65 protein-coding genes (1 of these 65 running past the window's edge) are annotated in these 57,671 nt (G+C 37.3%); 48 read left to right on the top strand and 17 right to left on the bottom strand.

From position 1 onward, the window contains the following. The 5 genes from CRS_RS23130 to CRS_RS23110 form a co-directional block, all read right to left on the bottom strand. Positions 1–329, bottom strand: the 5' end (the start) of a protein-coding gene (locus CRS_RS23130) for a 3-hydroxybutyryl-CoA dehydrogenase (RefSeq protein ID WP_172617143.1). The gene continues 562 nt to the left of window position 1, outside the view; only the first 329 of its 891 coding nucleotides appear in the window; it begins with the start codon at positions 327–329; its stop codon lies beyond the left edge, outside the window. 10 nt (positions 330–339) lie between these two features. Next, positions 340–750 (bottom strand): hypothetical protein, encoded by a 411-nt coding sequence (locus tag CRS_RS23125; protein ID WP_142726311.1) that lies wholly within the window; start codon positions 748–750, stop codon positions 340–342. Between the two features lie 31 nt (positions 751–781). After that, a complete protein-coding gene (gene bla-A, locus CRS_RS23120; RefSeq protein ID WP_142726310.1) occupies positions 782–1,660 on the bottom strand; it encodes a CGA/CIA family class A beta-lactamase in 879 nt (292 codons plus the stop codon). 65 nt (positions 1,661–1,725) lie between these two features. Further along, positions 1,726–3,456 carry a cellulase family glycosylhydrolase gene (locus CRS_RS23115; RefSeq protein WP_142726309.1) on the bottom strand — a complete coding sequence of 577 codons (1,731 nt, stop codon included), beginning with the start codon at positions 3,454–3,456 and terminating at the stop codon, positions 1,726–1,728. A gap of 438 nt (positions 3,457–3,894) precedes the next feature. Next, the gene (locus CRS_RS23110; RefSeq protein WP_142726308.1) at positions 3,895–4,857 is read right to left on the bottom strand and encodes a Gfo/Idh/MocA family protein; all 963 of its coding nucleotides are present in this window, start codon (positions 4,855–4,857) and stop codon (positions 3,895–3,897) included. Positions 4,858–4,991: 134 nt separating this feature from the next. On the opposite strand from CRS_RS23110, the gene CRS_RS23105 reads away from it, so the two are divergent. The 5 genes from CRS_RS23105 (at position 4,992) to CRS_RS23085 (ending at position 8,265) form a co-directional block, all read left to right on the top strand. Further along, complete coding sequence (locus CRS_RS23105; protein ID WP_142726307.1) at positions 4,992–5,639, top strand: hypothetical protein; 648 nt, start codon at positions 4,992–4,994, stop codon at positions 5,637–5,639. 101 nt (positions 5,640–5,740) lie between these two features. Further along, positions 5,741–6,391, top strand: coding sequence for a protein-L-isoaspartate(D-aspartate) O-methyltransferase (locus CRS_RS23100; protein WP_142726306.1), 651 nt, complete (start codon positions 5,741–5,743; stop codon positions 6,389–6,391). Positions 6,392–6,597: 206 nt separating this feature from the next. Next, positions 6,598–6,861 carry a prevent-host-death protein gene (locus tag CRS_RS23095; protein WP_142726305.1) on the top strand — a complete coding sequence of 88 codons (264 nt, stop codon included), beginning with the start codon at positions 6,598–6,600 and terminating at the stop codon, positions 6,859–6,861. A 74-nt stretch (positions 6,862–6,935) separates the two neighbouring features. Further along, on the top strand, positions 6,936–7,922 hold the full coding sequence (locus CRS_RS23090; RefSeq protein WP_142726304.1) for a D-glycerate dehydrogenase: 987 nt from the start codon (positions 6,936–6,938) through the stop codon (positions 7,920–7,922). A 49-nt stretch (positions 7,923–7,971) separates the two neighbouring features. After that, entirely contained in the window at positions 7,972–8,265 is a 294-nt protein-coding gene (locus CRS_RS23085; protein ID WP_142726303.1) for a hypothetical protein, read from the top strand. Between the two features lie 114 nt (positions 8,266–8,379). Here the strand turns inward: CRS_RS23085 and CRS_RS23080 are convergent, their stop codons facing one another. Then, complete coding sequence (locus tag CRS_RS23080) at positions 8,380–8,817, bottom strand: endonuclease domain-containing protein (RefSeq protein WP_142726302.1); 438 nt, start codon at positions 8,815–8,817, stop codon at positions 8,380–8,382. Positions 8,818–9,082: 265 nt separating this feature from the next. Between CRS_RS23080 and CRS_RS23075 the strand changes: the two genes are divergently transcribed. The 3 genes from CRS_RS23075 (at position 9,083) to CRS_RS23065 (ending at position 12,623) form a co-directional block, all read left to right on the top strand. Continuing rightward, positions 9,083–11,068, top strand: coding sequence for a urocanate hydratase (locus tag CRS_RS23075; RefSeq protein WP_142726301.1), 1,986 nt, complete (start codon positions 9,083–9,085; stop codon positions 11,066–11,068). Positions 11,069–11,084: 16 nt separating this feature from the next. Then, on the top strand, positions 11,085–11,627 hold the full coding sequence (locus CRS_RS23070) for a Crp/Fnr family transcriptional regulator (RefSeq protein ID WP_142726300.1): 543 nt from the start codon (positions 11,085–11,087) through the stop codon (positions 11,625–11,627). 228 nt (positions 11,628–11,855) lie between these two features. Then, entirely contained in the window at positions 11,856–12,623 is a 768-nt protein-coding gene (locus CRS_RS23065) for an MBL fold metallo-hydrolase (protein WP_142726299.1), read from the top strand. A gap of 701 nt (positions 12,624–13,324) precedes the next feature. On the opposite strand, the gene tpx (CRS_RS23060) is transcribed toward CRS_RS23065, so the two are convergent. Then, positions 13,325–13,894 carry a thiol peroxidase gene (tpx, locus tag CRS_RS23060; protein WP_172617141.1) on the bottom strand — a complete coding sequence of 190 codons (570 nt, stop codon included), beginning with the start codon at positions 13,892–13,894 and terminating at the stop codon, positions 13,325–13,327. Between the two features lie 174 nt (positions 13,895–14,068). On the opposite strand from tpx (CRS_RS23060), the gene CRS_RS23055 reads away from it, so the two are divergent. The 6 genes from CRS_RS23055 (at position 14,069) to CRS_RS23030 (ending at position 18,849) form a co-directional block, all read left to right on the top strand. Continuing rightward, positions 14,069–15,697 (top strand): NADP-dependent glyceraldehyde-3-phosphate dehydrogenase, encoded by a 1,629-nt coding sequence (locus tag CRS_RS23055; RefSeq protein ID WP_142726298.1) that lies wholly within the window; start codon positions 14,069–14,071, stop codon positions 15,695–15,697. Positions 15,698–15,851: 154 nt separating this feature from the next. Then, positions 15,852–16,361, top strand: a complete 510-nt coding sequence (locus CRS_RS23050; RefSeq protein WP_142726297.1) for an RNA polymerase sigma factor — start codon at positions 15,852–15,854, stop codon at positions 16,359–16,361. 11 nt (positions 16,362–16,372) lie between these two features. After that, entirely contained in the window at positions 16,373–17,188 is an 816-nt protein-coding gene (locus CRS_RS23045) for a hypothetical protein (RefSeq protein ID WP_142726296.1), read from the top strand. Between the two features lie 58 nt (positions 17,189–17,246). After that, positions 17,247–17,606, top strand: a complete 360-nt coding sequence (locus CRS_RS23040) for a hypothetical protein (protein WP_142726295.1) — start codon at positions 17,247–17,249, stop codon at positions 17,604–17,606. A gap of 130 nt (positions 17,607–17,736) precedes the next feature. Further along, on the top strand, positions 17,737–18,246 hold the full coding sequence (locus CRS_RS23035) for an RNA polymerase sigma factor (protein WP_142726294.1): 510 nt from the start codon (positions 17,737–17,739) through the stop codon (positions 18,244–18,246). A gap of 12 nt (positions 18,247–18,258) precedes the next feature. Beyond that, positions 18,259–18,849 carry a hypothetical protein gene (locus CRS_RS23030; protein ID WP_142726293.1) on the top strand — a complete coding sequence of 197 codons (591 nt, stop codon included), beginning with the start codon at positions 18,259–18,261 and terminating at the stop codon, positions 18,847–18,849. Positions 18,850–18,887: 38 nt separating this feature from the next. On the opposite strand, the gene CRS_RS23025 is transcribed toward CRS_RS23030, so the two are convergent. Next, a complete protein-coding gene (locus tag CRS_RS23025) occupies positions 18,888–20,426 on the bottom strand; it encodes a S41 family peptidase (protein WP_142726292.1) in 1,539 nt (512 codons plus the stop codon). Between the two features lie 173 nt (positions 20,427–20,599). Between CRS_RS23025 and CRS_RS23020 the strand changes: the two genes are divergently transcribed. After that, positions 20,600–21,697 carry an MBL fold metallo-hydrolase gene (locus CRS_RS23020; RefSeq protein WP_142726291.1) on the top strand — a complete coding sequence of 366 codons (1,098 nt, stop codon included), beginning with the start codon at positions 20,600–20,602 and terminating at the stop codon, positions 21,695–21,697. On the opposite strand, the gene CRS_RS23015 is transcribed toward CRS_RS23020, so the two are convergent. Then, entirely contained in the window at positions 21,698–21,985 is a 288-nt protein-coding gene (locus CRS_RS23015; RefSeq protein WP_089692521.1) for a GNAT family N-acetyltransferase, read from the bottom strand. It abuts the gene before it with no gap. A 448-nt stretch (positions 21,986–22,433) separates the two neighbouring features. Here CRS_RS23015 and CRS_RS23010 point away from each other — a divergent pair, with 448 nt between their 5' ends. The 4 genes from CRS_RS23010 (at position 22,434) to CRS_RS22995 (ending at position 26,070) form a co-directional block, all read left to right on the top strand. After that, entirely contained in the window at positions 22,434–22,892 is a 459-nt protein-coding gene (locus tag CRS_RS23010) for a hypothetical protein (RefSeq protein WP_142726290.1), read from the top strand. A 106-nt stretch (positions 22,893–22,998) separates the two neighbouring features. Further along, complete coding sequence (locus tag CRS_RS23005) at positions 22,999–23,904, top strand: AraC family transcriptional regulator (protein ID WP_142726289.1); 906 nt, start codon at positions 22,999–23,001, stop codon at positions 23,902–23,904. Between the two features lie 86 nt (positions 23,905–23,990). After that, positions 23,991–24,992 (top strand): aldo/keto reductase, encoded by a 1,002-nt coding sequence (locus CRS_RS23000; protein WP_142726288.1) that lies wholly within the window; start codon positions 23,991–23,993, stop codon positions 24,990–24,992. Positions 24,993–25,077: 85 nt separating this feature from the next. After that, positions 25,078–26,070 carry an MBL fold metallo-hydrolase gene (locus tag CRS_RS22995; RefSeq protein ID WP_142726287.1) on the top strand — a complete coding sequence of 331 codons (993 nt, stop codon included), beginning with the start codon at positions 25,078–25,080 and terminating at the stop codon, positions 26,068–26,070. A gap of 341 nt (positions 26,071–26,411) precedes the next feature. Here CRS_RS22995 and CRS_RS22990 read toward each other — a convergent pair whose 3' ends face one another. The 7 genes from CRS_RS22990 to CRS_RS22960 all read right to left on the bottom strand — a co-directional run bounded on the left by CRS_RS22990 (position 26,412) and on the right by CRS_RS22960 (position 32,115). After that, positions 26,412–26,804, bottom strand: a complete 393-nt coding sequence (locus CRS_RS22990; protein WP_142726286.1) for a DoxX family protein — start codon at positions 26,802–26,804, stop codon at positions 26,412–26,414. A 32-nt stretch (positions 26,805–26,836) separates the two neighbouring features. Beyond that, positions 26,837–27,613 carry a thioredoxin family protein gene (locus CRS_RS22985; protein ID WP_142726285.1) on the bottom strand — a complete coding sequence of 259 codons (777 nt, stop codon included), beginning with the start codon at positions 27,611–27,613 and terminating at the stop codon, positions 26,837–26,839. 326 nt (positions 27,614–27,939) lie between these two features. Next, positions 27,940–28,701 (bottom strand): LytTR family DNA-binding domain-containing protein, encoded by a 762-nt coding sequence (locus tag CRS_RS22980; RefSeq protein WP_142726284.1) that lies wholly within the window; start codon positions 28,699–28,701, stop codon positions 27,940–27,942. Then, positions 28,682–29,695, bottom strand: coding sequence for a sensor histidine kinase (locus tag CRS_RS22975; protein ID WP_142726283.1), 1,014 nt, complete (start codon positions 29,693–29,695; stop codon positions 28,682–28,684). The genes CRS_RS22980 and CRS_RS22975 overlap by 20 nt, the downstream gene beginning before the upstream one ends. Before the next feature lie 77 nt (positions 29,696–29,772). Next, on the bottom strand, positions 29,773–30,216 hold the full coding sequence (locus CRS_RS22970) for a hypothetical protein (protein WP_142726282.1): 444 nt from the start codon (positions 30,214–30,216) through the stop codon (positions 29,773–29,775). Further along, positions 30,213–31,196: a heme-binding domain-containing protein gene (locus CRS_RS22965; RefSeq protein ID WP_142726281.1), complete on the bottom strand. Its 984-nt coding sequence runs from the start codon at positions 31,194–31,196 to the stop codon at positions 30,213–30,215. Before CRS_RS22965 ends, CRS_RS22970 begins: the two co-directional genes overlap by 4 nt. 172 nt (positions 31,197–31,368) lie before the next feature. Then, positions 31,369–32,115, bottom strand: a complete 747-nt coding sequence (locus CRS_RS22960) for an SDR family oxidoreductase (RefSeq protein WP_172617140.1) — start codon at positions 32,113–32,115, stop codon at positions 31,369–31,371. A 101-nt stretch (positions 32,116–32,216) separates the two neighbouring features. Here CRS_RS22960 and CRS_RS22955 point away from each other — a divergent pair, with 101 nt between their 5' ends. Next, on the top strand, positions 32,217–32,552 hold the full coding sequence (locus CRS_RS22955; RefSeq protein WP_142726279.1) for a helix-turn-helix domain-containing protein: 336 nt from the start codon (positions 32,217–32,219) through the stop codon (positions 32,550–32,552). Between the two features lie 226 nt (positions 32,553–32,778). Here CRS_RS22955 and CRS_RS22950 read toward each other — a convergent pair whose 3' ends face one another. Then, positions 32,779–34,998 carry an NADP-dependent isocitrate dehydrogenase gene (locus tag CRS_RS22950; RefSeq protein ID WP_142726278.1) on the bottom strand — a complete coding sequence of 740 codons (2,220 nt, stop codon included), beginning with the start codon at positions 34,996–34,998 and terminating at the stop codon, positions 32,779–32,781. 356 nt (positions 34,999–35,354) lie between these two features. Between CRS_RS22950 and tpx (CRS_RS22945) the strand changes: the two genes are divergently transcribed. The 28 genes from tpx (CRS_RS22945) to CRS_RS24875 all read left to right on the top strand — a co-directional run. After that, positions 35,355–35,855 (top strand): thiol peroxidase, encoded by a 501-nt coding sequence (gene tpx / locus CRS_RS22945; RefSeq protein ID WP_142726277.1) that lies wholly within the window; start codon positions 35,355–35,357, stop codon positions 35,853–35,855. Between the two features lie 81 nt (positions 35,856–35,936). Further along, positions 35,937–36,512, top strand: coding sequence for a Crp/Fnr family transcriptional regulator (locus tag CRS_RS22940; RefSeq protein WP_142726276.1), 576 nt, complete (start codon positions 35,937–35,939; stop codon positions 36,510–36,512). A 67-nt stretch (positions 36,513–36,579) separates the two neighbouring features. Continuing rightward, complete coding sequence (locus CRS_RS22935; protein ID WP_142726275.1) at positions 36,580–37,269, top strand: alpha/beta hydrolase; 690 nt, start codon at positions 36,580–36,582, stop codon at positions 37,267–37,269. Between the two features lie 84 nt (positions 37,270–37,353). Beyond that, positions 37,354–37,701, top strand: a complete 348-nt coding sequence (locus CRS_RS22930; protein WP_142726274.1) for a VOC family protein — start codon at positions 37,354–37,356, stop codon at positions 37,699–37,701. Between the two features lie 9 nt (positions 37,702–37,710). Continuing rightward, complete coding sequence (locus tag CRS_RS22925; RefSeq protein WP_142726273.1) at positions 37,711–38,115, top strand: glyoxalase superfamily protein; 405 nt, start codon at positions 37,711–37,713, stop codon at positions 38,113–38,115. Between the two features lie 77 nt (positions 38,116–38,192). Next, positions 38,193–39,404: a DUF763 domain-containing protein gene (locus tag CRS_RS22920; protein WP_142726272.1), complete on the top strand. Its 1,212-nt coding sequence runs from the start codon at positions 38,193–38,195 to the stop codon at positions 39,402–39,404. Between the two features lie 272 nt (positions 39,405–39,676). Further along, positions 39,677–40,267 (top strand): Crp/Fnr family transcriptional regulator, encoded by a 591-nt coding sequence (locus CRS_RS22915; protein WP_142726271.1) that lies wholly within the window; start codon positions 39,677–39,679, stop codon positions 40,265–40,267. 77 nt (positions 40,268–40,344) lie between these two features. After that, positions 40,345–40,752 (top strand): VOC family protein, encoded by a 408-nt coding sequence (locus CRS_RS22910; protein WP_142726270.1) that lies wholly within the window; start codon positions 40,345–40,347, stop codon positions 40,750–40,752. 96 nt (positions 40,753–40,848) lie between these two features. Further along, the gene (locus CRS_RS22905; RefSeq protein WP_142726269.1) at positions 40,849–41,259 is read left to right on the top strand and encodes a VOC family protein; all 411 of its coding nucleotides are present in this window, start codon (positions 40,849–40,851) and stop codon (positions 41,257–41,259) included. Positions 41,260–41,291: 32 nt separating this feature from the next. Further along, the gene (locus CRS_RS22900; protein WP_142726268.1) at positions 41,292–41,753 is read left to right on the top strand and encodes a hypothetical protein; all 462 of its coding nucleotides are present in this window, start codon (positions 41,292–41,294) and stop codon (positions 41,751–41,753) included. Between the two features lie 174 nt (positions 41,754–41,927). After that, complete coding sequence (locus CRS_RS22895; RefSeq protein WP_142726267.1) at positions 41,928–42,452, top strand: DinB family protein; 525 nt, start codon at positions 41,928–41,930, stop codon at positions 42,450–42,452. Positions 42,453–42,454: 2 nt separating this feature from the next. Further along, positions 42,455–43,231 carry an alpha/beta fold hydrolase gene (locus CRS_RS22890; RefSeq protein WP_142726266.1) on the top strand — a complete coding sequence of 259 codons (777 nt, stop codon included), beginning with the start codon at positions 42,455–42,457 and terminating at the stop codon, positions 43,229–43,231. 117 nt (positions 43,232–43,348) lie between these two features. After that, on the top strand, positions 43,349–43,780 hold the full coding sequence (locus CRS_RS22885; protein ID WP_142726265.1) for a VOC family protein: 432 nt from the start codon (positions 43,349–43,351) through the stop codon (positions 43,778–43,780). A gap of 76 nt (positions 43,781–43,856) precedes the next feature. Next, positions 43,857–44,270, top strand: coding sequence for an SRPBCC family protein (locus CRS_RS22880; protein WP_142726264.1), 414 nt, complete (start codon positions 43,857–43,859; stop codon positions 44,268–44,270). A 35-nt stretch (positions 44,271–44,305) separates the two neighbouring features. Beyond that, on the top strand, positions 44,306–44,545 hold the full coding sequence (locus CRS_RS22875; RefSeq protein WP_228451331.1) for a DNA-directed RNA polymerase subunit alpha C-terminal domain-containing protein: 240 nt from the start codon (positions 44,306–44,308) through the stop codon (positions 44,543–44,545). A 297-nt stretch (positions 44,546–44,842) separates the two neighbouring features. Further along, on the top strand, positions 44,843–45,709 hold the full coding sequence (locus CRS_RS22870; protein WP_142726263.1) for a VOC family protein: 867 nt from the start codon (positions 44,843–44,845) through the stop codon (positions 45,707–45,709). Positions 45,710–45,756: 47 nt separating this feature from the next. After that, positions 45,757–46,590, top strand: a complete 834-nt coding sequence (locus CRS_RS22865; protein ID WP_142726262.1) for an SDR family oxidoreductase — start codon at positions 45,757–45,759, stop codon at positions 46,588–46,590. A gap of 120 nt (positions 46,591–46,710) precedes the next feature. Then, on the top strand, positions 46,711–47,139 hold the full coding sequence (locus CRS_RS22860) for an SRPBCC domain-containing protein (protein ID WP_142726261.1): 429 nt from the start codon (positions 46,711–46,713) through the stop codon (positions 47,137–47,139). Between the two features lie 40 nt (positions 47,140–47,179). After that, on the top strand, positions 47,180–47,638 hold the full coding sequence (locus CRS_RS22855) for an SRPBCC domain-containing protein (protein ID WP_142726260.1): 459 nt from the start codon (positions 47,180–47,182) through the stop codon (positions 47,636–47,638). Positions 47,639–47,724: 86 nt separating this feature from the next. After that, the gene (locus tag CRS_RS22850; protein WP_142726259.1) at positions 47,725–48,183 is read left to right on the top strand and encodes a hypothetical protein; all 459 of its coding nucleotides are present in this window, start codon (positions 47,725–47,727) and stop codon (positions 48,181–48,183) included. A 170-nt stretch (positions 48,184–48,353) separates the two neighbouring features. Next, positions 48,354–50,360 carry a S9 family peptidase gene (locus CRS_RS22845; RefSeq protein ID WP_142726258.1) on the top strand — a complete coding sequence of 669 codons (2,007 nt, stop codon included), beginning with the start codon at positions 48,354–48,356 and terminating at the stop codon, positions 50,358–50,360. A 493-nt stretch (positions 50,361–50,853) separates the two neighbouring features. Next, positions 50,854–51,408, top strand: a complete 555-nt coding sequence (locus tag CRS_RS22840) for an RNA polymerase sigma factor (RefSeq protein WP_228406519.1) — start codon at positions 50,854–50,856, stop codon at positions 51,406–51,408. Between the two features lie 11 nt (positions 51,409–51,419). After that, positions 51,420–51,752 carry a hypothetical protein gene (locus tag CRS_RS22835; protein WP_142726257.1) on the top strand — a complete coding sequence of 111 codons (333 nt, stop codon included), beginning with the start codon at positions 51,420–51,422 and terminating at the stop codon, positions 51,750–51,752. A 91-nt stretch (positions 51,753–51,843) separates the two neighbouring features. Continuing rightward, positions 51,844–52,101, top strand: coding sequence for a hypothetical protein (locus CRS_RS22830; protein ID WP_142726256.1), 258 nt, complete (start codon positions 51,844–51,846; stop codon positions 52,099–52,101). A gap of 144 nt (positions 52,102–52,245) precedes the next feature. Next, positions 52,246–52,887 carry an alpha/beta hydrolase gene (locus CRS_RS22825; protein ID WP_142726255.1) on the top strand — a complete coding sequence of 214 codons (642 nt, stop codon included), beginning with the start codon at positions 52,246–52,248 and terminating at the stop codon, positions 52,885–52,887. Positions 52,888–53,264: 377 nt separating this feature from the next. Then, positions 53,265–53,912 carry a J domain-containing protein gene (locus CRS_RS22820; RefSeq protein ID WP_142726254.1) on the top strand — a complete coding sequence of 216 codons (648 nt, stop codon included), beginning with the start codon at positions 53,265–53,267 and terminating at the stop codon, positions 53,910–53,912. 626 nt (positions 53,913–54,538) lie between these two features. Then, a complete protein-coding gene (gene gcvP, locus CRS_RS22815) occupies positions 54,539–57,397 on the top strand; it encodes an aminomethyl-transferring glycine dehydrogenase (protein WP_142726253.1) in 2,859 nt (952 codons plus the stop codon). An 84-nt stretch (positions 57,398–57,481) separates the two neighbouring features. Continuing rightward, the coding region (locus CRS_RS24875) for a helix-turn-helix domain-containing protein (protein ID WP_142722049.1) at positions 57,482–57,671 on the top strand (190 nt) is incomplete at its 3' end.

Below are 57,671 nucleotides of genomic sequence, written 5' to 3'. Positions count from 1 at the left end.
CCTGCAGGAGCCAGTTCATCCATCTGTCCAAAGATCTTCAGTTTAAGATCCAGATTTTCTGTAGCCGCTTCTACAATGAGATCAGCAGTTCCTACAGCCTCACTCAGGGCTGTAAAGATTGTAATGTTTCCTAATGTTTCTGCTTTTTGTTCTTCTGTAAGATTTCCTTTTGCAATGATTCTGTCAAGATTGGTAGTAATGGTTTTTAAACCTCTGTCCAGAGCTTCCTGAGATACATCCACAAGATTTACTTTAAAACCACTTTGTGCGAAAGTATGGGCAATACCATTCCCCATGGTTCCCGCTCCGATAACTACAATGTTTTTGATCATTTTTCCTTTATTTTTTATAGATAGTTAAATTTTTTATGTCTTTAAGATCCGATTGTGAAACAACAGTTGCTGAATCAAAGAAAACGGTTCCGGTATTTTGATTTTTCTTATTGTTATTCTGATTGGAAATAGTAGCTGTTAATCCTCTCACCAGACGTTTTTTTTGATTTTTTGTCAGATAATCAGTGCCGATATATAATGTATATTCACCTTCTCTTCCCATGCCTTTTTGAATCAGTATTTCCAGACTTTTGATCTGACTTTTGTTCTTGAATTCTTTCAGAAAACTGATAACAGGTTTATCTGATGGAGGGCCGCAGCACACACTTCCGTAGCTGATCTCCAGATAATTCTGATTCTTTTGTGAATAAAAGAAACTGAATGCCAACAGAGCAGTTAATACTAATATTTTTTTCATGTTAAATCGCTTTAAAAATAAGCTTTAAATTTTATTTATTAAAATATTCCCAAACCTCCCTGGAAATATCCGAAATCATCCTGCAGTTTACCACATCGGTTTCCATTGAATTGCTGATGAATACAGCTAATGCATAATGTTTTCCGTTAGGTAAAGTAATGATTCCGATTTCATTTTCTGCACCTGTTAAACCGGCTTCGTTCTTACCGGAAGCTCCCGTTTTCCTTGCAACAGGAGTATTTTTGGGAAGCTGTTCCACCATTTTATTCAATCCGGTTGAAGTAGACAGCATTACTTTCATCAGATAGTCTGTGGATTTTTTGGATAATAACTTTCCGTCATAAAACTTTTTCAGGACATCAGAAGCGGATTTTGTAGTACTATAATTTTCATACTGAACATTCCAGTCTTTATGCATATCCTCTTCATTGTATTTGATCTGAAAACCTTTTACTCCTTTAGAATCCATAAACTTCTGAACAACCTGGGTTCCTCCCAACAGCTTCAGAAGAATATCACAGCCATTATTATCACTTTTGGCAACGGTATATTCAATCACTTCGCTTAACGGAATTTCAACATTTCCTGCCGGATACTTATCACGAAGTGGCGACCATGTATTTTCCAGTAAATTCGATTGGTTCAGCATAATTTTCTGATCCAGAGAAAGTTTTCCGTGATCTACAGCATTCAGGACTGCTGCTGCAATGTGAAATTTGAACACACTTTGCATCGGGAGTTTTTTATCTCCGTTTTTATCGTACTTAAAGCCATTTTCAAACCCAAGAACAGAAACACCGACCGTAGCTTTTTTGTTCTTAAGGATTGAATTAATTTTTTGTTCCAATAAAGAGGTCTGAGCCAATGAAAATGCTGAAATCAAAAGAAAAAGAAGTGCTGTTTTTTTCATAATACGGAAATTAAAAAGCTCTCTTCTAATCTTCAGAAGAGAGCTGCAATTTAAGACAATTATTACTATTTTAATTCAAAATAATTCATATTGGCGCCATCATTTTCAAAGTAGATTCTGATTTTGTTTTCTCCTTTCTGAAGCGGTATGTTTTTTACAGAAACTGTTTTCCAGTTTTCATTTCCTCCGCTGGATGGTAATGATACATTAGCCAGGACTTTTCCGGAAGCGGTCTCAATTCTTATATGAGAATCTTTTGCTCCCGAATATCTGATATCAAGTGTATAATTTTTATCTGCTTTTGACTGAACCGTATACTGTAGCCATTCTCCGGATTCCGTTTTCCCTACATAATACTGATTGGTGATCTTATCATTACACTTATAGATGTCCACACCGTCATTTCTCATTTGCTGCCCGGAATTCCATTCTGACCTTTTGGCAGGATCACTTACCCAAAGATTGATAAAATCTTTATCCAGATAAGCTGAACCCATTCTTCCAAGGTCATATTCTGAAGCAAATATTCTTCCCGGAGCCTGATGATCTTTAAATGGCTTTGTTGAAGCATCTGTTGTCTGTCTGAACATGGCGTCAATAACATCTTTTTTAACTTCCGTATTGCTCAGTTTATAATGATCTGCAATTTGCATTAATGCTTTTTTTGCATATTCTTTTGAGGGTTTTTCTCCACCGTTTTTCCAGTACTCCAAAAGCTTCTCATATTCAGGTGTAATTTTTACATTGGCGATCCCTGCGATATTATCAATCTTTTTCATAGGCCAGAATGCATATCCGATATTATGCTTATCCAGAAGCTGTATCAGTTCAGTAAACCAGACATTGGAATTCTCACCGGTCTCACCCAGCCAGATCGGGATATTATGTTTTTCCCTGAGATCCAGTGCAAATTTCAACGTTTGATCATCATTATAATTCCAGTATTTGTGGAAGCTGAAAGCCATATTGTTATCCCAAAGCGCAGGAAGCCCGTTGTAATTATTTCCCCATCCGTTGCCTTCAATGAAGATCATATGTTTTTTATCAACTGCTCTGATTGCAGCAGTGATATCTTTCTGCAGTTTCCAAAGCGGGGCATTCGACATTTCATCAGTGCCATTCGGATTTTTGCCAGTGAAATTAATATTAGGTTCATTGATCAGGTCATATCCTCCAATCCATGGATTGTCTTTATACCGTTCAGCCAGTTTTTTCCACAGGGCTACTGTTTTTCTCTGATTCTCTTCACTTTCCCAAAGTGAAGGTTTGGATTTATCATTATCAGAGATATTAACGTCATTTCCCTGTCCGCCCGGAGCGGCATGAAGATCCAGAATCAGGTATATTTTGTTGTCTGTACACCATTGAAGAAGATCATCTGTCATTTTGAAACCCTCTTCAAGCCATGTATCTTTTCCTTTTACAGGCTCCTTTTCAATCGGAAGAGTGTAAAGATTATAATGCATCGGAAGTCTTATTGAATTGAATCCTGATTTTGCCAGAAGATCAATATCCTGTTTGGTAATGCCATTTTTTAAGTAGGCCTGATAGAATTCATTCATTCCGTCTTCACCAATCAATTCTGCAATTTTCTCCTTAATCTTATACTGAGGACCTGCAAAATCAGCAGTTTTCAGCATATAACCTTCCTGAAGCATCCAACCACCAAGGCCAAGGCCTCTCAGCTGAATATTTTCACCTTTATCATTCACGATTTTTTGTCCTGAAGTCTTTAATAATTGTGATGTCCCAAATTGAGACAATAAAAGTGTGGATAATAAAATAGCTCTTTTCATAGTAGTTTCAATGGTTTAAAATAATAGGGAATAATTAGAAATTATAATGAATACAATATGAATCTGTATTCAGATCATTTATTTTGTCAGATATCCATATATGTAAAACAAAATCTTTCAATATTTTATTGAATTATTCTTCAAATATATTGTTTTTTATTTTGAAATGGATTTTTTATGATAAAGAAGTAGATATTCATGAAAAATTATTATTTCATCATGAAAATTTTAAAAGGAAAAATATCCGTTTATTCAATAAGTAAAAGGCTTCATTATATTGATTTTTAATCGATTCAACCTTTGCCTACTTAATAAAATAATAAATAACTAAACTGAAACCTTTTCGTTTATAAAAATAAAAAATGCGATCTCATAATCTATGTATTCTGATGATAAGATCGCATTGTATCTATTGCTGCTTAAGAAAACAGTATATTTTTAACTGATAAGCTTCATAATTTCCAAAGCCACTTTCAGTGCTTCAGTTCCGTCCTCAAGAGAAACTTCTACATTTTTGTCACCCGTAATAGCATCTGCAAAAGAGTTTAATTCATCCAGAATCGCATTATTAGGCTGGATATTCGGATACTCAAACAGAATCTGATTCTTTTCTCCATCTGCATTTTCAATGATCATATCAAATGGAGTTGGGTTTTCAGGGGCATCTTTCATCCTGATCACTTCAGCCTTTTTCTCAAGAAAATCAACGGAAATATAAGCGTCTTTCTGGAAGAATCTGCTTTTTCTCATCGCTTTCATAGAAATTCTTGAAGTCGTAAGATTGGCCACACATCCGTTTTCAAATTCAATTCTTGCATTGGCAATATCTGGTGTTTTGCTTACCACACAAACACCGCTTGCATGGATGTTTTTAACCTTAGATTTTGCCATGCTCAACAGAATATCCAGATCATGGATCATCAGATCCAGTACCACAGAAACATCCGTCCCTCGTGGATTGAATTCAGCCAGCCTGTGGATTTCAATGAACATCGGATTGCTGATGTATTCCTTAGTTGCTATAAACGCTGGATTGTATCTCTCAACATGTCCTACCTGTGCCTTGATTCCTTTTTCCTGGCACAAACGCAAAATTTCTTCCGCCTGTTCAAGAGTTTGCGTTACCGGTTTTTCAATAAAGAAGTGAAGACCTTTTTCAATAGCTTTTAACGCGTAATCATAATGATAAATCGTTGGAGTAACAATATCCAGCATATCGATATGCTCCAATAAATCATCAAAATTTTCAAAATATTTATATCCGAATTCGGCTTCTAATTTCTTTCCGTTTTCAACATCTTTATCATGGAAACCTACAAATTCATATCGATCTGACTGATTAAGAAGTTTTAAATGTATTTTTCCCAAGTGTCCGGCACCTACCAAACCTGCTTTTAACATAGCTGTATTAAATTTTTGTAAAGATAGTGAATGTACATTTATAAAATACATGACTTTTCACTTGGAGATATTTAAGATTGAACGCATGTATTCATTAAAGAAATTACAGTAAATTCACGGTCAGAAAAATAACGATGAAAAGGATAATTTCGATATTACTCATCTTAGGATTATGTACTGCCGGATGTATAGGAGACAGTCCATATGACCCGCAGGCTAAATGTGGAACTCCGGAAAATTTGATATTTGAAAAAGGAAGTAACCAGCTTTCCTGGAATATGATTAGCCAGGGCGAAGGATATTATGAAATACAGTATGGAGAGCAAGGTTTTACTTTAGGAAATGGAACAACAGTTGTAACCTATAAGAATTCCTATAGTCTTCCATTGTATAAGAATAATAAATATGACCTTTACGTAAGAAAAAACTGCGGAATAGACAATGGCCGGAGTAACTGGGCGGGACCTGTTACCGTTTTGGCCAGTAATACAACAACCTGTATAAAGCCGGGGTATGCAACCTATTCAAAAACAACTTCTTCTGTGAATTCTTCCATTTTTGATGCTACAGTGTCCTGGGAAAATGATGGTATTTCTGCATATGAAACTGTTTTGACAACAAGTTCCACTCATCCTGCAAGTGGAGATTTGGTATTTGCAGGTCAAAAAGCCATTTATATAGGGTTAAGTAAAACAGTGAGTTATAACTTTTTTGTGAGAAAAAGATGTGCTGATAATACCTTCAGCGATTTTTACGGACCATATCCTATAAAATGGAACTAAGAAATAAGAATAAAGCAGTCATTTTTTGATTGCTCTGTTTTTGTGGATAATTCTTTCGTACGATTTCTGAAATCTAATTTCTAATTTCTTATTTTTGTCAAATGCAGGATTCGTTTGTACATAAAGGAAAAAGAAAGATTTTAGTAGACTACCTTCGGAACAGAATTGGAATTTCGGACGAAAATGTACTTTCGGCTATGAGTGAAGTTCCGAGACATCTTTTTATCGAAAGTATCTTTGAAGATTTTGCCTATGAAGACAGGGCATTCCCAATTCTGGCACATCAGACCATTTCCCATCCCTCCACGGTAGCGGAGCAGTCTGAACTGCTGAAGGTAAAGCCGGGTGAAAAAGTGTTGGAAATTGGTACCGGATGTGGCTACCAAACCGCTGTTTTAATGGCTATGAAAGCCCACGTATACACTGTGGAAAGGCAAAAAGATCTGTTTGATTTTTCTAAAAAGAAACTCAGAGAACTTCATCTGTTTCCAAAATTCCAGAGTTTTGGAGATGGCTTTGCCGGGCTTCCTACTTTTGCTCCTTTTGATAAAATCATCGTAACCTGTGGAGCTTCTACTTTACCAACAGAACTTTTAAAACAGCTGAATATTGGGGGCATTATGGTGATTCCTTTAGGACCTACAGATGAACAGGTTTTATACAGATTCACCAAAGTAGGTCCTACCGAATTTGAAAAAGAGGAATTTGGGGCTTATAAATTTGTTCCAATGCTTGGAAGCACCAATCAATAATTTTTATCCATCAGAAACGGAATTGGTAGAAGAACTGGTCTCAAACACCAGTTCTGTTGAATACCAATTTGATCAATAGGAAGGGACTTAGTCCGTTTTTTATCAACGCACATTCTATAGGCTTTAGCCAAAATTTAAAATACTTTAACTCATTTCGGAATGAAAATTGGATTCACATCAGAACCCAATCACTAAAATCTTATATTATGGATACGAACAGATTCAAAGCGTCACATGATTTTAGTAATCTTCAGAAAAATCTGCACAATAACCCTGGATATAGCATAGAAAGCTATTCCCAACAGGTAAAAGATTACATCAATGACATGAAAAGCAGGAATCAGGAAGCTACCAAACACGGATTTATGTCGCAGGCTCAGAAATCTGCAAAAGAAGTTTGGATGGAGATTCAGGAAATTGCTTCTGAAGCCTGGGAGAAGAATAAAAACCATTCTGATGAAAAGAAATAATTTTTAATATTAAAGTTCAGAAACCTTACTTTTTGCAAGTGAGGTTTTTTATTGAAAACCATTAATCCATTACAATGAAAGTATTTATCAATAAAAAAATTCCCGAAGCAGGAATTAAAATGCTGGAAGAAGCTGGCCTTGAAATTATTTTCCCGGAAAAAGACAATCTGTCTTATGAAGAATGGCTGGATTTCTGTAAGAATACTGATGCTATTGTAAGCATCGGTGCAGAGTTTAAATATGATAAAACCTTTTTTGAAGCCTGCCCGGAACTTAAAGCCATTGCTTTATATTCTGTAGGTTTTGACCATGTAGACATTAAAGAAGCTACCCTTAGAAATATTCCGGTGGGGAATACTCCTGATGTATTGAGCCGGGCGACTTCAGATGTTGCTTTCTTACTTATGCAGTCGGTGGCAAGAAGAGCCAGCTACAATTTCCGGAAAGTAAAGGAAGGAAGCTGGGGTGCATTTGACCCCTTACAGGCTTTGGGACAGGAACTTTACGGAAAAACTCTGGGGATTTTTGGACTGGGACGTATCGGATATGAAATGGCAGAAAAGTCAAAGAAAGCTTTTGGAATGAATATTATTTATCACAACCGTCACCATAATGAAGATGCAGAGCAGGAGCTGGGAGCCACTTATGTTTCTTTTGAAGAACTGGTCAGAAACTCAGATGTATTGAGTGTTCATGCCAATTTTACTCCGGAGCATCAGGAATTATTCAATGCTTCTCTTTTTGAACAGATGAAGCCTGAGGCTATTTTTATTAATACCGCCAGAGGAGGTTTTCATAATCAGAAAGATTTGTATCAGGCATTAGTTGATAAAAAGATTTGGGGAGCAGGTCTGGATGTTACCAATCCCGAGCCTATGGATGCGGATGATCCTATCCTGGGACTTTCAAGCGTTTGCGTTCTTCCGCATATCGGCTCTGCTACTGTTGAGGCCCGAAATGGGATGGCAAGACTGGCAGCAGAAAATATCATCGCTTTTTCAAAAAATGAAAAAATGCCCAATTGCGTCAATCCTGAAGTTTATTCTAACCATTTATCCTAACTTGGAATTATTTTTGTTCTGATTATATAAACCTTTAAATCGTAATAATATGATACCTGAAGACAATATTAATGAACAGAACAGAAAGCTGGAGCAGATGGATTACAACCCCAATGAAGATATATTCAAAAAAGAAAAGCATATTTCGCTCGACGGAGATGGAAATCCTATCTTAGATGAAGATTTTGACGAAGATAAAGTTGATGAAGGTCTGGATATTCCAGGAACAGAAGATGATGATGAAATGGAAGAAATTGGAGAGGAAGATGAAGAAAACAACTACTGGAGTCTCAGTGATAATGAAGATGACCATGAAGAGGAAAATGATGATGTTTTAACTTAAATTTTTACGATAAACAAACTGACCTTACTGAATTTTAGTAAGGTTTTTTTATGTTGAATAACAACTAATATGGGTAAGGACAATTCCCCTCCCTCGGAGGGGTGGATTCAAAAATTAAAGAATTTTTGAAGACGGGGTGGTTCCATAATGCAGTACAATAAAATCTTCCAATTTTTTCATTACCACGCTCAGATTATTCTTTACATCAAAATCACTTATTCTGAAAACCAAAAGTCCCCAAGATTCAAGATATTCCTCTCTTATGCCGTCATAAACCTGCTTTCCATCATGACTTGATCCATCTATTTCTATAATTAATCCCAATGTTTTTACATAAAAATCAACAATATAATTTCCTACTATTCTTTGTCGGTCAAAATCAATCTTATGAAAATTTTTTGCACGGACTTTCTTCCAGAATATCACTTCACCCAAAACCCGGGCTTTACGTTTTTCTTTTAATAATGCTTTTAAATGGGGATTGTAGGGAAGGTTTTCAACAAAATTCCTGCGGATCGGAACTCCACTGATAACGGTTACGATTTCTTTCATGATTGTGTTTATTTTTAACCACCCCGTCTTCCAAAGTTATCAACTTTGGAATCCACCCCTCCAACGGAGGGGAATAAGGTGCATTTATTCAAATATAGTACTTAAAGTGAAATTTTGGTTATTTCAGGAATGCAAAATAGCAAATTAGCGATTTCGCCATTTTACCATTTTGCCTTTTCACTCTCTCCCCTTGCCTATATTTCCTAATTTGAATATCTTTAAAACTTCAAACATTGTTTAAAAACATAGACCTTTAAATAGCAATATGACATTTCAAGAACAGATACAGCAGGGGATTCCTGATCAGCTGCCACAACCGAAACCATACGAAACCAATATCAACCATGCTCCGAAGCGTAAAGAAATTTTAGGAGAAGAAGAGAAAAAACTGGCATTGAAGAATGCTTTACGTTATTTTGATCCTAAATTTCATACAGAACTCATCCCTGAATTTAAGCAGGAACTGGAAGATTACGGTAGGATTTATATGTACCGTTTCCGTCCGGATTATGAAATGAAGGCAAGGCCAATCACAGATTATCCGGGAAAATCTGAACAGGCGAAAGCGATTATGCTGATGATTCAGAACAACCTGGATTATGCAGTAGCACAACACCCTCACGAATTGATTACTTATGGTGGAAACGGAGCTGTATTCTCCAACTGGGCACAGTATCTGCTGACAATGAAATATCTGTCTGAAATGAGCGATGAGCAGACATTGGTAATGTATTCAGGACATCCGATGGGATTGTTCCCTTCTCATAAAGATGCTCCAAGAGTAGTGGTTACGAACGGAATGATGATTCCGAACTATTCTAAACCGGATGATTGGGAGAAGTTCAATGCATTGGGGGTTACCCAATACGGACAAATGACAGCTGGAAGCTATATGTATATTGGCCCGCAGGGAATTGTTCACGGGACAACCATTACAGCATTGAATGCTTTCAGAAAAATCAAAAAAGAACCGAAAGGAGGTCTTTTCGTAACCTCAGGATTAGGAGGAATGAGCGGTGCGCAGCCAAAAGCGGGTAATATTGCAGGCTGTGTAACGGTATGTGCCGAAGTGAATCCGAAAATTACCAAGATCCGTCATGATCAGAAGTGGGTGAATGAGATTCATGAGGATCTTGATGCTTTGGTGAAAAGAGTAAGAGAAGCACAGGCTAACAAAGAAACGGTTTCTCTGGCCTACCTTGGAAATATTGTTGATGTTTGGGAGAAATTCGATCAGGAGGATTTGAGAATTGACATCGGATCAGACCAGACTTCACTTCACAATCCATGGGCTGGCGGTTACTATCCTGTAGGGCAGACTTTTGAAGAATCAAATACTATGATGGCTGAAAACCCTGAATTATTCAAAGAAAAAGTTCAGGAAACATTGAGAAGACATGCTGCAGCGATCAACAAACATACAGCAAAAGGAACCTATTTCTTTGACTACGGAAATGCTTTCTTACTAGAAGCTTCCAGAGCAGGGGCTGATGTGATGGCAGAAAACCCAACATTAGGCAGAGAATTCAGATATCCGAGTTATGTACAGGATATTATGGGACCTATGTGTTTTGATTATGGCTTTGGGCCATTCCGTTGGGTATGTACCAGCGGGAACCCCGAAGATCTGAAAAAGACGGATGACATTGCATGTGCCGTATTGGAAGAAATGATTAAAAACTCTCCTGAAGAAATCCAGCAGCAGATGAAAGACAATATTCAGTGGATCAAAGGAGCCCAGGAAAATAAACTGGTGGTAGGTTCTCAGGCAAGAATTCTTTACGCAGATGCAGAAGGAAGAATGAAAATTGCTGAAGCCTTCAATAAAGCCATTAAAAACGGAGAAATCGGACCTGTAGTATTAGGTAGAGACCACCATGATGTGTCGGGAACAGATTCTCCTTACAGAGAGACTTCCAATATCTATGACGGTTCAAGGTTTACTGCAGATATGGCCATTCACAATGTGATTGGTGACAGTTTCCGTGGAGCTACATGGGTTTCCATTCACAATGGAGGCGGTGTAGGTTGGGGAGAAGTGATCAACGGAGGTTTCGGAATGCTTCTTGACGGAAGCGATGATGCCGACAGAAGACTGAAGTCTATGCTTTTCTGGGACGTAAACAACGGGATCTCAAGAAGAAGCTGGGCAAGAAATGAAGGCGCTATTTTCGCTATTAAAAGAGCTATGGAAGCAGAACCGAATCTGAAGGTAACTCTTCCGAATCTTGTAGACGAAAATTTATTGTAACACATAAAATTCAACATTGGCAATAATCAACAAAAGACTGTTTTCACACCTGAACGTAGAGGATGTTGATCCTGTATGGGAGAAGTTTGCTGAGGTTGAATTTCCAAAAAAAATCATATTTCCGGACCGCAAAGCCTATCTTCTTGAAGATGGGCTTGTCCGGAAATACTACATCAACAGCACATCGGATATTGATACTGAAATCTGTGCAGAATTTTACTTTCCCGGGGATATTTTTACTGTTGAAGAAAAAGCCTCAGATGTCGTTTACGAATCTATCAGCAGCGGACTGGCCTGGGAAATCACTTTGGATGAAGTGAAAAATCTATTTGCTGTAAATCCGCACTGTCGTTTTGTACAGAATTATTATCTCAGCAGAAAACTGAATGCGGCTATGAAAAGGGAAATGCTTTTACTGAAAAATACACCACAGGACCTCTATGAATACCTGCTGAAGAATAAACCTCATTATATTCAGAATATTCCTCTGAAATATCTGGCCTCTTATATTGGCATTACACCTATTTCCTTAAGCAGGATCAGGAAGAGGATTGTGTAAGTTGGAAGAGGGGGAGCTGGAAGTTACTATCCGTTTCCCTATTATTTTCTATAGATTTAATAATTAAACTGATCAATCGTTTCAAATAAAAGAGAGGTATAGTTATTCTATCACCTCAATAACTCCTATCTTCCATCCCTCAGCTCCCATCCTCAAAACACCCTCATTAATTATCTTTTGTTTATTGCCTTGCCTTTCGGAAGTCTTTTTCTTTGCTGAAAAAAGAATATGGAAATACAAAAATTAAACTGGGCAGGGGTCAAACTTACATCGCATCACAAAACCATCTTAATAGATGCTGTAGAAGATTACTCCTATTATAAACCCGTCTTAGGGGATGCCGTGGAAAATCTTATAGCGTTTTCAGATCATGTAGAGGCAGATTATATCCTGTTTACCCATATGCATCTTGATCATTTTGATAAAGGAGTGATCCGAAAGTGTTTAAAGAAGGATGGAAAACTGATCGTTTATAAAGGGCTTGAAGCTGTGGTAAGAAAAATTTTAGATGAAGTGGAGATGATTGTTCTTGATCTTGATGAAACCTTCACGGAAAACAATATCACTTTCAAGCCTGTGTTTGCGATGGATGGTTTGGGAGAAATACAGTCTTCCTGGATTGTGGATGATGGAGAAACTAAGATCTTTCATGGCGGAGATACCATCTGGCACAACCAGTTCTGGAAGCTTGGAAAAGAAAATCCCAATATAGATCTTGCTTTCTTACCCGTCAACGGAGTGGTGGTCAACTTTGAGATCATCGGATTGGAATACAGTCCCATTCCTGCATCGCTTAATCTGAAAGAAGCCTTTGCAGCAGCTCATCTTCTGCATGCGAGGAAGCTTATACCCATCCATTATGGACTGTTTGCCCATGAGAAACATTACGTTCCTCAGGTATTTGATGATCAGGATTTGAAAAATGTTTCAAAGGAAGTGGGACAGGAGTATATGGTTTTGAAAGATGGAGAAGTGCTGGTAGAATCTCATCAATAGAAACGGGCTTTAGCCCGTTTTCTTTCGTGAGTAATATGGATTGGCTTTAGCCGAAACTTAATTTTAAATTTCGGCTAAAGCCTTTGGTATTTATCTTTTTATATCGGGCTAAAGCCCGATGCTATTGATGATTTCATTGTATGCTTACGTTGCTGCTCCTACACTATTCAACAAAAGAATTTAATTCTATTGGAGGAGATGGAGATTAAAATTTCTTCTCCTTATTAAAATGAAACATTATCAATTGTATAGGAGATAAAATGCTTGCGCCTTAGAACGGTCTTTTTAAATGTCATTTTGCGCCTTAGCGTTTTCCAACTATAATACAGAAAAACTCAGCAAGTCACTGAGTTTTATTTTTTGAACCATTAAGAAAATTTTAGTTGTTAAGATAAGTGAAGGTAAACATCAAAGATGTTTAAAAGTCACATATTTATCTGCCCAATCTGCGAGAGAACATTGAGATTGCTTCACCTTCGGTTTGCAATGACAGAGGTGGTGTGAAATTTTATCAGAGATAAAATCCCTGCGCCTTACAGCAGTCTTTTTAAATATCATTTTGCGCCTTAGCGTTGATCCAACTATGATACAGAAAAAACTCAGCAATTCGCTGAGTTTTATTTTTTAAGCCATTAAGAATATCAATCTTTACATTAATATTCTTAACTCTTTAATTTTTCTTAATGGTTTAATATGATTTATTATTTTACAGCGGCAATCGCCGCTTCATAATTCGGTTCCTGGGAAATATCAGGTACCTGCTCTTCATAAATGATCTTTCCTGAAGGATCTATCACAACAACCGCTCTGCTCAGAAGTCCTTTCATGGCGGAATCTACAAGTTCTACACCATAATTCCATCCGAAATCGGAACGGAAATCGGAAAGCATTACTACATTTTTGATTCCTTCGGCACCACAGAATCTTTTCTGGGCAAAAGGCAGATCTTTTGAAATACAAAGTACTACCGTATTAGGAAGATTTCCTGCCTCTTCATTGAAATGATGTACAGATGCAGAACACACTCCGGTATCTACACTTGGAAAGATATTCAGGATAACATATCTGCCTTTGTAGGAATCCAGGGTCTGATCATTCATATTGATATCTGTTAGGGTAAATTTAGGAGCAGGCTTATTCAGTGCCGGCAATTTGGCATAGGTATGGACCTCCTTTCCTCCCATTAAAACTGTATTGATCGCTTTAGATTTTTGAGCAAAGCCCACTGCAGAACAGAATAAGAGTGTACTGAAAACTAATTTTGAAAACATGAAATTTAATTTTTATGCTAAATTATTCTTTTTTCAGGATCTGAGATTAATTTTAATTCAAATAGATCAAATCTATTGTCAGAATATTTTTTTCAAAACAATTTACCTCTACCTTTATATTATTAATTCTCCGGAAGAAGGAGAATCTTATCATATAAAAAAATAGAAAGATTTATGAGTTCAGAAAATACAGCATCATTTCATCACATTTTTAAAAGTGAAAACGAAATCCCTGAAGAATATAAAGTTCCGGTGATTCACCAAAGAACTTATCTTTTGAATGGCGAACTGGTAGAGTGGAACGGCGATGTCATGGAAATCTATTCACCTGTATGCATTCCTACAGAAAACGGATTAGAAAGGAAGCTTCTGGGAAGCATCCCGAATATTGGCCCGGATGAAGCTATGGAAGTTCTTGAAGCCTGTGTAAAAGCCTATGATAACGGTCTTGGTGAATGGCCCACCATGTCTGTGGAAGGACGAATTAAGTGTATGCAGAAATTCGTGTACCTGATGATTCAGCAAAGAGATCTGATCATTAAGCTGCTGATGTGGGAAATCGGGAAAACACTGGCCGATTCTACGAAAGAATTTGACCGTACTGTAGATTATATCAATCAAACCATTGATGCCCTGAAAGATCTGGATAGAGAATCTTCCCGTTTTCAACAGGCGGAGGGAACCATTGCGCAGATCAGAAGAGCACCGCTTGGAGTTGTTTTAAGTATGGGGCCGTTCAATTATCCTCTGAATGAAATTTTTACCACATTGATTCCTGCCCTGATTATGGGGAATACCATTCTTTTCAAGCTTCCGAAACATGGTGTATTGGCTCATTATCCATTGTTAGAAGCCTTCAAAGAAGCATTTCCGAAGGGAACAGTGAATACTTTATATGGAAAAGGCTCAGAAATCATTACCCCGATCATGGAAAGCGGAAAAGTGAATGTCCTTGCTTTCATCGGCTCTAGTAAAGTAGCGAATGGGCTGAAAAAACTGCATCCTAAGGTAAACCGTTTAAGAGCCATTTTAAGTCTGGATGCGAAGAATGCAGCCATTGTTACCAAAAATGCAAACCTGGATGTAGCGGTAAGCGAATGTATTTTAGGCTCTCTTTCTTTCAACGGACAGCGTTGCACAGCGCTCAAGCTTATATTTGTTCAGAAAGAAGTGGCTCCGGAGTTTACTGAAAAGCTGAGTGCGGCTGTTTCTGCTTTGAAACCGGGGCTTCCATGGGAGAAAGATGTGAAAGTAACACCGCTTCCGGAAGTCAATAAACCTCCTTATTTAAAAGAATGTATTGATGATGCCCTACAGAAAGGAGCTGCAGTTCTGAATAAAGATGGAGGGTATACAGATGAATCTTTTGTTTTCCCTGCGGTAGTATATCCTGTGAACAGTAGTATGAAGCTGTATCATGAAGAGCAGTTTGGCCCCGTGATTCCTGTTGTTCCGTTTGAAGATATAGAAGAGCCTATAGAATATCAGGTGAATGCTTCGCACGGGATGCAGGTGAGCATTTTCAGTGAAGATCCTCAGGAAGTGGCAAGACTGATCGATCCGTTTGTAAATCTTGTTAGCCGTGTCAATATCAACTGTCAGGCACAAAGAGGTCCGGATGTCTTCCCTTTTACCGGAAGAAAGGACAGTGCGGAGGGAACACTTTCAGTTTTTGATGCCCTGCGTTCATTCTCTATCAGATCTTTGGTAGCTGCAAAACTGACGGAATCCAACAAAGAATTGCTGAATACTATTGTAAGAGAACATGATTCCAACTTTTTAAGTACAGATTATATTTTCTGATCGTACCGATATTGTATTTAACATAAAATAAAAATCCTCAATAAACAAAGTGGTTTATTGAGGATTTTTTTAACTTAATGCCGGAAATTAAAGTTTTGTGTTATAATAAGATGATGTTTTTTAGAAATATCATCTATGGATCAGTGTGTAAATCATGTCTTCACCGGAAAAAGAATTTTTAGAAAAGATTGAAAAACATAAAGGAGTGGTTTTCAAGATCTCTAAAATGTATATGGATAATAAGGACGATCAGAATGACCTCTATCAGGAGATCATCTATCAGGCCTGGAAATCATACGGTGATTTTCAAAACCGAAGTGATTTCTCTACATGGCTGTACAGAACTGCGCTTAATACTGCAATTGTTTTTCTGCGAAGTGAAAAAAAACGTAGTTTTATACAGAATCAGGACATCGATAGGCTGAGTGTCCGGCAGGAAACTTATAATGATACGGATGATGTAAATATGAAGAGAATGTATGAAGCCATCCATAAGTTGAGCCCCATTGATAAAGCCCTTATATTTTTCTTTTTAGAAGGTTTTTCAGGAAAAGATATTGCAGTACAGTTGGGAATTACCGAAGTAAATACCCGGGTAAAGCTGAAGAGGGCAAAAGAAAAACTTAAAGAGATTATTACCAGCCAAAATTCAGGTTCCTATTAAACAATAACACTATGGACTTAGAAAATTTTAAAGAACTTTGGAATAAAGATACAGGACAGGAATCCCCTGAAATTTCCCTGGAAAAGAAGAGGGAAATACATTCTCCGCTGCAGATGCTGAAAGTGAATATGCAGACAGAATTCTGGCTGATGATTGTAACGCTGCCTTTACTTTTAACAGGCTTCCCGTTTGCCTCCGCTGATTCTAATATTAAAATCATATCAGCATTTGTCACTATTCTGACGGTTGCTATTATTATCTATTTTTATTCCCGTTTTCTGAAACTGTATAAGCTGCTCAGGAAAAACAGTATCAATACCAATTATGACCTGTTCAACCTTAAAACCCAGCTTCTCATCTCAAAAGAAATTTATATTTCCTATTATATAGCTTATATTCCTCTTGGATTCCTTTTGTCTCTGATCAAAATTAACTTTCACTTTGATAGGGAATATAATCTGGCAATCTTCGGGGTCAGTCTTCTGATTACCCTATTTTTAATCGCTTTTATTATCAAATATTGGATTTATTATATGTACGGAAGATATATTGATGATGTAGTCCGCTTGGTAGATGAACTTAACGGAATTGAAATAAATCTGAAACAGGAAAAGAAAAAGTCATGGTTTGAGCGTTCACAGAAGTTTTTCATAAATAAGATGGGAATTAAAGGAAACATTTTGAATACTGTTATATGGTTTGTATCGATGTATATTTTTATCATTTTATTTTTGACGCTTGTTCTTTTGATCATCATCATAGTAGGGGCAAAGCTTGATTTACTAGATATCGGATCATTGCAGAACGCTTTAAATAAACTGAATTAGAAACTGTTGGTTTATAAATTTTCTATCTTTAGAACGTTGAGCTGTTAAAAAATATAAAATGGATGAAATTAAAAATCAGATGTATCCTATAGAAGAATTTCTGGAACTTGTGAAGCATAAACAAGACAGGAAGGAATTTTATGACCCTGAATACAACTATGCAGTCTATTCTTCAAAAGACAGGTTTGAACCTGAAATGAAGGTTTTTATCGGAGATCCTTTGGATATTGGTGAGAATGATAATGAAATTTTACCTGATTTTGTATATCATAATAAGCTGAATTATATGTGTTCTGATGAGAATATTCAGGATGTGGTGGATCTTGCTTTCAGACAGCATGCAGAGGTTACTTCTTCTCAGCTTATCAATGCCCTCAATCATTATCTTGAAAAAGATGACTTTATGGATTTTAAATAAGATTGATATTTCAGTAAAACTTAAAGAAATAATGAGACCTGACCGTATTTTCCGTCAGGTCTTTTTATTCCTTTTAAAAAAACTGTAACATTTTTTTTAAACGAAAACTAACTCTATAGAGTAACAAGCTATGACCTCATTAGAACAAGAGTTTATACGTAAAATTGAACAGCATAAAGGAATCCTGTTTAAGATTTCCAAAATGTACATGACTGAAAAAGATGACCGTGATGATCTTTTTCAGGAGATTACCTATCAGCTCTGGAAAGCATTTCCTGATTTCAGAGGGGAAAGTGAGTTTTCAACATGGCTGTATAGAATTTCTTTAAATACTGCTATTATTTTCCTTAAAACAGAAAAAAGAAGAAGCTTTATAGCCCGTGAAGATTTTTCTAATCAAATCATTGTTCAGGAAGATTATGATTACCGTAAAGAAGAGCGTTTGACAGAAATGTATAAGGCTATTCATCAGCTCAATCCTATTGATAAAGCCTTTATATTCTACTATCTGGAAGATTTTTCAGGAAAGCAGATTGCAGACCAGATGGGAATTTCCGAAGGTAATGCAAGAGTGAAAATGAATAGGGCCAAAAATAAACTTAAAGATATCTTAAGCCAAATAAAAATCAACAAACCTTAAATTAACAATCCAATGAATATCGATGAATTGAAAAATACCTGGAACGAAGATATTGTGGAGGAAACTCCTGAAATAACTATAGAGCAGAGAAATAAACTGAATCTTCCCCTTGAAAAAATACGTAAAAACATGCGTGTGGAATTCTGGTGGATGATAGGAATCTTCGTTTTTGCTTTTCTGGTATGTTCTGTATGCAGGCCATTTAAACTTCAGCTGTATATAACGGTTTTAATTGCTTCCATGCTTATTGTTACCGTTTTCTTTTTCAGTAAATTCTTTAAATTGTATAATGAAATCAGTAATCCTGCACCGAAAACCTATGACTCCCTGAAAGATCTGGTCATGCAGCTGAATCTTAACAAACAGTATTATCTCTCATACTATATCAGTTTTGCACCGTTTCTGGTCTGTGAGATCCTAATTGTCCTGGAATTCATTCCCTGGCCAAAACCTTTGAGTGAGCTGAAGATTGCGGTTATTTTAATCGGTTCTGTGATTGGTGGATTATTTTTACTGTATTTTGCCGGACAATTCTGGTTTCACCGTTATTATGGAAGATACATGCAGCATATTGAAAATCTGTTGGAGGAATTAAAGAGATAAGACTTCGGCGGGCTGAAAGCCCGCCGAAGTCTTTTTCATTATTGCCCTTTATTTTTCTTTTCCTTTGCAATTTCGTTTTTTATCCAGTCCAGCTGAGGATCCTTTTTATCAATAATATCCTGCATGCTTTCTGTCACGGTCACATCGGGAACGACCCCTTTCCGTGAATCTGAAAAATTGATATTAGGCTGCACCAGAAGCAATCCGATAGGAAATTTTATTTCAGAATTGGGAAGTTTCTGATACGAGTAAAAACCGGCTACTGTTCCGTCATTGGCTCCCCCGGTTTCTTCTCCCACAAGAGTTGCTCTTTTATCATTCTTAAGTTTGGCCGTAATAATAGATGAGGCGGAGAAACTTCCACCGTTGATCAGTACAAAAACTTTTCCGTGAAAGGCTTCTTTTTTAGGTTTTGTAGGCTTGTCAGCTTTCATTTTATAGAAAACTTTTCCGTCTTTTTTATAAGTACTGAAGGCCTGTGCAAGAAAATAACTTGGATAGGCAATACTTTTCAATGCATATTCCAGAGGATTACTTTTTCTGAAATAATTGGTACGCAGGGGAATATCTCTTGCGGTCACCTGCGAAGGTTTGATCAGGGTAAACGGTTCATCTGTAAGATATGAATACAGATTGTTAATTTCATAGAGTGAACCGCCGTAATTATTCCGGACATCAATGATGAGATAAGGAGACTCTGCATTGCTGATCCTGGCAAAAGTTTTTTTATAAAACTTATCCGAAAAATCTCTGGAAAAGCTTTTCACTTTTATATAAGCAATAGTACTGTCTTTATCAAGAAATTTGAAGCTCCTGTTATAAGAATTGCTGGAAGCTACATAATCGTTCAGTTTCTTTTCCTGGGTCTTTTTCTCCATTGCCTTATCCTTTTCAAGGTCAGATTCGGATTTTGTCTCCCGGGTTATGGTATACGTTCTTTTTTTTCCCCGATAGAGGGTTTCAAGAACGGCTTTGCTTCCAAAACCGTTTTCTGCAGTATAAAAATTGAAGAACAGATCCTTTAAAAAGTAGGGATAGAAGGTGGTGTTGTCGCCGTCACTGCTGATCAGGCTTCTGTATTTCTTTATATAATCGGATACCGGAACATGATTGATCGATAAAATTTCGGTCCCGGGATGAATATGTTCAATAGAATCCCTGTTCTGAACGATATACATCCGATCGCCTGTGATATAATACTCGAAACGGCTGAACATTCCTTTCTGGTGTTCCAGTCTTTTAATTTCTTTTTTTGTAAATTTTTTTCTTGGAATTCTGAGAGACAGATGACCTTCACGAATGCCTGCAATGACGGGTTGAAGTTTAAAATAAAACTGAAGAGGAGTAAGCGGTTCAGTAATGGTCTGCTTAAGACTGTCAAACTTATGTTCCAATTCCTTCTTGGGAATGTACCAATATAATTGAGGATGCATTTGCTGTAATTTGGAATAGGCAAAATCCACATCTTCTTTAAGTTGCTCCGGTGTAATACATGAAGCCCGCTGTTCGTTGTGCTTTCTTATGGAAGCACAGGACGAAAGAATAGCAAGTAGCAATATTACCGAATAATTTTTCAATGTATTTGAGTTTTTTCAATCTGCTAAAATAGAAAGTTTAAAATTAATCACGATTTAAATGAATAATAAAATTTCCAAAATACATGATAAATTTAGTTAAAAAAATAAGGTAAAACAGGATAAATTTTCATTTAAAATCAAAAGTCAATACATTTGATATTTATTTTTTACAGATGATTTGTTGGATTATTACGAGTGTAGTTGTTCTTACTGTTACTTTTTTTATAGTGATCAATATGAGGGCATTTGGCGGAGTGCCAAAAGGGAAGAGGCTGAAGCGTATCAGGCAGTCAAAGCTCTATAAAAATAATCAGTTCCAGAATACCAGCCACACACCTTCCATTACTGAAGGGTACAAAATATCGAAAGTGACCTACGATTTTTTTTTAGGTAAAAAAGATCCGCTGCTGAAACCTCTGAAAGCAATTCCGTCTCTTCATACCGATTTAAAAAGTATAGATAAAAATCAGGACGTATTGATATGGCTTGGGCATTCATCGTATTATTTACAGACTGATGGAGTCTCTTTTTTAATTGATCCTGTTTTAAGTCTGTATGGTTCTCCTTTTAAATATTTTAATAAAGCATTTAAAGGATCAGATATCTTTAAACCTGAAGATATTCCCGACCTGGATTATCTTGTAATAACCCATGACCATTTTGATCATTTGGATTATCCAACTGTAACATCCATTAAAGACAGGACAGGAATGACTATTATTCCTTTGGGAGTGGGAGCCCATTTGGAAAGATGGGGATATGCTGAAAATAAGCTTATTGAAGAAGAATGGGGAACAGAAGTGAGTCTGAGAAATGATATGAAAATTATTTTTACTCCGGCAAGGCACTTTTCCGGCAGGAGAATAAAGCAGAATGATACGCTTTGGTGCTCCTATGTTCTGGTCACGTCTACAAAGAAAATCTTCCTGGGAGGAGACAGTGGTTACGATAGTCACTTTAAAACAATAGGTGAGCAGTATGGCCCTTTTGATTATGCTATTCTTGAGAACGGGCAATATGGAGAAGCATGGAGGTATATCCATACATTGCCGGAAGATGTTATCCAGGCTGGTATGGACCTCAGGGCAGAACATATCATTCCTGTTCATGCAGCAAAATTTGCACTGGCACTTCATCCATGGAATGAACCTTTACAAAAAATATCAGCTCTAGGAAAAGAAAACAAACTGAATATCCTCACTCCAATGATCGGCGAGGTAGTAGATCTGAATCATTCAGAACAGCAGTTTACCACCTGGTGGGAAAACTGATCAGGCATGCCAGATTTCTTTATATCTTGCAGGATGATTCTCAAACTGTTGTCTTACAAAATCACATTCCGGGTCTACAAGCAAATCTTTTTCTTCTGCATAGCGTACCAGCTCATCCAGTAATAGTTTGGCGTAGCCTTTCCCCTCACGTTCTTCGTCAAGTTTCGTATAATAGACGATAAGCAGCCTTCCGTCAACCTCTATGGACATATAACCTGCTTTCTTATCATCAATAAGCAGCTGCAATTCATCCTGATATGGAGATACCTGAAACTTTATATTTTCCATAATAACTAAGATTTGGTTGATTAATAATTGAAGAATATTTCTAAAAAAACATTCTCTTCATTAAAATTACGAAATTAAATGATATCAGATAATAGTTTTTGGGAATCTTAACGAATTTTATAACATAAAAGATAAAAGATAAAAGATAAAAGATAAAAGATAAAAGATAAAAGATGTTCCTTTTAAATATCTCTATTCAATAGGGGGCCATCTAACCATAAAGTATCCGTCCATTGGCTTCAGCCAAAACTTAAAATATAAATTTTATAGTTGTTTTCCAATAATGAATCAAAAGCAGGTAATGGCTGAAAATTCGAAAAAAAAACAAAGAAATATATCAAAGATAATCAGTTGTTTATAGTTTTTCTTAACAAATATTAGCATTTGTATTGAAGCATTGGCACTTTAATTGACTATCCCAATATGTTTAATTTTAAAGTGGAGTGAAATGAAAAAATTAATATTAACAGCATTATTGGTTGGGACATTTAGTTTAAGTTATGCCCAGTCAGATTATTATAATGACTACAGAAGGAGTATTTCAGATATCAACTGGCAAAGAGTGATTACTGATCTGGTACTGTCAACAACACAGGCCAATCAGATCTATGTCTTAAATGACAGATATCGTGATTATGATTCATGGAACAGAGTCTATGTAGTAGAGCCGGGAAGATGGAGAAATGACCGTTATTCGGAGCTGGAAAGGATTCTGGGTAGAGAAAAGTATATCATCTTTAAAAAGAAATACTATAGAGGACAAAACCCTGTCATTATTTACGGAAGAAATAAAAACGATTATAAAAAATACCGTAAGGAACAGGAAAAGTATTACAAAAACCAGGAAAAATACTATAAAAAACAGAACAAACACCGTGGTCATGGCCACGACGATGATTGGGATTAACTATTATCAATTATATTCACTTACATGGCTGGCATCTTTGTCAGCCTTTTTATTTTTTACATTTCAGGTATTATTTTAATTTGTTTGAATTTTATAACTTTGAGGTATGGAATCACACGAATCACTCAAAGATTTTTATGAAAGAAATGCTCCCAACCTGGGGTATCCATGTATTGGAATCAATAAGATGGGGCACTTCAATGTATTTTCACGGGAGCACTGCTCACTGTTGACCCCTTACAGCAGGAGATATTACTATAAGGTTTCACTGATCATAGGGAAGGGAAAGCTCCATTATGCAGATAAATGGATTAAAGTGGACCGCCCCGCGTTATTGTTTTCAAATCCTAACATTCCTTATTCCTGGGAAGCTGAGGATGCCAATCAGAAAGGCTGGTTCTGCCTGTTTACAGATCAGTTTCTGCATAACGGAAGCCGTATGGGAAATCTTCAGGATTCTCCGCTTTTTAAGATTGGAGGAACTCCGGTTTTCTTTGTTGATGAAGAACAGCAGAAGATACTTTCTGATATTTATACAAAAATGATGACTGAAATTCAGTCTGATTATATTCATAAGTATGATATGCTGAGGGCATATCTGCATCTGATGATCCATGAAACCATCAGAATGCAGCCGGCAGAAAGTTTTGAACCTTATCAGAATGCCTCGCAAAGAGTAGCTGCCTTATTTATGGAATTACTGGAAAGACAATTCCCGATTGACAGTCCTGCGGCATGTTTAAAATTAAAAACGCCCAACGACTATGCCCAGAACCTTTCGATACATGTGAATTCTTTAAACCGTTCCGTAAAGGAGATTACAGGAAAGACAACCAGCCAGCAGATCACCGCAAAGATTATTCAGGAAGCCCATGCTTTGCTGACTCATACAGATTGGAACATTTCTGAAATCGCTTACGGCCTGGGCTTTGAAGAACCTGCTTATTTTACCAACTATTTTAAAAAGCAGACCGGAATTACTCCAAATGCTTTAAGAACAAACCCTGTTTGAATTTTATAATTCTTAGTTTGAATTCTATACAGCAGTTGATCGCTCCATGTTCTAATTTTGTCTTGTAAAATTAAATCATACCTATCATGAAATTTAAAAAATTAGGAAACACAGAAGAACAGTTATCAGCAATCGGGTTAGGATGTATGGGGATGAGTTTTGCATACGGTCATGCAGATGAGCAGGAAAGCATCAATACCTTACACAGAGCACTGGATTTGGGAGTTAACTTTTGGGATACAGCAGATATGTATGCCGCTGGAGAAAATGAAAAACTGATTTCTAAGGTTTTGGTTCCGAACAGGGATAAGATTTTTATTGCTACCAAATTCGGATTCAGGTTTAAAGATGGTACAGCCAGTCACAGCGGAGCTCCGGGAACTTATTTTGATGGCTCTCCGGAATGGATCAGACAGGCTGTGGATTTAAGCCTTCAAAGATTAAAAATTGATACAATTGACCTGTATTATGCTCACAGAATAGATCCAAATGTTCCGGTAGAAGAAACAGTAGGGGCAATGGCTGAACTGGTAAAAGCAGGAAAAGTGAAATACCTGGGATTATCAGAAGCTTCTGCAGAATCTATCAGAAAGGCAAATAAAATTCACCCAATTGCAGCTTTACAGTCAGAATATTCTATTTTAACCAAAGACGTTGAAAAAGAAATTCTGCCGACCATCAGAGAACTGGGAATTTCTTTAGTGCCTTATTCACCGCTGGCAAGAGGGCTTTTTACCAATATCTATGATGCACAGAATCTTGGTGACGACGATTTCAGAAAATCATTACCGCGTTATCAACAGGAATATCTTGAAAATAACACTAAGCTGGCTAACGAAATCAATGAGTTTGCGGCTTCCAAAGGAGTAAAAGGAACTCAGCTTGCATTAGCCTGGGTGCTGAACCAGGGAGATGATATCATCCCGATTCCGGGAACCAAACGGATCAAATATCTGGAAGAAAATATTGCTGCGGTCAGTATAGAACTTTCCCAATCGGATCTGGATACCATTGATGCCATCCTTAAAAAATATCCTAACGTAGGCGAAAGATATAATGAAGGGTCAATGAAACTGGTGAACAACTAAAAGCCTATTGATATAAAAACTGAGTTTCTTACAATGAAAGGAACTCAGTTTTTTGCTTCTATATTAAAATGAAAAGAACCCAACTATGAACAGAAGAGAATTATTAAAGAACGGATTATTGGCAGGAACATTAAGTATGATTCCTTTTTCAGGTTTGATGGCAGAACAGAAAATCATTCCTGAAAAAACAGGAGATGATCTTTCCGGGTTTAAAAAACTGAAGCTCGGTGAGCTTGAACTATTTGTTCTTACAGACGGATATATCCATGAAGAAAACCTGAATTTATTTGCGCCAAGAGGTACCGTTTCAGAATTAAAATCAATCCTTAAGGATAATTTCAGGCCGGAGAATTATATTGATATGGCAATGAATATTCTATTGGTTAAAACAAAAAATAAGCTCATTCTACTAGATACCGGAATGGGAATTTTTGCGGATGAAAGAACCGGATTTCTGTTAAAAAGTCTTGAAAAAGCTGGTTTTACTCCCAAAGATATTACTGACGTTTTTATTTCCCATGCCCATCCTGATCATATTGGGGGAGTTGTAGACAAAAAGAATCATTTTATTTTTCCAAATGCAGATATTTTTATCTCCAAGATAGAGCATGACTTCTGGATGCAGGCTTCCATGAAAGACTTCAACAACAGTGCTCTGAAAACACAACCTGACTTCCTTAATCAATTTATCCCGGCCGTCCGGAATATTCTGAAAACGATTAAGCCAAAACTGAAGTTTTATGATTTTAATAATCCCTTGTATGATTATTTTAATTTTCAATTAGCACCTGGTCACACACCAGGTTTGGCGGTTACAACCATCTCTTCAGGCAATGAAAAACTGATCTATATCGCAGATCTGATTCATTCAGATGTAGTCCTTTTTCCACATCCTGAATGGGGATATTTCGGAGACACCGATCTGGATATCGCGACTGCTTCAAGGAAAAAAATGCTGAAGCAACTGGCGGATACCAAAATCAGAGCGTTTGCTTACCACTTGCCATGGCCGGGTCTGGGCTTCACCAAGGAAAAGACTGCAGGATTTGAATGGTTCCCGGAGAGTTTTATGAGTTAGATAACAGAGGCAGATGATAGGTAACAGGTAGCAGGTGATAGCGGTAGAAATTAAGGATATGGGGTTGTTGTCCCTTAATCAGTGAATAGGTGCCCAGCATTCCCCTCTTTTGGAGGGGTGGCAAAAATTCAAAGAATTTTTGACGGGGTGCTTAATATAAACGGATTTTTTAATTATACCCGATAGTTCAATCAATAGCAGCGGACTTTAGTCCGCTTTCAGGAACAGTACTCATCCATCCGGCTTCAGCCAAAACTTATTGAGCAAAATTTTAATGATATAAAACAACAGCATCTCCCGGGTAACGGGAGGTGCTGTTTTGAACATAAGAAAAATTTAAATTATGCTTCTCCAAATACCAGCTCAGGAGAATACAGTTTTCTGAACATCAGATACGTTATTGTAAGTACAGAAAAGGCCACTATTGCATCCACAGTAGATGAAAAACCAAGTACCGCGATTTTTGAAAAGAAAGCAAAGAGGATATCAAAGAACATGCCTGCAAATACCCATTCTTTCAGTCTCAATAATCTGTTGGGAAGCAGAAGAACAAGAACTCCTGAAATTTTAAAAACACCCAGTATATAGATAAAATGAGGAGGGTAGCCTAGCTGTCGTGTGATGTCCCAGACCACTGGATTTTTTGTCAGTTCAAAGAAACCGCTGGTTCCAAACCATAATGACATAAAAAGAGCTCCGGCCAAGTAGATGATTTTTGTTGTTTTTGTTTTCATTGTTGTATATTTTAGTTATTATTAGGTATAAATTATTTGAAAGCTGTTTTTGCAGATCCTGAGATTTCTCCGGTTTTTACATTCTGAATGAAGGCTATGACTTCCCAGTTTTCAGGTGAGAAACCCTCAGGAAGCCTGAATGTTGTTGTCCCCTCTTGCTGTTTGCCCAATGAAACCTGGTTTTGTTGGTGAACAATCTGCCAGTGATGCAGGTGACGTCCTTCATTTTCTCCTTTACCTACCTGGGTGGAGGAATGTTTTTCAATCAGGTTAACGAGCAGAGTACTCTTAGGATCAGAGGTGGATGTTTTATACTGGATATTAATTTTATCCTGAGAAACGTTTGCAGATAACTCTACATTGTTTTTTTTAGCATTAAAAAGGCCCTCCTGAATGGCGTTTTTAATGCTATTTTCATCAGAACCTACAAACTCTCTTTTTCCGTTCACTACCAGTTGAGGAGTATACACCTGCGAATTCAAAATACGGCTGTACTGCTGCTGTCGCTGCGAATTTTCAACAGTACTGAATCGGTCTTTCCATCCCAGACGGTTCCAGTAATCAACGTGGTAGGAGAGAAGATAAACCGGTTCTCCATGATATTCTTTTTCAATCTTTCCCATCAGCTCATCAGCCGGAGGGCAGCTTGAACATCCTTCTGAAGTAAAGAGCTCCAGAACAGCAAAACCATTGGTTTCAGATGTTGTATGCTGTGTTGTCTTCTGTTCTTTATTTTGATGAATAAATGCTGAAGTGGCAAATAACAGTGCCGTGAAAGCGATTACTGTGATTAAGTTTTTTAGTATCATATCTTTTAATTTGATTCAAAAGTAGATACTCTGTGAGGGCAAAAGAATATAAAAAAGGGTCAACCGGACAAATCAAAAGGTGAATCCGGAAAATGTAAGGGGAAGTATATTCTGGCTGGAAGTGAGAGGCTGGAAGTTTTGCGGTATGAAAAGAAATAGTGTTTTTTTATATAAACAGCAAAGCTTAAGAAACTAAAACAGATCAAATAAAAACAAAAGAAAACCCCAATCATATCAATCAGGGTTATAATGTATTTCAAAAAAGTTCTATATCTTAGAATGACTGCAAGTACTTCCAGCCCCCAGCTTCAGATTTCCTTATTCATTTACCTATCCTCCAGCCATGTAAAGAAACTATGCGTTTTTTCTTTATTGATCAAAAGTTTTTCAGGCGTTTCAATAGTAAGCTTCACCAGTATTTTACGCTGGAAATAATGCTCCATCTCTTTAATAGCTTTAAAATTAACCAGATACTGCCTGTTGACTCTAAAGAACTGTTTGTCTGAAACCTGTTCTGCCACCTGTCCTAAGGGTTGGGTAAGGGGAAACTGTTCTTTGGCAAATGTCACCAGATGTGTGATTTCATTATGGATGTAGAAATAGGCAATATCTTCCGTAGGAATGGTAGTATATTTCTGATTTTTAAAGACCAGGAAGCTGCTTTTACCGGCGGAAGGCTGACTGATTTTTTGGATGAGTGACTCCAGGTCAGGGAGATCGTTTTTCTGAAAGAATTTTTTCAGTTCATCCACTTTTCTCAGAGCTTCAGCAATGTCTTCCTTTGAAAACGGTTTTAAAACATAATCAACCCCCTTACTTTTAAAGGCATCCAGCATATACTGATCAAAGGCAGTACAGAATACCACAGGACAGGTGATTTCCACGGATTTGAAAATCTCAAAGGAAAGCCCGTCAGAAAGATGGATATCCATAAAGATAAGATCAGGTTTGATATCCTTTAAACCTTCAATGCTTGTTTCAATACTGTCGTAAACACCCAGGATCTTTGAGTCCGGCTTTAAGTCTGAAATTAAATTCTGCAGGGATTTTGCAGCCCTGAATTCATCTTCAATAATGATTATATTCATGGATTAATGGTAGTTTTATCTGGAAAGTTTTTTCGTCTGAATGAATGATGATATCTTTTTCCAGCAAGTGTTTGTAACGCATTTTAATATTGTCAAGCCCTACTCCCAGAGAATCTTCTGTATTCATTTTCCGCTGTATGGGATTTTCAATCACAATTTGGTTGTCAGCATGATAGATTTTGATGTGCAAAGGCTTACTTTGTGAAACGATATTGTGCTTGATACAGTTCTCCACCAAAAGCTGAAGCGTGAATGGCGGAATAAGGGTTGCATTAATTTCTTTTCCCAGTTCGTTGGTGAACTTAATTCCTTCTCCAAAACGGGCTTTCTGAAGAAAAAGATAAGCATCTACTATTTTCATTTCTTCCTGAACACTGATCAGATCCAGTTTTCTGCTTTCCAGCGTAAATCGGTAAAAATCTGAAAGCTTTACAATAAAATCAACTGTTTCCTCATCATGGGTTTCTGCCATTAATTTTAACGTATTCAAGCTGTTGAAAAGAAAATGCGGGTTGATCTGCTGCTTTAATAGTTCATACTGGGCTCCAAGATTATCACTTTTTACCTTTTCCAATTCAAGCTGTATCTGCTGTCCCGTATAATTGTTCTGAAGCAGCGTAAGAAACATATAGCAAACCAGGTTGATCAGAATTCCTCGTACTTCCACCATCAGCATCACCGGGCCGAAATTAATATGAGAAAGAATCAGCTGCTGAATCCATGCCAGCCCAAACATAATCACCATCCCAAAAGCCAATACGACCATCAATCTGGAATACGAGATATGCTGCCTGCGTTTTCCTGTACGGTTCAGCATATAAATGTTGATGTACCACATGATAATAGAAAAAGCTGCTGTAATTGCTGAGTTTACGGCTGCCTCTTTCCAGTTGAACTCATGAGAGGCCAGCTGAGGTACAGAAGATAAAACTCCAAGGAAAATAGAGCTTATCCAGATTATGGCAGGTGAGATCTTTATTTTTTGCTGTTGCATAAAATCTGCTGATTTGAAAAGGTTAAATTAATGTTTTTATTGAAATATTATGATAAATAGTGAAGCATAAATTTTTATTAAGGTCTGCTTACAGGACGATAGCTCATGAAATACTGAATTCTTTTTTCTTTATCAGGAGCACTGCTTTCCGACTGGTCATTTTTGATATCATAAGATATTTTTCCAAGATGATCAGCCTGAATAGTCTCTATACTTACCAATTCTCCGGTGATGGTTCCGCCAATATATTGAGGATTGTCGTGATATTTCCAGGTAACCAGTTTCATGACGGCACCAGCTTCCGGTGTCCGGCTCTCTTTTGACAAAGATTCCAGTGCTTTTTTGTTTCCATATAAGGCTGACATCGTTTCTTTCTTTGGATTTAAAGAATTGGAAATGAATTTGAGTGATCCCGGGTCAAAAACAACTCTCACAAGCCCATTATTTGTATCACTGTTTTCTTTGCTGCAGGCAGTAAGGGAAATAAGGCTTACCAATAAGATGAGTATGGTATTTTTCATTTTTTCTGTAAATTTTGAATTAATCTTTGGGTATTTACTTTCATGGGAACATCAAACAGATATCCTGTTTTTTCTGCAAGCTGTCTGTGGCAGGCAATGCAGGATTCTTTGGCAAAAGATGCTGTCTTTCCGGTTGGATGAAGGTCGTCTCCCGAGAATTTTGCAAATCCCCAGCCTTCCGTATCTTTATATTGCCTGGAATCTTTGACCATAAACTGTGCATTGATAAATTTTCCGGGCCTGATTTCTCCGTCAGGTAATTCCTGCTGTTTCCATACGGATTTTACAACAATACTTCCGTCCGGCCACGGGTGAAAGTTTTCTGTTTCTACAGCTTTTACCGCGATGTCATTTCCATAGATCACACGAATGGAATGATCAAACAGCGTACTCATACTGATTACTTTCCAGTTTTTAAAATCAGGTGTGTATTGAACTCCATTGGGAGAAACAGGAAATTTTGTTGATGCTGGAATAGGTACACTGGATGAGACTTGTAGTGCTTCAATCTTTTTCTGAGCAGATGTACTTCCTGAAGATAAAGAAAGCGTATATTTCTTAATGGTTTCAATATCTTTTTCTGTAATCTTAGCCGAAGGATGCAGAAGAGTATATTCATGGAGGGGCATTTTACCACTTTGCATCATATTGAGAATAGCATACATTTTTCCCTGATGATCAGCGGGAGAGTACTTTTCCCATTCTGAGAAGTTCAGCACTTCTCTGGCTCTTTTGATGTCTTTATTGACTGTCCAGGAAACAGGAGCAATTTTATCATACCAGCTTAGATTTTGTTGGTTGGAATGGCAGTTGAAACATGAGTTTTCAAGAATGCTTATGACTTCCCTTGGTGCTTCAATTTTTCCTGTAACCGGTTTTCCTTCCAGAGGTTTGCTGAATAACTGTAACCCTCCTAAGATTCCTAACATAACCAGAAATACTACAGCAATGGGACTTCTTTTTTCCTTTACGGTATCCATAATGAGTATTGTTTTTATTTTCTGATTCAAAAGTAGGTGGGTAATACATATTGTGAAACGGAAAACAGACCGGGTTGGACAAATCAAAAGGTGAACCCGGAATTTTTACCCCCGAAAATATACAAGGAAAATCCCGGCAATTGTTTTACCGGGATTTGGTGAAAACCATCATTTATAAAGTAATGCCACCGTCTATCACAATTTCGGTTCCGGTGACATAGCCGGAAGACTCGTTATCTGATAAATAGGTCACAAGTTTCGCGACTTCTTCAGCGGTTCCCATTTTATTGAGAGGAATCTGATCTATGAGATGGGTTTGAATGCTTTTCAAAGTTTCTTCATCCAACCCGGCCTTACTCATGATTTCGGTTTTTATAGGTCCTGGGCTTATTATGTTCACTCTGATCTTTCTTGGGGCTAACTCTGCTGCTGCTGTTTTTGCAATTGAGTTCAATGCTGCCTTGCTTGCCTGGTAAGCCGAACTGTTGGGTTTATAAGTAGAAGCGACTATGGAAGATAAAAAGATCACTGAAGCTCCGTCAGTCAATAAAGGAATGAATTTGCTTAAGGTGAAATAAGCTCCTCTGAAATTAATATTCATGACCTGATCAAAATTTTCGACATCCATATTTTCAATAGGTGTAAGACTTCCCGTAATGCCTGCATTGATAAACAGGATATCAGCTTTGCCAAATTGCTTTTCCACATCTTTTTTTAACAGGTCAATATCATCAAGATCAGCCTGGTCTGCAATGAACGGAATAGCTCCGAGTTCCTGAGCCGCTTTTTCCACGGCTTCTTTTCGTCTTCCGGTGATGATCACGGTTGCTCCTTCTGAAATAAGTTCTTTGGCTGCAGCGAACCCGATTCCGCTGTTTCCTCCTGTGACGATAGCCAGTTTGTTACTGAATTTTTTCATTGTAAAATTTTTTGACAAAGTTATTTCAAAATGGTATACTTTTGTAATCAGTATCACAGAGTATACCAATATCATTCATGATATCATTTAACTTTGCAACTATGGAAAGAGATCAGAACGAAGAACTTAGAGCCCTGCAGGATACCCTTTATTTTATCGGCGGTAAATGGAGAATTCCTGTAATCAATTCAATTTGTAACGGAAACAGACGCTTCAGGGAAATTGAGCGGAGTATTCCTGGGATTACCACCAGAATGCTTTCAAAAGAACTGAAAGATATGGAACTGAACAAACTGGTAAAACGTACAGTTTACCCTGAAACTCCTGTTTTAATAGAATATGAGCCCACAGAATATTGCAGGACTTTTGGAAAAATCATTATGGAAATGATTAACTGGGGTAGAGAGCATAGGAGAGTGATTGTGGAGGATAGGTGAGAGGTGGCAGATGTTAGGTTGCAGGGATTAGGGATTAGGGATTAGGGATTAGGGACGCGCGCCGACCTAGATAAGTAAATATGTGTTCAGTATTCCCCTCCTCCGGAGGGGTGGCAAAAATTCAAAGAATTTTTGACGGGGTGGTTTTACCAGTATACTTTTGACGGGTGGTTCCACAAAAAAAGCCCCTTAAAAAAGGAGCTTCTTGTTTATATCAGAACGGAAATTAGATTCCGTCAATAATTTCATTTAAAACAGTGCTTGGTCTCATGGCTGCATACGTTTTATACGTATCCGTTTTGTAGTAACCTTCAATGTTTTGAGGTTTACCCTGAGCACCGATTAATTCAGCATTGATGACTTCTTCGTTTTCCTGCATTGCCTGCGCAACAGGAGCAAACTGAGCAGCCAGTTCAGCATCAGCAGTCTGGTTAGCTAACGCTTCAGCCCAATACATTGCCAAATAGAAGTGAGAACCTCTGTTGTCAATCTGACCTACTTTTCTTGCAGGAGACTTATCTGTAGCTAAGAATTTGGCATTTGCCTCATCCAGTGCATCCGCTAAGACCTGAGATTTTGTATTTCCCTGAGTCTGTGCTAAATGTTCTAAAGAAGCCTGAAGTGCCAAAAATTCTCCCAGAGAATCCCATCTTAAATAGCCTTCTTCCAGGAACTGCTCAACATGTTTTGGAGCAGAACCTCCGGCACCTGTTTCAAATAAACCACCACCGTTCATCAATGGAACGATAGAAAGCATTTTTGCAGAAGTACCAAGCTCAAGGATCGGGAAAAGGTCTGTTAAATAATCTCTCAATACGTTTCCGGAAACAGAGATGGTATCTTTACCTTCTCTTGCTCTTTTAAGTGTTTCAGTCATAGCATCTTTTACATCAAGGATTCTGATGTCAAGACCTGTTGTATCGTAATCAGCAAGATATTTTTCTACTTTTTTGATGATCTCTCTGTCGTGAGCTCTTCCTTTGTCTAACCAGAAGATGGCAGGAGTATCAGATAATCTTGATCTGTTAACGGCTAATTTTACCCAGTCCTGGATAGGGGCGTCTTTAGTCTGGCACATTCTGAAGATATCATCTTTTTCTACTTTTTGAGAAAGAAGAACGTTTCCGGCTTCGTCCTGAACCTCTACAGTTCCGTCAGCAGATAATTGGAATGTTTTATCATGAGAACCGTATTCTTCAGCTTTCTGAGCCATTAAACCTACGTTCGGAACAGATCCCATTGTGGTAGGGTTTAATTTTCCGTGTGCTTTCATATCATCAATTACAGACTGATAGAAACCTGCATAAGAACGGTCTGGAATGATACAAACTGTATCTTCCTCATTTCCGTCTTTGTTCCACATTTTACCTCCGCCTCTTACAAGAGCAGCCATAGATGCATCAACGATGATGTCAGAAGGTACATGGAAATTGGTAATTCCTTTATCAGAGTTTACCATAGCCACTCTTGGTCCTTCAGCCAGCGCTTTTTCAATATCAGCTTTGATATCAGCTTCCTGAGCATTTCCTTTAATTTTTTCGAAAAGATCAGCAAGACCGTTGTTGGGATTGATGTCTAAGGACTTGAAAGTCTCAGCATACTTGGTAAATACTTCTTTGAAGAAAGTTTCAACAATAGCCCCGAAAATGATTGGGTCAGAGATTTTCATCATGGTTGCCTTAAGATGGGCAGAAAGAAGTACATTTCTTTTCTTAGCTTCTTCGATAGCTTCCTGAACGAATGCTTTTAATGCTTTTAAGTTCATTACAGAAGAATCGATCACTTCACCTGCCTGAAGACCGGCAAAATCTTTTAATACAGATTCAGAACCATCATTTCCTTTGAATACGATTCTGTATTTTGTAGCGTTTTCTAATGTTGTAGAAGTTTCTGTACCGTAGAAATCACCATTGTTCATGTGAGCTACGTCAGTTTTGCTGTCAGATGCCCAGTCGCCCATTCTGTGAGGGTTTGCTTTAGCATAGTTTTTAACAGCTTTTGGAGCACGTCTGTCAGAGTTTCCTTCTCTTAATACAGGGTTTACAGCACTTCCCAATACTTTGGCATATTTAGCCTTGATCGCTTTTTCCTCATCATTTTTAGGTTCTGCAGGATAGTTGGGAACTGCGAAACCTTTTCCCTGCAATTCAGCAATTGCTGCATCCAATTGAGGTACAGAAGCAGAAATGTTAGGTAACTTAATGATATTGGCTTCAGGTTTTGTTGCCAATTCTCCAAGCTCTGCCAAAGCATCACCGATTTTCTGTTCATCTTTTAAAAACTCAGGGAAGTTAGCTAAAATTCTTCCTGCCAAAGAAATATCCGGTACCGCGATTTCGATATCTGCTGATTTTGTAAAAGCTTTTACGATAGGTAAAAACGAGTGAGTAGCCAGCATTGGAGCTTCATCAGTAAGTGTGTAATAGATTTTTGATTTTTCTGACATTATACTGTTATTTTTTATTTGAAATTTTAAGTCCCACAAATTTAGTAAATATCATTGTTTTATTTGAGATATTTCCATAAAAAAAGAGGCTTGGCCTCTTTAATTTTATATCTGTGTAATTGTATAGCTTCCGGTTGCATCAATATTTATTCTAAAAATAATTGTATCATTTCAGATATAGAATCTTGGTAACTTAAAGTATCATTCTTTGAGATTAAGAACGGATAGATAATTCTGTTTGGAAACTGATAGGCAGGTGAAAAGTTTTATTTTCACTTTAAGATTAATTTAACCATAATAAGACCGGAAAAATTTTCTTTTTTGATTACATTTGAACAACTAAAAAAATAAGTATTATGTCAACGACAATCACTCTAAAAGGAAACGAAGTACATACAATAGGAACATTACCGGCTGTAGGAACTACTGTAAAAGATTTTGCACTGGTAGATTCAGGCTTAAATGTAAAAACACTTGAAACTTTTGAAGGAAAGAAAAAAGTATTCAATATTTTCCCAAGCATTGATACGCCTACCTGTGCTGCTTCTTCCAGAAAATTCAATGAAGAGGCCTCAAAACTTGACAATACAGTAATTATCAATGTTTCAAAAGATCTTCCATTCGCATTAGGAAGATTCTGTGCAGCAGAAGGATTGAATAATGTAGAAACACTTTCAGATTTCAGAAGCAGCTTTGGTGATGATTATGAAGTAACCATCGCAGACTCTCCTCTAAAAGGATTATTAAGCCGTGCTGTGATTGTTACAGACGAAAATAACAAAGTTGTATATACTGAGCAGGTTCCGGAGATTGCTAACGAACCTAATTATGATGCTGCTCTTGCCGCATTGAAATAATAAAAATAATTTTTGTAAAAAGCCTTGTGAATATTTTTGCAAGGCTTTTTTTGAATGTAAAATCTAATCTAATAACACCAAATGATGCAGGATAACTATAAAAAATATGGAGAACTCTTTCAGGTAGACTCAGATCATTTTGAAGAATTCTATGCTTTGCTTCATGATACAAGACTTTTGAAATCCGATTTTTTTCTGAAACAGGGAGAGAAATGCAGATATCTGGGCTTTATAAAGAAAGGGACTATCAGATGCTTTTATATCAATGACCAGGGTCGGGAAATCAATTTTGGATTCTATTTTGAAAATGAATTTTTTACGGATTATGAAAGCATTCTTTGTGATACCGTATCCAATATGAATATCCAGGCGCTGGAAAACTGTGAAATTTTGCTGCTGAGTAAAGATCATCTTCAGACTCTGTATAAAAAGGAAGCTTACTGGCAGCAATTTGGAAGAATGATGAGTGAAAAAATTTATCTGGATGCCAAAAAAAGAATCGATGATCTGTTGTGTTATTCCCCTGAAAACAGATACCTTAATCTTGTCAAAAAACAGCCTGCACTTTTCCATAAAATAGCTCAAAAACATATTGCCAGTTATCTTGGGGTAACAGAACAATCTCTCAGTCGTATCAGAAGCCGTATTGTTAATTAACTTAAGTTAACGTCTGCTGATCTTTTAAGGTGTAGCTTTATCATCATAAAATTTTAACACAATCATTATGGAACAAAAAGATTTAACCATTATTTTGGTACACGGAGCATGGGGAGACGGATCACACTGGCAATACATTATTCCTTCTCTTACAAAAGCAGGCTATAAGGTAAGAAGTGTTCAGAATCCACTGACTTCACTTCAGGACGATATTAATAAGACGAAAGATCTTATTGATGCCCAGGATGGGAAAGTACTTTTAGTAGGACATTCTTATGGGGGTGCTGTTATTTCAGGAGCCGGAAATCATGATAAAGTGGCCGGATTGGTTTATATTGCTGCTTTTGCACCTGATGCAGGAGACAGCCTGGGTTCACTTTTAGGAAGACGTGAATCTCCGGGAGGAGCAAGTATTTACCCTGATAACAAAGGTTTTTTATGGATTAAGTATGATGAATTTAAATCTGCTTTCTGCCAGGATTTAGATGATGAAAAAGCATTGGTAATGTCACTGTCGCAAAAACCTATTCATGGCCAGTGTTTTGGTGATGTAGCAGGTGAACCGGCTTGGAAAACTCGCCCAAGTTGGTATCAGATCTCATTGCAGGACCGAATGATCCCTGCAGAAACAGAAAGAGAAATGGCAGAACGTCTTGAACCCAAGAAAATAATTTCTTTAGATGCAGGACATGCTTCACTGGCATCACATCCTGAAGAAGTTACTCAGCTGATTTTAGAAGCGGCTGCTTCCATTTAATACAAGATATAATACAAAAATTGATAAAGCCCTGTGAATTTTTACGTAATTTCACAAGGCTTTTTTATGGAAAACCAATGTAAAATGGTAAAAAGAATCGTAGTCAATATTAAAACGCAAGATCTTTCCAGGGCGGATCAGTTTTATCATGACATTCTGGAACTGGATGTTTTGATGGATCATGGCTGGATTAGAACCCTGGGTAATGATGAAGAGTCAAAAGTTCAGATCAGCTTTGCAAATCAGGGGGGAAACGATACGGAAGTTCCTGATCTTTCCATTGAAGTGGATAATCTAGATGAAGTATATAGTAAAATGAAAAATGCAGGCTTTGAAATTACTTATGATCTTACTGATGAAGACTGGGGAGTACGTAGGTTCTTTGTTAAAGATCCATTCCATAAACTGATTAATATACTGTCTCACCAATAAAAAATGATAATGAAAGCAGATAGAATTATTCCGATACTAAGAATCTTCGATTATCAGAAAACAAAAGAATTTTATGTAGACTGGTTAGGATTTGAGATAGTTTGGGAACATTATTTTGACGAAAATACCCCCGTTTATATGGAAGTGAAAAGAGAAAACATCATTTTCCATTTGAGCGAGCACCACGGCGACGGTACCCCGGGAACAAGGGTTGCTGTCTGGGGAGAAGGGGTTCCGCAGTACCATAAAGAACTCATTGACAAAAAATACAAATACAATCGTCCGGGACTTGAGAAAACGTTTTATGGAGCTGTATCTTTTACGGTAATTGATCCTTTTGGAAATAAAATTACATTTGAAGAAGAATATGATGAAGCAAAACATAAAGACCTTGAATTTTTCTCCATTCATTGATTTCAAAGCAGAATAAATCTTACCGAATGTTGATTACAGTCAATAAAAATCCGGAATATTAAAGCTAATTTTGTAGAATGAAACGTTCAGGAACCACAGATTTACCCCTTCACTATGGCAAAGTACCGCCATGGCTGTATGAGCGTATGTCTGTGCTGGGGCTTTCCATTATTGAAGTAATTCTCATGGATTATGGTAAAGATGAGGTATTGCGCCGCCTGGCAGATCCGTTCTGGTTTCAGAGCTTCGGTGCAGTGATGGGAATGGACTGGCATTCATCAGGAATTACCACTTCCGTTATGGGAGCATTGAAACGTTCTATTAATCCCAATTCCCAGTCTTTGGGGCTGTATATCTGTGGCGGAAAAGGAAAGTTTTCCAGAGAAACACCATCAGAACTGATTAAAATTGCAGATAAAACCGGACTGAACGGAACAGATCTGGTGAGGGCCAGCAAGCTTTCGGCAAAAGTGGATAATACAGCCATTCATGATGGTTATCAACTGTATCTGCACAATTTCATTCTGTCAGATAATGGAAACTGGAGTGTTATCCAGCAGGGAATGCATGAGTCGGACGGAACAGCAAGGCGATATCACTGGCATTCCGAAAATCTCACCTCATTCGTAGAAAATCCCCATACAGGAATCAACGGAGTTTCAAGAGGCCGAATCCTTAATCTTACTGATGCTGAAGCTTCAGAAAACAGAAAAGGAATTCTTGATATTTCCCATACCGATTCAGCAGAAGTGATGAAAGATTTTGCAAGGTTGATTCTTCCTGCCCATCACGATGTTCAGGCTTCCGATGTAGACCTGAAGCGCTTGGGAGCACTTCTGTATGTAACCCGTGAGCAGCAGCCTCAGAATTTTGAGGATTTACTGATGCTGGAAGGTGTAGGTCCCAGAACCATGCAATCATTGGCTCTGGTAAGTGAAGTGATTCACGGGGCGCCGTCAAGATTTGCAGATCCCGCAAGATTTTCCTTTGCTCATGGAGGTAAAGACGGACATCCTTTCCCCGTTCCGATCAATACTTATGATGAAAGTATCAGCATTATCAGAAAAGGGATTGAAAAATCCAGACTGGGAAACTCTGATAAACTGAATTCCTTAAATAAGCTTCATCAGATCGTAACCAAGGCAGAAAAAGATTTCACCCCGGATTTTGATATTCAGCAGGTGATTGAAGAAGAAAGACAGAATTCATGGCGCTTTGGCGGGAAAACGATATTCGGTGATGCACAGAAACCAAACCCTCCCAAACCCATACAGCTTTCCCTGTTTTAAAAAAATATTTCCTGTAAAAGCTTACAATTACTGTATCGGCAGATAGTCATTCCCATCCTCCGGAGGGGTGGCGAAAATTCTTTGAATTTTTGACGGGGTGGTTAAAATAATTTGTTTTTTAAATGCCTGTTTAAAAAATCGGATTTACAAATACCTTCTATTTCAGTGTGGTATCTTCTTTTTTGTAAAAGTATTTATTGCTTTGTTTAATATTTTTTCTTTTTAATTCAATTAAAAATTTTATTTTTAAAGACTTAAAAAAATTGACACCAATGACCAATAAAGCCTTAGAAATCTGCTATGATTTTCCATTCTTTCTCCATGAAGAACTTGACGAAATATTTAAGGCTCATGAGAAGACATCCTTCCAGAAAGGAGATTTTATTCTTGAAGAAGGAAAAACAGCTAATGAGTACTATATTCTCGAAAGTGGGCTTGCACGTTCCTATGTGAATGATTTCAACGGAAACGAAGTAACCACCCATTTTTTTACAGAAAATGAGGTCATTATTGAGGTTTTGTCAATGTTTCAGCGGGTTCCCTCTCAGGAAAATATCGTTTGTATTACAGACTGTGAATGCTGGAGGATGGATTATGATACGTTTCAGGAACTTTTCCATAAAATTCCAAACCTTAGAGAATGGGGAAGATCATGGATGTCTCAGGAGCTTTTTGCCTACAAACAAAGATCTGTAGAAATGTTTACCCTTTCGGCAACCAAAAGATATCTTAATCTGCTGGAACAGAAATCCAAGGTCATACAATTTGCTCCTTTAAAACAGATTGCTTCCTATCTGGGTGTTACAGATACTTCTCTGAGCCGTATCCGTAAAGAAATTGTTTCCCATCCCAAGAAAATTTAAATCTTGCCCTATGGCAAGTTGATTATCATTACACCTTGGTAATTTTGGAGTACAGTTTAACACTAAAATTACAGAAAATGAAAGTCAATCAGATTTATGTCAACCTTCCGGTAAAAGATGTACAGAAAACAAAAGAATTCTGGACCAGGGTAGGTTTTTCAATTAATGAACAGTTCTCTGACGAGAAGGCAGCCTGTGTTGCTTTGAATGATACCATCTATGTCATGTTTCTGCAGGAAGATTATTTCATGTCTTTCACTAATAAGCCCGTTGCCAAAGAAAATACCAGCCAGGTTCTTGTGGCGGTAGGGCTAAACAGTCGTGAAGAAGTAGATAAAGTAGTGAATACAGCCGTAGAAAACGGAGCGTGGCAGCATGAGGAACCTCAGGATTACGGATGGATGTATCAGAACTCCTTCTGGGATCCGGACGGGCACGGCTGGAATATTACTTTTGCTGATCTGTCTAAAATGCCGATCGCATAACTCAGTCCGGGTACAAAGTAAATCTTGTCCTATGGCAAGCACTTTCTTAGTATATCCTGATAATTTTTAAGTATAATCACCACTAAAATTTATAAAATGAAAATCAATGAAATTTACGTCAACTTACCGATAAAAGACGTTCAAAAAACCAGAGAGTTCTGGACGAAGCTGGGCTTTTCTATCAATGAGCAATTCTCAGATGATAAGGCAATTTGCGTAATCATGAAAGAAAATCATATCTATGCAATGTTTCTCAGAGAAGAATTCTTCCAGACCTTTACCAACAGGCCTTTTGCAAAAGGAGATACAACACAGGTGCTTCTCGCCATAGGAGTTAATAGCCGTGACGAAGTGGATAACATGGTAAAAACAGCTATAGAAAACGGAGGTTCAAAATACAGCGAGCCTATGGATCACGGATGGATGTACCAAAGCAGTTTTGCAGACCTTAACGGCCATCAGTGGGAAGTAATGCATGCAGATGTTTCTCAATTACCTTCCGAATAATTGCTGTCTTCCAACTATCAAATAACAGCTACATGGAAACACAGGCAAACGATGTCGAACTGATAAAAAACCAGGTAGTCAGTACCTATTATGTAATCAGTTCCAATATTGAAGGCATTACGAATGAAGAATCTATGGTTTTTCCAAACGGTGAAGCCAACTGTATGAACTGGATTCTTGGACATTTGATCTACATCAGAAATCCTTTACTGAATATCTTAGGAGAAGAATCCGTGTGGGACAGCGAAAAATTTTCTTTCTACAACAGAGGTGAAATTGCTCTGGATCACAAAGATAAACTGGTTAGCTTCGAAGAATTAAAATCCTATTTAAAACAATCTCAGGACAAACTGGAAGCAAAACTCAACACTCTTAACAGCTTCCAAACTGAAATGGTTAAAGATATCTCCACCCTAAGCCTTCATGAAATATACCACAGCGGACAGCTGGGCTATCTCAGGAGAATTTTAGGGAAACCGGGCGCAATAAAATAACTTGGTTTTTGTTCGGAATAATAAATGAACTGCAGAAGTTTCCAGACTATTTTAGAAAAGTACAGTTTTCATCGAAGATAAAATCCTCGCACCTTAAAAATACACAGTCTGTAAAATCTGTAGCGCCTTTGAGTTTATCCCAAATTCTAACCTCTAACTTCTAATCTAATTAAAATGGACACCCCAAAATCAAAAAAAATAGAACTCGTTATTCCGGCTTACAGAATGCATTCCCAAAGCTTTATGAATGTTTTGGAAGGCATTTCGGAAGAAGATGCTCTGAAAAGAATTGAAAATAAAACCAATCATATTGTATGGATGGCAGGAAACTTTATCAATATGCGCTACGGCCTGGGTGCGGTATTGGGACTTGAGGAACAGGATCTTTATAATGACTTGTTTTTCCAGGGAAAAGCACTCGATGAAAGCTTTAAATATCCGACTTTGGCTGAATTGAAAGAAAACTTTCATGCAATTTCTGCTAAAGTATATCAAAGACTTCATGAAGTAACAGATGTAGAACTGGATGAAATATTTGAAATAGGAATGAATATCCCTTTTATCAAAGAAACAAAACTCAATTTTGTCGGAATGTGTATTGGCCGTGAAGACTATTTATGCGGACAGATAGGTTTGATGCGTAGGATTTTAAATTATCCGGGAATGAAATATGATGTTGACGAAAACCTTGAATATTAGCAATGAATCCAGTAGAAAAAGGCTATAAAAAGGTCAACGGAATTCAGTTATACTATGAGATCTATGGATCAGGAAAACCTCTGGTTCTGATTCATGGAGGCGGATCTTCAATTCTGTATGATTTCAGAGAAGTCATTACAAGACTGGACGGCAAATTCCAGCTCATAGGAATCGATTTACAAAATCATGGAAGAAGCGAACACCGCAATATTCCTGAAACATTTGAGCAGGATGCGGACGATGTTGCAGGAGTTCTGGCAGAACTGAACATAGGAAAAGCCTCATTCTGGGGATTCAGCAACGGTGGAAGTACGGTGATGCAGATTGCCTACCGTCATCCCGGTATTGTTGAAAAATTAGTCGTTGCATCAGCTTTCTATAAAAGGAGCGGAATGATAGACGGCTTTTTTGAAGGAATGCAGGAAGCCACATTCGAATCGATGCCGGAACCTTTCAAAATTAATTTTTTAAGTCTCAATCCGGACTTTTCAAAACTGGAAAATCTTTTTGAGAAAGACTGTACAAGAATGCAGACTTTTCAGGACTGGGATGATGAGGTGTTGTCTTCCATAAAATCACCCACCTTATTCATCAGTGGTGATCAAGATGTGATGAAGCCGGAACACGCTGCTGAAATGTGGCGGTTGGTGAAAGGCTCCAGATTAATGATACTTCCCGTTACACACGGCATTTATATGATGCCGGATTTTGACGGAAGTATTGATACAGGCTTAATAGACTTTACCGTCAGAGAGGTAGAAAAGTTTTTAAACCATTAAGATTTTTGAAAAATAGTATAACTCACCTGAATTTACTATTCATATTAACTTAAATAATTCTTAATGGATCAATCATAGAACCTATATTTTATAATATTAACTTTAAAATTAAAAATCATGGCTAAATTAAATCCGTATCTGAATTTTGACGGAACTGCTGAGGAAGCGTTCAATTTTTACAAATCTGTTTTCGGTGGTGAATTCGTTGGTGGAATTCATAAAATGGGAAATGCTCCCGGTACCGACAACCTTTCAGAAGAAGAAAAAAACAGAGTGATGCATGTTGCCCTGCCTATCGGGAACGATCTTTTAATGGCATCTGATATTGTTCCTGGATTTGGACAGACTCTTACTGTAGGAAACAACAATTATGTTTCTATTTTCCCCGATTCCAAAAGCGAAGCAGACAGGATTTTTAAAGAACTTTCTGAAGGCGGAAATGTGGAAATGCCTATTGAAGACCAGTTTTGGGGAGACTATTTCGGATGCTTCCAGGATAAATATGGTGTTCATTGGATGGTGAACTATAATGAAGAATACGCAAAATAATCCTATATTTAACTCATTATAAAAAGAGATGCCCGTTGTATGGGCAGCTCTTTGTTTCAACTAAAAAATCAGAACTATGGATCCAATTAAAATAGACATCACAATTTTAGCACCGGTTGAAAAGGTCTGGAACTATTTCAATGAACCCAAACATATTACGAGATGGAACTTCGCCCATGAAAGCTGGCATTGTCCCAGTTCTGAAAATAATCTTGAAATAGGAGGTAAATTCAAAAACAGGATGGAAGCGAAAGACAAAAGCTTTGGGTTTGATTTTGAAGGAGTGTATGATGAAATCATACCTCATCAGGTGATCAAATATCATTTGGAGGACGGGAGGAAAGTAGAAGTTATTTTCGATAAAATAGATGACAATACAACGAAAGTGATTGAAATTTTCGATCCGGAAAAACAAAATTCTGTGGAAATGCAGCGGGATGGCTGGTATGCCATTCTCAACAATTTCCACAAGTATGTGGAGAATCATTAACAATATTTTTTGTAGCCATGATCAATTTAGTTATCATGTCAAAGAGTTTAAATTCTATGTATGCTTTTAATTATGACCCAAAGGAAGGATTTCTTCAGGGGATAATTGCAATACGCGCAAGAAGAGCACTGGAAAAAGAAAAAATAGATTCTTTGGAAAAACTGTCAGATTATTCCGAAAAAGAAATCATGCAGCTTCATGGTTTTGGTAAGAATACAATGATGAAGCTGAAAGATTACATGAAAGAACATCAGATGTGTTTTAAGGAAGTATAAATTATACAGCATAGATTTTTAATGTGTCATTGCATCAGGTAACACAAAATCTTTAGGTGCAAGGACATAGATTTCTTTTGCTTTTTGTTGTCTGACATAATTTTGACTAAAAAATTAATAATAGAGCTCTCTGTCAACATAGAAACTTCACGGGTTTTAAGAACTTTGGATTCCTGTATCACTGTTCACTACTGAACTTTTGGGTTTGTGAGATAAAGAAAACAAAAGAATTTTAACTCCGCTTAAAAATTTTCTGAAATATACAAACAATACAAAAATCAAATTAACATTAAACTTATGAATAACGATATTTTCCCGTGTCTCTGGTATGATGGAGACGCTAAACAATCTGCAGAATTTTACTGTAAAATTTTTGGAGGTGAGATTACAGCTGATACCCCTGTCGTGATGAATATTGATCTGTTCGGACAAAGGCTGATGCTGTTAAATGGCGGCCCGCAATTCAAAAAAAATCCTTCTGTTTCTTTTATGGTAATCTGTGAAACGGAAGATGAGGTTCAAAAATACTGGGACCAATTATTGGATGGAGGGATCGCCTTAATGGAACTGGGATCTTATTCATGGAGCTCAAAATACGGATGGGTTCAGGATAAATATGGAGTGACCTGGCAATTGTTTTTGGGAGAAAAAGCAAATGATCAGAAAATAATTCCTACTTTAATGTTCATCCACCAGAACAATGGAAAAGCAAAAGAAGCCATGGAGCTTTATACCAGGACTTTTCCGAACTCAAGCATAGGAAATGTACTGACGTATGGAGCAGGAAGTGAGGGACATGATATTCCGGAACCGGCAGAAAATGTTCAGCATGCCCATTTTGTAATTGATAATTACAGCTTATTCTGCATGGACAACTCCTATGATCACCCGTTTGATTTTAATGAAGGAATATCATTGGTTGTCATGACAGACGATCAGCAGCAGACCGACAAGTACTGGAATACACTGACTGCAGACGGAGGAAGAGAAAGTATGTGCGGCTGGCTCAAAGATCAATATGGGCTGAGCTGGCAGATTGTTCCTAAAAGACTTATTCAGCTGATGAATGATTCTGATCAGGAAAAAGCCTATAAAGTAGTTCAGGCCATGATGAAAATGCAGAAAATCATCATTCAGGATCTGGAAGAAGCTTATCGTTCTTAATTTATTTCGGCGTATTGTTTGATGGTATTTAGAGAAAAGATTTGCATATGAAAACACAGAACAAATCAGACTCTAAGTCAAAAATCCCTAAAGAAGGGCTGTTTCCGGAGATTATCCGGAATGATTATCAGGGAAGCCGGAAGCTGCAGGGTAAAAAAGCAGTGATTTCCGGGGGAGACAGTGGCATAGGACAGGCTGTAGCAGTTCATTTTGCCAGAGAAGGAGCAGATGTCGCCATTATCTATAAAGAAAGCGATGATGATGCGAGAGAAACCAAGAAGCTGGTGGAAAAAGAAGGGCAGAAGTGTATTCTGATCAAAGGAGATCTTACCAGGAAAACATTCAGAACAAAGTGTGCAGACAAAATTAAAGCAGAGTGGAAGAGCCTTGATATTCTGGTCAATAACGCCGGAATTCATACCTCGAAAACCAGTCTGGAAAAAATTTCTGATGAACAGATTCAGGAAACGTTTGAAACCAATATCATTTCCATGATTTCATTCACCAGAAATTTTCTTCCGCTGATAGGAAAAGGAGGACGGATCATTTGTACAACTTCTGTCACAGCATACCGCGGAAGCGATCATCTGATAGATTATGCGGCGACAAAGGGTGCTGTTTTATCTTTTATCCGGTCTTTGGCAGATAATCTCGCCGAAAAAGAAATTCTGGTGAACGGAATTGCACCCGGGCCTATCTGGACTCCGCTGGTGAAAGAAGCTTTTGATGATCTCTCCACATTTGGAAAAGATACTCCGCTGAAACGTGCGGGACAGCCTTCTGAAGTAGCACCAGCTTATGTTTTTCTTGCTTCAAAAGATGCAAGTTATATCACCGGGGAAATCATTCATATTAACGGTGGTGATTTTGTCGGAGGATAAATGAGAAGCCAGGGGCAAGAAGTTAGAAGTTAGAAGTGATTGATCAATAATTTCACTCACCCTAAAACTCTCTCACTCTCAAACCCTCTCACCCATTACCCACCACTTAATACTTAAAAAATGGAAAAATTATCATACGAAATAGAAATCAATGCCGAACCTGAAAAAGTATGGAGTGTCCTTTGGGGCGATATTACCTACAGGCAATGGACATCGGCATTTACAGACGGTTCTTTTTATGAAGGAACCCTCGAAGAAAATAATATCGTTAAATTCCTTGACCCTAAAAACAACGGAATGTACAGTAGGGTTGAAAAAGTAATTCCTAATGAAGAAATAAGATTTCTGCATCTGGGAGAGGTTTATGATGGTATTGAAGTTCCTCAGGATTGGGGTGAAGCTACAGAAGCGTACTTTCTGAATGAGAATGAAGAGGGAACTTTACTGAAAGCAGAAATTCAGACGCCTGCAGAATTTAAAGAGTTTTTTGAGGAAAAATTCCCAAAAGCCATGTCACTCGTTAAGCATCTTGCGGAAAATCAACTCTAGGATCTGCTAAAAAATAATACGAATCATAAAAAGTTAAAATATGGAAACCTTATCATACGAAACAGTCATTGATGCTCCCATGCAGAAAGTCTGGGACATTCTCTGGAGTCCAGAAACATACAGTGAGTGGACCCGGTATTTTGGAGAAGGATCTGTCATGAAATCCGACTGGAAGGTAGGTGGAAAAACGTACTTTGTCAATGCCCACGGAGAAGGAATGGTCTCTACTATAGACAGTCTGGATGAACCCAGACAGGTGGTATTCAAGCATCTGGGGATGATAGATAAGGAAGGTCATGAAGATACACACAGCAAAGAAGTAATGGAATGGAGCGGCAGTTTTGAGAAATATTTCCTGATCGACTTCGATGGGAAAACAAAACTTCATACAGAGGTTCAGGTTGAAAAAGAATGGCAGGATCATCTCAATACTGGATTTACAAAAGGGCTCATGATTGTGAAAAGTCTTGCTGAAGGCGTTAACCTTGATTCAGTATAATATAATTCAACGTTTAGAGTTCAAGGTTTCAAGTTTAAAACTGATACCTGAGCCTAATCCCTGTAACCTGCAACCTATTATCAACTATGAAACTACTTGTCATACTTTTTGGAACATGTATTCTGGCTTTGCTGGCAACTTTTCTTTTTCAGGGGAAACCGGATTTTATATTTTCGGGAAACCTGGGAATGGCTGTTTTTATCATCTTTACAGGCTTTTCGCATTTTAAATTCCAAAAAGGAATGGCAATGATGATCCCTGATTTTATTCCCGGAAAACTGTTTTGGGTCTATTTTACAGGGGTACTGGAAATTGCGGCAGGGATTGGACTTATGATTCCGTCCGTCCGTGAAACTACAGCTGTTTTACTGGTCATTTTTTATGTATTGGTTTTTATTGCCAACATCAATTCATCCAGGAAAAAGATCAATATTTTTAAAGCAGATTATACAGGTCCCGGGATGAAATACCTTTATTATCAAAGGATTCCCATGCAGGTTATTTTAATTGCCTGGACGTGGTATTTCGGAATTTATTTACACTAAAAAAGACAGTCGGGAAAGGCTGTCTTTTTCATATTCATAATGTTTTTTTAATTAAGTGATAGAAAATTGTAACATTTTATAGGGATAATGTGTCTTATTGTATAAATGCACTTGATTTTATTATTTTAAAAAGGTGCTTTCAATAACTTTTAACCCTTAAAATATAAGTTATGAATCTACTGAATCCCAAAATTTTCGGTACAGCCTATATTGTACTGTCTACTATTATGATCAACGCACAAAGTTCTACTGCCAAACTGCCGGGAGATCCTACTTTGCCATCTTCCAAAGCCAATCTTGAAAAGCTTATTTCTTACGACAAAGGAAACTTTAAATACAAAGTTGAAGACTATTTTGCAAGACCAAAAGCTTCAGCATTTAAAATCTCTCCTGACGGAAAGTACCTTTCCTACAAAGAAAAAGATCAGGATAAAAAAAATCACGTCTATGTTAAAGATCTTAGCACAGGAAAAATTACCAAAGCTATTGTCGAAAAAGATGATCTGGTAAGAGGGTATGGATGGCTGAACAAAAAACGTCTTTTCTATACTCAGGATAGGGGCGGAAATGAAAATATACACCTTTATGCTACGGATACAGATGGTGGGAATCAAAAGGATCTGACACCGTTTGATGGCGTAAAAGTACAGTCAATTATTCCGATAAAGGATACGGATTTCGTTGTGGTGACCATGAATAAAAACAACAAACAGATCTTTGAACCATTTAAAATTAATTTTGTTACAGGGGAAATGACCCAGCTGTATGAAAATAAAGATGTCAACAGCCCTATTGATGATTACCTTTTTGATAAAGACGGAAATCTGAGAGGATACAGCGTTCTTGAAAACGGACTGACTACAAAAACCTATTATAAAGACCTGCAGACCGGCAAATTCAATCTGATCAAATCTGCAGACTGGTCTGATACCTTCAGTATTATAGAATTTAATGAAAATTCTAAAAATAAAGACGAAGCATATGTAGTAACCAACCTTGATAGCGATAAAGCGAGGATTGTATTGTATGATCTTAAGAAAAATGCTGTGATAAAAGAAATTTATTCCAATCCGGTATATGATGTAAGCTCAATAAGTACTGCAGGTAAAAACAGAAACTATGAGCTTGATTACATCAGCTATGAAGGAACCAAAGGAGAAACGGTTCCGGTAAGTAAATTTTATAAGGAAATACATGATCAATTAAAAGCTCAGTTTGGAGATAAAGAATTTGGAATTGTTTCTTCTGATGATAATAATAATAAACTTCTGGTTATTGTAGGAAGTGATAAGCTCTATGGAACTTATTATGAATATGATACCAAGACCAAGCAAACCAAACTTCTGTACAACCTGATGCCACAGCTGAAGGAAGAAGATATGGCCGAGATGAGACCTATCGAATTTAAAAGCAGAGACGGATTGACAATCCATGGATATATTACATTACCTAAAGCAGCACTGGAAGGTAAAAAAGTTCCCTTGATTGTAAATCCTCACGGCGGTCCTCAGGGAATCAGAGACAGCTGGGGATTCAATCCGGAAGCACAGCTGTTTGCAAGCCGTGGATATGCAACGCTTCAGGTGAACTTCAGAATTTCCGGAGGATACGGAAAATCATTCCAGAAAGCCGGGTACAAACAGATCGGAAGAAAAGCAATGGATGATGTGGAAGACGGAGTAAAATATGCCATTGAACAGGGATGGGTTGATAAGGATAAAGTTGCCATTTACGGTGGAAGCCATGGTGGATATGCAACCCTGATGGGATTGATTAAGACCCCGGATTTATATGCTTGTGGAGTAGATTATGTAGGCGTATCCAACATCTTTACTTTCTTTGATTCTTTCCCTGAATACTGGAAACCTTATAAAGAAATGGTAAAACAGATCTGGTATGACCTTGACAATCCTGAAGAGGCAAAAATCGCTAAGGAAGTTTCCCCGGTTTACCAGATTGATAAGATCAAAAAGCCTTTATTTGTAGTTCAGGGAGCTAACGATCCAAGGGTTAATATCAATGAATCTGATCAGATTGTAAAAGCGATGCGTGCCAAAGGATTTGAAGTTCCTTATCTGGTAAAATATGATGAAGGACACGGATTTGGAAAAGAGCCTAACAGGATTGAACTTTATAAGTCAATGTTAGGATTCTTTGCTGAAAATTTTAATAAGTAACCTATAATTTTATAATGTTTGAAACGGAAGGCTCAGGTCCTCCGTTTCTTTTTTTTTATTATTGATTAGGTGGTGTTTAGATTCCTACGGAATGACAAGCTGTATGGATAAACTATCATTACAATTGTGTCATTCCGTAGGAATCTCAAATGACGTCAGAAATTGAGAATGGATAAAAGATCTTTATCATTCATCAATTACCAATTATCGCTCATCAGCTTAGCCCCGATAGAAGCGGTTACCCCGGAACATGAATAGGAGAGTCTGTGGGCAGGAGTGTGGGATGGTCTGGCGTGAGGAGTATGAGCGGATAGCGGGAAAAAGCTCCCTTAAATATAAGTAATGAGTAATGGGTAATCCGGGGATAATTGAGAAGATAAAAAACCGATGGATAAAAGAAAAACTGAATTGTAAGAAAAATATTTTAAATTTATTAAAGTAAAACCAAAAGGCTAACCGTCATATCAGTATGGAGGTTGTCGAAAAAATAACAATGCCACAGAAGGAGAAAGAAAGCATCATCTCACAGACCGTTTCCAACTACGGAGGGAAGCTGATGTCCTATATTCGTCCGAAAGTGAAAAACACGGAGGATGCAGAAGATATTCTGCAGGAAGTGTGGTATCAGTTCAGTAGCCTTACGAACCTTTCTGAGATCGTAAACGTTGGAGGCTGGCTGTACAGGGTAACGGCAAATAAAATTACAGACCGTTACCGTAAAAAGAAAACAGAAAATCTTGAAGATTTCGTATATGAAGATGAAGACGGCAGTTTTTCTATCAAGGATATCCTTTTGATGGATGAAAGCGCGGGTCCTGAAGTGAAGATGTTTCAGGATGAGATCTGGAAAAAACTGTTTGAAGCACTTGATGAACTTCCCGAAAAGCAAAGGCTGGTCTATGTAGAAAATGAACTGAACGACAAAACCCTCCAGGAGATCGCCGATGAACAGGGAGAAAACATCAAAACCATCATCAGTAGAAAAAACTATGCTGTGAAGCACCTGAGAAACAGATTGAGAAAGTTATACGAAGATTTAAAAAGTTAGAAAAAGAAATTATGAATCATAAACACAAAAAAGGCTGGATTTTTTTATTGTTATGCCCGCCGTTAATTTTAGCCACCGTTACATGGATTGTAATGATGCTTTGGAACTGTCTTCTTCCTGATATTTTAGGAGTGAAAACAATTACTTTCTGGCAGGCAATGGGAATACTGATCTTAAGCAAAATTCTTTTCGGAGGTTTTCATTTCGGTAAAGGAATGAGAGATTTTAAGGAAAGAAAAATGAGAGAAAAAATGGCAGGTTTGTCTCCTGAAGAACGTGAGAAGTTCAAGGAAGTCTGGAGAAACAAATGCTCCGGTGGATTCTTCAACAGAAATAACGAATAATTTAAAAATTTGAAAGAAGTAGTAAAGTAAAATTAAAATTCATTCGTCTCTATAAAAAACAAGAAGTAGTAAAATTTAAAATTTTGAAAAAATGAAAAATTCAGCATTAAAAGGAGCTCTTGGAGCACTAGCCGTTGTGGGGGTAGCACTAATTGCTAAAAAAGCCGCACAAAGAAAAAGATTTATCAAAGGTATTTTTGATGAGTACGGAATTAAAGAAAAATCACCTTTCGGCCTGGCAGATAAAATCAGAGAAATGAATGATGAAGACTATCAGGAACTGAAAGGGAAGTTTAAAAAAGAATTCGCTTCAAGATGCTGCAGAAAGGATAATACCTGCGAAGCATAATAGGTAAAGAACTAAATTGAAATTGTTTAATTCCGGCGCGGGAAGCAAAGCTTTCCGTGCCGGAATTTTTTTATTAAAAACACATGAAATCTTACAAGAAAAAACTTTTAATACTACATTTGTATAATAAATAGAAAGATTATCATGAAGCCTAGGAATATTTATATGGCAGTACTGTCATTTCTCTCAGTCGTTATTTACGGACAGAATTCTCAACAAAAACAATACATTTTCTTTTTACATAATAAATTTCTGGAGGATCATTCTTTTGACGAAAAACATCCCCAATATGGTGTTGCAGAATATGAAACAATACTTAATAAACTAAAGGATAAAAATACGGTTCTTATTTCCGAGAAAAGAAAAGCCAATACGGATCCCACAGTTTATGCTCAGAAAGTGAAAAAACAGATTGACAGTCTCATGAAAAAAGGTATTCCTGCCGGAAGAATAACAGTGGTAGGAACTTCTCAGGGAGGTTATATTGCACAGTATGTGTCTAATTATGAGAAGAACTCACAATTGAAATTTGTTTTTATTGGTGCCAGTTTTAAAGATGATTCTTTGGAAAAAAACAAAAACTTCAGATTGTACGGAAGAATCCTTTCCATTACTGAAAAATCAGATAACGGACATGTTCCGATGTCTAAGGAACAACGTCTTATAAGATCAGGTATTAAAGATTTTAAAGAAATAGAGCTTAATACAGGACTGAATCATGGCTTCCTTTTCAAAGCCCTCAATGACTGGATTGCTCCCACTAAGCAATGGATTTTCCATAAATAGATAGCGGCGGTCTATTACCATTTAGTGGTTATCATTGAAGTTGCTGAGAAATGATCTGTGTAATTTGTAAAATCTGCGGGTAGAAATTAAAGTTGAGATTCCCCGCTATGCTCGGAATGACAAAAGGACTGTTGAACTCACTCAATTCGCAGCATTTGTTGAGAAGGACAATTTTATCGGAGATAAAATCTTCGTGCCTTAAAATATACAGTTTGAAAAAGAACTAGCGTCTTTGCGTTTTCCAACCTTAAAACAATAAACGATATTGAGATTGCTTCATCTCGATTCGCAATGACTTTTAGATTCTTTTTTCTATCAAAATTTTACCATAAACATCAAACGCAAAGAAAAATAAATCCTTATTTTTGTAGTACTCAATGAAAGATTACTACTATTTTCTCGGGATATCACAGGATGCTTCAGAAGAAGACGTCAAAAAAGCCTATCGGAAACTGTCTTTAAAATATCACCCTGATAAAAATGATAATGATGACTTTTTCGCAGATCGCTTTCGTGAAATTCAGGAGGCTTATGAAACATTGAGTGATCCGGTCAGAAGACGAACGTATGACCAGAACCTGGAAAGTCATCAGCGAAGTTTCAGGTATAATATTCCTCCTGCAATCAAAACTTTTACAGCCAATAAAATTCATGCAAAAAAAGGAGAGGAAATCATTATCAGCTGGCAGACGAGTAATGCTGATGTGGTAAAGGTGTTGCCTTTTGGGTTAGAAAAACCGTATGGAGAAAGGATTTTTAAGATCACAGAATTTAAGGACGGAAAATTCCAGCTTCTGCTTCATGCAACGAATTCTCTTTTGCACAAAACAGTTGTTCAGGGAATCACCATCACAGAAGTTTTTGAGAATGATGCTGAAAAGTTCAAAAATTCTGTAGAAGAAATGTTTAAACCACAACCCAGAACCCGAATTAACAAGTCAGGTCAGCCTAAAATTATGATGCTGATCTGGGGGATTATTATTTTAGTGATTGCAGTCTATATGCTGATCAAAAATTTCAGCTAGTTTATGCCATTTTTTTTCTTCCCGGGCATTTTTTACATCTTTTACCCTTCTTGAATTTTTTACAGCACGATTTCTTTTCACAGAACATCTCTTCATTATTGAATGTGTAAGGAGCCAAAGGCGGAACTTTAAATGGGACTATCATATTCATGCTGCAAATATATTAATTTAGAATAAATATAATTAATAAAATTTCATAAAATTCTTACAACCTGACGAATAGCAGTCAGAGTTTACTTTAAAACAGTTTAAAAGGCTTAAAGTTGAATGATAAATAGATCCTGTTTACTACCAAAATAGATGTTGAATAAATTTATTCTTATAGATTCTTTTTTAATATAAGTTCAATCAATAAGGGTAAAATTTATTGATTAAATACACTTTTTTTAATAATGCATAACATACCTGATTATATGGAAATTGATAATTTACCTTGTGTATTATGTATAGAATAATGATTATTGTTGATGAGATTAGTGTAAACCTTATCATAATTTGCGAAATGCAAATTGTGAGAAAAGTCACATATATATGTGTGAATTATCACCTCAGTAGTACTCTTGTGAAATCGTCTAAAAAATTGTAATTTTACCCATCTTTTTACAAACAAAATCTAATAAATAAAAATGAATACAGAACAGTTTGTGAGCCGCCACATTTCCCTTAATGAAGCCGATAAACAGGCGATGTTGGAAAAACTTGGCGTTTCAAGTATTGAAGAGTTAATTTCTCAGACTATCCCTTCTTCTATCCGTTTAGAGAAAGATCTTGAGATCTCGGAACCACTTTCTGAATATGAAATGTTGAACCATTCAAAAGATTTGGCATCAAAAAATACAGATTATACAAGTTATATCGGATTTGGATACCACAATACGCTTTTGCCTTCAGCAATCCAGAGAAATATTTTTGAAAACCCTAGCTGGTATACGGCGTATACTCCATATCAGGCAGAAATTGCACAGGGAAGACTTGAAGCTCTTCTTAATTTCCAGACTGTAGTATGCGATCTTACAGGCTTCGCTTTGGCAAACGCATCTTTATTGGATGAATCTACTGCTGCTGCTGAAGCCATGCATATGTTCTTCAATAACAGATCTAAAGACCAGAAAAAAGCAGGTGCCAATAAATTCTTCATTTCTGACCTGGTTCTTCCTCAAACCATTTCTGTATTAAAAACAAAAGCTGAAGGGCTGGAAATTGAAATCGTAGTTGGAGATCATAAAACACATCAGTTTGATGCTTCTTACTATGGTGTTTTATTACAGTATCCTGGTAAAAACGGAATCGTTTTAGATTATACTGAGGATATCGTAGAATATAAAAAACTAGACCTTCAGGTAGCTGTTGCTTGTGATCCTTTGGCTTTGGTTAAGTTAAAATCTCCTGCAGAAATGGGAGCTGACTGTGCTGTAGGGACTACCCAGAGATTCGGTATTCCGTTAGGATATGGAGGACCTCACGCAGCTTTCTTTGCTTGTAGAGAAGATTATAAAAGAGATATCCCGGGAAGAATTATTGGTGTTTCTCAGGATATGTACGGAAGACGTGCATTAAGAATGGCTTTGCAGACAAGAGAGCAGCATATCAAAAGAGAGAAAGCGACTTCAAACATCTGTACAGCTCAGGTTCTTTTGGCGGTAATGGCAGGGATGTATGCTGTTTATCACGGTCCGAAAGGATTAAACTATATCGCAGATCAGATCCACTTCAAAGCAAACGCTTTAAAGGGAGGTCTTAAAGCATTAGGTTATCAGGTAGTAGAAGAGCCGATCTTCGATACCGTGAAAATCACAATGCCTGAAGATGAGAAAGCAAGATTGGTAAGACTGATGCTGGATCACAGACTTAACCTTAACTATTTTACAGAAGGGGTTGTAAGTATTGCGATCAACGAAAGTACAACATTAGAGAAATTAAACTATCTGATGGCTTCTTTCGCTCAGTTTAAAGACAAGCAGACTTTCAAATTAGAAATCAAAGAAGGATACAGTATTCCTGAGGAAAACTTAAGAAAAGATGAAATTCTTACGGAATCAGTATTCAACAAATACCATACGGAAACAGAACTGATGCGTTACATCAAGCGTCTTGAGAGAAAAGACTTATCATTGACTCATTCAATGATTTCTTTGGGATCTTGTACGATGAAACTCAACGCAGCGACTCAGATGTTACCGCTTTCATGGGAAAACTGGGGGGCAATTCACCCATTTGTACCTGTAAACCAGGCAGAAGGATACCAGGAAATGATCCGTGAACTGGAGAAAGACTTAGCGGAAATTACAGGTTTTGCAGGAACTTCTCTTCAGCCAAACTCAGGAGCTCAGGGAGAATATGCAGGATTAATGGTTATCAGACAATATCATATCTCAAGAGGTGACCACCACAGAAATGTAGTACTGATCCCTCAGTCTGCACACGGAACCAATCCGGCTTCTGCTGCTATGGCAGGAATGAAAATCGTAGTTGTGAAAAACCTTGAAAACGGGGAAATCGACTTCGAAGATCTTAAAGCTAAAACAGAACTTCATTCAGCGAACTTATCTGCTGTAATGATCACTTATCCTTCGACTTACGGATTCTTTGATGCCAACATTAAAGAAATTACCAACCTTATCCATGAGCATGGAGGACAGGTATACATGGATGGTGCGAATATGAACGCTCAGGTAGGATTTACAAGTCCAGGAAACATCGGAGCTGACGTTTGCCACCTTAACCTTCACAAAACTTTCGCAATTCCTCACGGAGGTGGAGGTCCTGGAGTAGGTCCAATCTGTGTTGCTAAACACTTAGTGCCTTTTCTTCCTTCCAACGCTAATATCAGAATCGGATCTAAAGAAGCAATCGATGGTATTTCTGCTGCTCCTTACGGCTCAGGATTGATCCTTAACATTTCTTATGCATACATCAAAATGTTAGGAACTGAAGGTCTTAAAAAGGCTACAGGACATGCTATTCTTAATGCCAACTATCTGAAAGAAGTATTAGCAGAGCATTTCCCGATTTTATATTCAAACGAAAACGGAAGAGTAGCTCACGAATGTATCGTAGATTTCCGTCAGTTCAAATCTTTAGGAATTGAAGTGGCTGATGTGGCGAAGAGATTGATGGATTATGGTTTCCATGCACCTACTGTTTCTTTCCCGGTGGCAGGTACACTGATGATTGAGCCTACAGAATCTGAAAGCAAGGCTGAAATCGACCGTTTTGCTGAAGCGCTGATCTCTATTAAAAAAGAAATTGATGAAATTGCCAACGGTGAAGCAGATGCAACAAACAACGTATTGAAAAATGCTCCACACACAGAACAACTGGTGATCTCTGATTCATGGGATAAACCATACAGCAGAGAAAAGGCAGCTTATCCGCTTGAATGGGTAAGAGACCACAAATTCTTCGCTTCTGTATCAAGAGTAGATGAAGCCTACGGAGACAGAAACTTAGTATGTACTTGTGAGCCGATTGAAGCTTATATGTAATCTCAGTTTTTTAACTATAAAGAATCCCTTTCAGCAATGTGGACTGCCCCCAAAAAGTTAGACACTTTTTAGGGGCATTTTTTTATGTATAGAAAAGAAAAATTTAGCGTTGCTTTCAAGCTAGAATGTATTAATCTTCACAAAAATTCTCATTGTTCAATTAAATCTATAGCAACAGAGAAAGGATTTAATGAAAGCAATCTGCGCAAGTGGATTGGTTTTTATAACAAGTACGGAATCTCGGGACTATACCCTCGAAAAAACATGAGTTATT

The sequence above is a fragment of the Chryseobacterium sp. ON_d1 genome (assembly GCF_006829085.1).
Taxonomy (GTDB): domain Bacteria; phylum Bacteroidota; class Bacteroidia; order Flavobacteriales; family Weeksellaceae; genus Chryseobacterium.
The sequence above is the reverse complement of the archived record's forward strand: the minus strand, read 5'-3'. Positions and strand labels throughout refer to the sequence as shown.

Coding starts and splice junctions, on each gene's coding strand:
- CRS_RS23065 (WP_142726299.1), top strand. CDS start 11,856: ATGGAAATACAAAAATTAAACTGGGCAGGGGTCAAACTTACATCGCAT.
- CRS_RS22825 (WP_142726255.1), top strand. CDS start 52,246: ATGAAGCCTAGGAATATTTATATGGCAGTACTGTCATTTCTCTCAGTC.
- CRS_RS22880 (WP_142726264.1), top strand. CDS start 43,857: ATGGATCCAATTAAAATAGACATCACAATTTTAGCACCGGTTGAAAAG.
- CRS_RS22835 (WP_142726257.1), top strand. CDS start 51,420: ATGAATCATAAACACAAAAAAGGCTGGATTTTTTTATTGTTATGCCCG.
- tpx (WP_172617141.1), bottom strand. CDS start 13,894: ATGTTTTCAAAATTAGTTTTCAGTACACTCTTATTCTGTTCTGCAGTG.
- CRS_RS22850 (WP_142726259.1), top strand. CDS start 47,725: ATGAAACTACTTGTCATACTTTTTGGAACATGTATTCTGGCTTTGCTG.
- CRS_RS22830 (WP_142726256.1), top strand. CDS start 51,844: ATGAAAAATTCAGCATTAAAAGGAGCTCTTGGAGCACTAGCCGTTGTG.
- CRS_RS22840 (WP_228406519.1), top strand. CDS start 50,854: ATGCCACAGAAGGAGAAAGAAAGCATCATCTCACAGACCGTTTCCAAC.
- CRS_RS22860 (WP_142726261.1), top strand. CDS start 46,711: ATGGAAAAATTATCATACGAAATAGAAATCAATGCCGAACCTGAAAAA.
- CRS_RS22915 (WP_142726271.1), top strand. CDS start 39,677: ATGACCAATAAAGCCTTAGAAATCTGCTATGATTTTCCATTCTTTCTC.
- CRS_RS23045 (WP_142726296.1), top strand. CDS start 16,373: ATGGACTTAGAAAATTTTAAAGAACTTTGGAATAAAGATACAGGACAG.
- CRS_RS22885 (WP_142726265.1), top strand. CDS start 43,349: ATGGCTAAATTAAATCCGTATCTGAATTTTGACGGAACTGCTGAGGAA.
- bla-A (WP_142726310.1), bottom strand. CDS start 1,660: ATGAAAAAAACAGCACTTCTTTTTCTTTTGATTTCAGCATTTTCATTG.
- CRS_RS22970 (WP_142726282.1), bottom strand. CDS start 30,216: ATGAAAAATACCATACTCATCTTATTGGTAAGCCTTATTTCCCTTACT.
- CRS_RS23040 (WP_142726295.1), top strand. CDS start 17,247: ATGGATGAAATTAAAAATCAGATGTATCCTATAGAAGAATTTCTGGAA.
- CRS_RS23100 (WP_142726306.1), top strand. CDS start 5,741: ATGCAGGATTCGTTTGTACATAAAGGAAAAAGAAAGATTTTAGTAGAC.
- CRS_RS22995 (WP_142726287.1), top strand. CDS start 25,078: ATGAACAGAAGAGAATTATTAAAGAACGGATTATTGGCAGGAACATTA.
- CRS_RS23075 (WP_142726301.1), top strand. CDS start 9,083: ATGACATTTCAAGAACAGATACAGCAGGGGATTCCTGATCAGCTGCCA.
- CRS_RS23035 (WP_142726294.1), top strand. CDS start 17,737: ATGACCTCATTAGAACAAGAGTTTATACGTAAAATTGAACAGCATAAA.
- CRS_RS23030 (WP_142726293.1), top strand. CDS start 18,259: ATGAATATCGATGAATTGAAAAATACCTGGAACGAAGATATTGTGGAG.
- CRS_RS22900 (WP_142726268.1), top strand. CDS start 41,292: ATGGAAACACAGGCAAACGATGTCGAACTGATAAAAAACCAGGTAGTC.
- CRS_RS23005 (WP_142726289.1), top strand. CDS start 22,999: ATGGAATCACACGAATCACTCAAAGATTTTTATGAAAGAAATGCTCCC.
- CRS_RS22920 (WP_142726272.1), top strand. CDS start 38,193: ATGAAACGTTCAGGAACCACAGATTTACCCCTTCACTATGGCAAAGTA.
- CRS_RS23125 (WP_142726311.1), bottom strand. CDS start 750: ATGAAAAAAATATTAGTATTAACTGCTCTGTTGGCATTCAGTTTCTTT.
- CRS_RS23110 (WP_142726308.1), bottom strand. CDS start 4,857: ATGTTAAAAGCAGGTTTGGTAGGTGCCGGACACTTGGGAAAAATACAT.
- CRS_RS22875 (WP_228451331.1), top strand. CDS start 44,306: ATGTCAAAGAGTTTAAATTCTATGTATGCTTTTAATTATGACCCAAAG.
- CRS_RS22930 (WP_142726274.1), top strand. CDS start 37,354: ATGGTAAAAAGAATCGTAGTCAATATTAAAACGCAAGATCTTTCCAGG.
- CRS_RS22870 (WP_142726263.1), top strand. CDS start 44,843: ATGAATAACGATATTTTCCCGTGTCTCTGGTATGATGGAGACGCTAAA.
- CRS_RS23000 (WP_142726288.1), top strand. CDS start 23,991: ATGAAATTTAAAAAATTAGGAAACACAGAAGAACAGTTATCAGCAATC.
- CRS_RS23115 (WP_142726309.1), bottom strand. CDS start 3,456: ATGAAAAGAGCTATTTTATTATCCACACTTTTATTGTCTCAATTTGGG.
- CRS_RS23085 (WP_142726303.1), top strand. CDS start 7,972: ATGATACCTGAAGACAATATTAATGAACAGAACAGAAAGCTGGAGCAG.
- CRS_RS23050 (WP_142726297.1), top strand. CDS start 15,852: ATGTCTTCACCGGAAAAAGAATTTTTAGAAAAGATTGAAAAACATAAA.
- CRS_RS22985 (WP_142726285.1), bottom strand. CDS start 27,613: ATGATACTAAAAAACTTAATCACAGTAATCGCTTTCACGGCACTGTTA.
- CRS_RS22845 (WP_142726258.1), top strand. CDS start 48,354: ATGAATCTACTGAATCCCAAAATTTTCGGTACAGCCTATATTGTACTG.
- CRS_RS22865 (WP_142726262.1), top strand. CDS start 45,757: ATGAAAACACAGAACAAATCAGACTCTAAGTCAAAAATCCCTAAAGAA.
- CRS_RS23015 (WP_089692521.1), bottom strand. CDS start 21,985: ATGGAAAATATAAAGTTTCAGGTATCTCCATATCAGGATGAATTGCAG.
- CRS_RS22910 (WP_142726270.1), top strand. CDS start 40,345: ATGAAAGTCAATCAGATTTATGTCAACCTTCCGGTAAAAGATGTACAG.
- CRS_RS22980 (WP_142726284.1), bottom strand. CDS start 28,701: ATGAATATAATCATTATTGAAGATGAATTCAGGGCTGCAAAATCCCTG.
- CRS_RS23095 (WP_142726305.1), top strand. CDS start 6,598: ATGGATACGAACAGATTCAAAGCGTCACATGATTTTAGTAATCTTCAG.
- CRS_RS22950 (WP_142726278.1), bottom strand. CDS start 34,998: ATGTCAGAAAAATCAAAAATCTATTACACACTTACTGATGAAGCTCCA.
- CRS_RS23090 (WP_142726304.1), top strand. CDS start 6,936: ATGAAAGTATTTATCAATAAAAAAATTCCCGAAGCAGGAATTAAAATG.
- CRS_RS23010 (WP_142726290.1), top strand. CDS start 22,434: ATGAAAAAATTAATATTAACAGCATTATTGGTTGGGACATTTAGTTTA.
- CRS_RS23080 (WP_142726302.1), bottom strand. CDS start 8,817: ATGAAAGAAATCGTAACCGTTATCAGTGGAGTTCCGATCCGCAGGAAT.
- CRS_RS22820 (WP_142726254.1), top strand. CDS start 53,265: ATGAAAGATTACTACTATTTTCTCGGGATATCACAGGATGCTTCAGAA.
- CRS_RS22955 (WP_142726279.1), top strand. CDS start 32,217: ATGGAAAGAGATCAGAACGAAGAACTTAGAGCCCTGCAGGATACCCTT.
- CRS_RS23020 (WP_142726291.1), top strand. CDS start 20,600: ATGATTTGTTGGATTATTACGAGTGTAGTTGTTCTTACTGTTACTTTT.
- gcvP (WP_142726253.1), top strand. CDS start 54,539: ATGAATACAGAACAGTTTGTGAGCCGCCACATTTCCCTTAATGAAGCC.
- CRS_RS23055 (WP_142726298.1), top strand. CDS start 14,069: ATGAGTTCAGAAAATACAGCATCATTTCATCACATTTTTAAAAGTGAA.
- tpx (WP_142726277.1), top strand. CDS start 35,355: ATGTCAACGACAATCACTCTAAAAGGAAACGAAGTACATACAATAGGA.
- CRS_RS22895 (WP_142726267.1), top strand. CDS start 41,928: ATGGACACCCCAAAATCAAAAAAAATAGAACTCGTTATTCCGGCTTAC.
- CRS_RS22925 (WP_142726273.1), top strand. CDS start 37,711: ATGAAAGCAGATAGAATTATTCCGATACTAAGAATCTTCGATTATCAG.
- CRS_RS22940 (WP_142726276.1), top strand. CDS start 35,937: ATGATGCAGGATAACTATAAAAAATATGGAGAACTCTTTCAGGTAGAC.
- CRS_RS22960 (WP_172617140.1), bottom strand. CDS start 32,115: ATGAAAAAATTCAGTAACAAACTGGCTATCGTCACAGGAGGAAACAGC.
- CRS_RS23105 (WP_142726307.1), top strand. CDS start 4,992: ATGAAAAGGATAATTTCGATATTACTCATCTTAGGATTATGTACTGCC.
- CRS_RS22890 (WP_142726266.1), top strand. CDS start 42,455: ATGAATCCAGTAGAAAAAGGCTATAAAAAGGTCAACGGAATTCAGTTA.
- CRS_RS22935 (WP_142726275.1), top strand. CDS start 36,580: ATGGAACAAAAAGATTTAACCATTATTTTGGTACACGGAGCATGGGGA.
- CRS_RS22965 (WP_142726281.1), bottom strand. CDS start 31,196: ATGGATACCGTAAAGGAAAAAAGAAGTCCCATTGCTGTAGTATTTCTG.
- CRS_RS22975 (WP_142726283.1), bottom strand. CDS start 29,695: ATGCAACAGCAAAAAATAAAGATCTCACCTGCCATAATCTGGATAAGC.
- CRS_RS22905 (WP_142726269.1), top strand. CDS start 40,849: ATGAAAATCAATGAAATTTACGTCAACTTACCGATAAAAGACGTTCAA.
- CRS_RS22990 (WP_142726286.1), bottom strand. CDS start 26,804: ATGAAAACAAAAACAACAAAAATCATCTACTTGGCCGGAGCTCTTTTT.
- CRS_RS22855 (WP_142726260.1), top strand. CDS start 47,180: ATGGAAACCTTATCATACGAAACAGTCATTGATGCTCCCATGCAGAAA.